Origin of the sequence: Xanthomonas pisi DSM 18956, from assembly GCF_001010415.1 — a bacterium.
Taxonomy (GTDB): domain Bacteria; phylum Pseudomonadota; class Gammaproteobacteria; order Xanthomonadales; family Xanthomonadaceae; genus Xanthomonas; species Xanthomonas pisi.
This window is the reverse complement of the sequence record NZ_JPLE01000024.1, coordinates 1-56,154: the sequence shown is the minus strand read 5'-3', so window position 1 is coordinate 56,154 and position 56,154 is coordinate 1. Positions and strand designations below refer to the sequence as shown.

General features: G+C 65.7%; 51 protein-coding genes, 1 other RNA gene and 1 pseudogene (1 of these 53 only partly in view). 28 read left to right on the top strand and 25 right to left on the bottom strand.

Features of this window, described 5'->3' with window-relative positions:
- The 3 genes in view from mutL to Y887_RS06955 are tightly spaced (at most 33 nt apart) and all read left to right on the top strand, a layout consistent with a single transcriptional unit that may run on beyond the window.
- Positions 1-702 carry the end of a DNA mismatch repair endonuclease MutL gene (mutL, locus tag Y887_RS06965; RefSeq protein ID WP_046963647.1) on the top strand. The gene continues 1,170 nt to the left of window position 1, outside the view, so 702 of the gene's 1,872 nt are visible here — the last part of the coding sequence; its start codon lies off the left edge, out of view; its stop codon occupies positions 700-702.
- Positions 702-1,637 (top strand): DUF1684 domain-containing protein, encoded by a 936-nt coding sequence (locus tag Y887_RS06960; RefSeq protein ID WP_046963646.1) that lies wholly within the window; start codon positions 702-704, stop codon positions 1,635-1,637. The genes mutL and Y887_RS06960 overlap by 1 nt, the downstream gene beginning before the upstream one ends.
- A gap of 33 nt (positions 1,638-1,670) precedes the next feature.
- On the top strand, positions 1,671-2,633 hold the full coding sequence (locus Y887_RS06955) for a TraB/GumN family protein (protein ID WP_046963645.1): 963 nt from the start codon (positions 1,671-1,673) through the stop codon (positions 2,631-2,633).
- A 55-nt stretch (positions 2,634-2,688) separates the two neighbouring features.
- Here Y887_RS06955 and phaR read toward each other — a convergent pair whose 3' ends face one another.
- The 3 genes from phaR to gluQRS all read right to left on the bottom strand — a co-directional run bounded on the left by phaR (position 2,689) and on the right by gluQRS (position 5,149).
- Positions 2,689-3,264 (bottom strand): polyhydroxyalkanoate synthesis repressor PhaR, encoded by a 576-nt coding sequence (gene phaR / locus Y887_RS06950; protein WP_046963644.1) that lies wholly within the window; start codon positions 3,262-3,264, stop codon positions 2,689-2,691.
- A gap of 159 nt (positions 3,265-3,423) precedes the next feature.
- Positions 3,424-4,164: a beta-ketoacyl-ACP reductase gene (locus Y887_RS06945; RefSeq protein ID WP_046963643.1), complete on the bottom strand. Its 741-nt coding sequence runs from the start codon at positions 4,162-4,164 to the stop codon at positions 3,424-3,426.
- An 85-nt stretch (positions 4,165-4,249) separates the two neighbouring features.
- A complete protein-coding gene (gluQRS, locus tag Y887_RS06940; protein ID WP_046963642.1) occupies positions 4,250-5,149 on the bottom strand; it encodes a tRNA glutamyl-Q(34) synthetase GluQRS in 900 nt (299 codons plus the stop codon).
- Positions 5,150-5,245: 96 nt separating this feature from the next.
- Between gluQRS and htpX the strand changes: the two genes are divergently transcribed.
- On the top strand, positions 5,246-6,124 hold the full coding sequence (gene htpX / locus Y887_RS06935) for a protease HtpX (RefSeq protein ID WP_046963641.1): 879 nt from the start codon (positions 5,246-5,248) through the stop codon (positions 6,122-6,124).
- A 222-nt stretch (positions 6,125-6,346) separates the two neighbouring features.
- Here htpX and Y887_RS06930 read toward each other — a convergent pair whose 3' ends face one another.
- The 4 genes from Y887_RS06930 to Y887_RS06915 form a co-directional block, all read right to left on the bottom strand.
- Positions 6,347-8,416 (bottom strand): GGDEF/EAL domain-containing response regulator, encoded by a 2,070-nt coding sequence (locus tag Y887_RS06930; protein ID WP_046963640.1) that lies wholly within the window; start codon positions 8,414-8,416, stop codon positions 6,347-6,349.
- Between the two features lie 231 nt (positions 8,417-8,647).
- Positions 8,648-9,829 (bottom strand): BaiN/RdsA family NAD(P)/FAD-dependent oxidoreductase, encoded by a 1,182-nt coding sequence (locus Y887_RS06925; protein ID WP_046963639.1) that lies wholly within the window; start codon positions 9,827-9,829, stop codon positions 8,648-8,650.
- Positions 9,826-10,374 carry a YaeQ family protein gene (locus Y887_RS06920; protein ID WP_014503075.1) on the bottom strand — a complete coding sequence of 183 codons (549 nt, stop codon included), beginning with the start codon at positions 10,372-10,374 and terminating at the stop codon, positions 9,826-9,828. Before Y887_RS06920 ends, Y887_RS06925 begins: the two co-directional genes overlap by 4 nt.
- A gap of 56 nt (positions 10,375-10,430) precedes the next feature.
- The gene (locus Y887_RS06915; RefSeq protein WP_046963638.1) at positions 10,431-10,916 is read right to left on the bottom strand and encodes a YaiI/YqxD family protein; all 486 of its coding nucleotides are present in this window, start codon (positions 10,914-10,916) and stop codon (positions 10,431-10,433) included.
- 267 nt (positions 10,917-11,183) lie between these two features.
- Between Y887_RS06915 and Y887_RS06910 the strand changes: the two genes are divergently transcribed.
- Together Y887_RS06910 and Y887_RS06905 are read left to right on the top strand one after the other, a co-directional pair.
- Positions 11,184-11,393, top strand: coding sequence for a cold-shock protein (locus Y887_RS06910; protein ID WP_006451993.1), 210 nt, complete (start codon positions 11,184-11,186; stop codon positions 11,391-11,393).
- Between the two features lie 363 nt (positions 11,394-11,756).
- Complete coding sequence (locus Y887_RS06905) at positions 11,757-12,452, top strand: glutathione S-transferase family protein (protein WP_046963637.1); 696 nt, start codon at positions 11,757-11,759, stop codon at positions 12,450-12,452.
- Between the two features lie 124 nt (positions 12,453-12,576).
- On the opposite strand, the gene Y887_RS06900 is transcribed toward Y887_RS06905, so the two are convergent.
- A complete protein-coding gene (locus Y887_RS06900) occupies positions 12,577-13,452 on the bottom strand; it encodes an alpha/beta hydrolase (RefSeq protein ID WP_046963636.1) in 876 nt (291 codons plus the stop codon).
- A 278-nt stretch (positions 13,453-13,730) separates the two neighbouring features.
- On the opposite strand from Y887_RS06900, the gene Y887_RS06895 reads away from it, so the two are divergent.
- Positions 13,731-15,287 carry a protein adenylyltransferase SelO gene (locus Y887_RS06895; protein WP_046963635.1) on the top strand — a complete coding sequence of 519 codons (1,557 nt, stop codon included), beginning with the start codon at positions 13,731-13,733 and terminating at the stop codon, positions 15,285-15,287.
- 92 nt (positions 15,288-15,379) lie between these two features.
- A complete protein-coding gene (locus tag Y887_RS06890) occupies positions 15,380-15,940 on the top strand; it encodes an adenine phosphoribosyltransferase (RefSeq protein WP_046963634.1) in 561 nt (186 codons plus the stop codon).
- 462 nt (positions 15,941-16,402) lie between these two features.
- Here Y887_RS06890 and dbpA read toward each other — a convergent pair whose 3' ends face one another.
- Together dbpA and Y887_RS06880 are read right to left on the bottom strand one after the other, a co-directional pair.
- Positions 16,403-17,779, bottom strand: a complete 1,377-nt coding sequence (gene dbpA, locus Y887_RS06885) for an ATP-dependent RNA helicase DbpA (RefSeq protein WP_046963633.1) — start codon at positions 17,777-17,779, stop codon at positions 16,403-16,405.
- Positions 17,780-17,817: 38 nt separating this feature from the next.
- Positions 17,818-18,528: an alpha/beta fold hydrolase gene (locus Y887_RS06880; protein WP_052764954.1), complete on the bottom strand. Its 711-nt coding sequence runs from the start codon at positions 18,526-18,528 to the stop codon at positions 17,818-17,820.
- 101 nt (positions 18,529-18,629) lie between these two features.
- On the opposite strand from Y887_RS06880, the gene Y887_RS06875 reads away from it, so the two are divergent.
- A complete protein-coding gene (locus Y887_RS06875) occupies positions 18,630-20,522 on the top strand; it encodes an ATP-binding cassette domain-containing protein (RefSeq protein WP_046963632.1) in 1,893 nt (630 codons plus the stop codon).
- 218 nt (positions 20,523-20,740) lie between these two features.
- Here Y887_RS06875 and Y887_RS06870 read toward each other — a convergent pair whose 3' ends face one another.
- Positions 20,741-21,166, bottom strand: a complete 426-nt coding sequence (locus tag Y887_RS06870) for a barstar family protein (RefSeq protein ID WP_046963631.1) — start codon at positions 21,164-21,166, stop codon at positions 20,741-20,743.
- Positions 21,163-21,603: a ribonuclease gene (locus Y887_RS06865; protein ID WP_046963630.1), complete on the bottom strand. Its 441-nt coding sequence runs from the start codon at positions 21,601-21,603 to the stop codon at positions 21,163-21,165. Before Y887_RS06865 ends, Y887_RS06870 begins: the two co-directional genes overlap by 4 nt.
- Before the next feature lie 263 nt (positions 21,604-21,866).
- Between Y887_RS06865 and Y887_RS06860 the strand changes: the two genes are divergently transcribed.
- The gene (locus Y887_RS06860; protein WP_046963629.1) at positions 21,867-22,478 is read left to right on the top strand and encodes a superoxide dismutase; all 612 of its coding nucleotides are present in this window, start codon (positions 21,867-21,869) and stop codon (positions 22,476-22,478) included.
- 276 nt (positions 22,479-22,754) lie between these two features.
- On the opposite strand, the gene Y887_RS06855 is transcribed toward Y887_RS06860, so the two are convergent.
- Entirely contained in the window at positions 22,755-23,588 is an 834-nt protein-coding gene (locus Y887_RS06855) for an inositol monophosphatase family protein (protein WP_046963628.1), read from the bottom strand.
- A gap of 116 nt (positions 23,589-23,704) precedes the next feature.
- Between Y887_RS06855 and Y887_RS06850 the strand changes: the two genes are divergently transcribed.
- The 3 genes from Y887_RS06850 to Y887_RS06840 are packed head-to-tail and all read left to right on the top strand — an operon-like array spanning position 23,705 to position 27,564.
- Positions 23,705-24,469: an RNA methyltransferase gene (locus Y887_RS06850; RefSeq protein ID WP_046963627.1), complete on the top strand. Its 765-nt coding sequence runs from the start codon at positions 23,705-23,707 to the stop codon at positions 24,467-24,469.
- A gap of 51 nt (positions 24,470-24,520) precedes the next feature.
- Complete coding sequence (locus tag Y887_RS06845) at positions 24,521-25,450, top strand: phosphate/phosphite/phosphonate ABC transporter substrate-binding protein (protein WP_046963626.1); 930 nt, start codon at positions 24,521-24,523, stop codon at positions 25,448-25,450.
- Positions 25,447-27,564 (top strand): putative bifunctional diguanylate cyclase/phosphodiesterase, encoded by a 2,118-nt coding sequence (locus Y887_RS06840; RefSeq protein WP_046963625.1) that lies wholly within the window; start codon positions 25,447-25,449, stop codon positions 27,562-27,564. The genes Y887_RS06845 and Y887_RS06840 overlap by 4 nt, the downstream gene beginning before the upstream one ends.
- A gap of 98 nt (positions 27,565-27,662) precedes the next feature.
- Here the strand turns inward: Y887_RS06840 and epmB are convergent, their stop codons facing one another.
- On the bottom strand, positions 27,663-28,691 hold the full coding sequence (gene epmB, locus Y887_RS06835; protein WP_046963624.1) for an EF-P beta-lysylation protein EpmB: 1,029 nt from the start codon (positions 28,689-28,691) through the stop codon (positions 27,663-27,665).
- 101 nt (positions 28,692-28,792) lie between these two features.
- Between epmB and efp the strand changes: the two genes are divergently transcribed.
- The 7 genes from efp (at position 28,793) to Y887_RS06805 (ending at position 33,953) form a co-directional block, all read left to right on the top strand.
- Positions 28,793-29,359, top strand: a complete 567-nt coding sequence (gene efp / locus Y887_RS06830) for an elongation factor P (RefSeq protein WP_002802373.1) — start codon at positions 28,793-28,795, stop codon at positions 29,357-29,359.
- A gap of 127 nt (positions 29,360-29,486) precedes the next feature.
- Positions 29,487-29,562: non-coding RNA, sX9 sRNA (locus Y887_RS18745), on the top strand.
- Positions 29,554-30,351: a PA3715 family protein gene (locus tag Y887_RS06825; protein WP_245879429.1), complete on the top strand. Its 798-nt coding sequence runs from the start codon at positions 29,554-29,556 to the stop codon at positions 30,349-30,351. The genes Y887_RS18745 and Y887_RS06825 overlap by 9 nt, the downstream gene beginning before the upstream one ends.
- A gap of 19 nt (positions 30,352-30,370) precedes the next feature.
- Positions 30,371-31,708 carry a TRZ/ATZ family hydrolase gene (locus Y887_RS06820; RefSeq protein ID WP_046963673.1) on the top strand — a complete coding sequence of 446 codons (1,338 nt, stop codon included), beginning with the start codon at positions 30,371-30,373 and terminating at the stop codon, positions 31,706-31,708.
- Positions 31,709-31,737: 29 nt separating this feature from the next.
- Entirely contained in the window at positions 31,738-32,457 is a 720-nt protein-coding gene (gene ubiG, locus Y887_RS06815) for a bifunctional 2-polyprenyl-6-hydroxyphenol methylase/3-demethylubiquinol 3-O-methyltransferase UbiG (protein ID WP_046963672.1), read from the top strand.
- A 112-nt stretch (positions 32,458-32,569) separates the two neighbouring features.
- The gene (locus Y887_RS06810; RefSeq protein ID WP_104612107.1) at positions 32,570-33,235 is read left to right on the top strand and encodes a phosphoglycolate phosphatase; all 666 of its coding nucleotides are present in this window, start codon (positions 32,570-32,572) and stop codon (positions 33,233-33,235) included.
- Positions 33,236-33,263: 28 nt separating this feature from the next.
- A complete protein-coding gene (locus tag Y887_RS06805; RefSeq protein WP_046963622.1) occupies positions 33,264-33,953 on the top strand; it encodes an isoprenoid biosynthesis enzyme family protein in 690 nt (229 codons plus the stop codon).
- Between the two features lie 171 nt (positions 33,954-34,124).
- Here the strand turns inward: Y887_RS06805 and Y887_RS06800 are convergent, their stop codons facing one another.
- Both Y887_RS06800 and Y887_RS06795 read right to left on the bottom strand, forming a co-directional pair.
- The gene (locus Y887_RS06800) at positions 34,125-35,795 is read right to left on the bottom strand and encodes a glycoside hydrolase family 28 protein (RefSeq protein ID WP_104612106.1); all 1,671 of its coding nucleotides are present in this window, start codon (positions 35,793-35,795) and stop codon (positions 34,125-34,127) included.
- Positions 35,796-36,184: 389 nt separating this feature from the next.
- Positions 36,185-37,366 carry a putative acyl-CoA thioester hydrolase gene (locus Y887_RS06795; RefSeq protein WP_046963621.1) on the bottom strand — a complete coding sequence of 394 codons (1,182 nt, stop codon included), beginning with the start codon at positions 37,364-37,366 and terminating at the stop codon, positions 36,185-36,187.
- A gap of 364 nt (positions 37,367-37,730) precedes the next feature.
- Here Y887_RS06795 and Y887_RS06790 point away from each other — a divergent pair, with 364 nt between their 5' ends.
- The 3 genes and pseudogenes from Y887_RS06790 (at position 37,731) to Y887_RS06780 (ending at position 39,788) form a co-directional block, all read left to right on the top strand.
- Entirely contained in the window at positions 37,731-38,234 is a 504-nt protein-coding gene (locus Y887_RS06790; protein ID WP_181113144.1) for a pyridoxamine 5'-phosphate oxidase family protein, read from the top strand.
- Positions 38,235-38,512: 278 nt separating this feature from the next.
- Positions 38,513-38,804 (top strand): annotated as a pseudogene (locus Y887_RS06785) (hypothetical protein).
- 219 nt (positions 38,805-39,023) lie between these two features.
- Positions 39,024-39,788: a nuclear transport factor 2 family protein gene (locus Y887_RS06780; RefSeq protein WP_245879428.1), complete on the top strand. Its 765-nt coding sequence runs from the start codon at positions 39,024-39,026 to the stop codon at positions 39,786-39,788.
- A 129-nt stretch (positions 39,789-39,917) separates the two neighbouring features.
- On the opposite strand, the gene eutC is transcribed toward Y887_RS06780, so the two are convergent.
- The 6 genes from eutC to yidD all read right to left on the bottom strand — a co-directional run bounded on the left by eutC (position 39,918) and on the right by yidD (position 46,833).
- A complete protein-coding gene (gene eutC, locus Y887_RS06775) occupies positions 39,918-40,739 on the bottom strand; it encodes an ethanolamine ammonia-lyase subunit EutC (protein WP_046963618.1) in 822 nt (273 codons plus the stop codon).
- A complete protein-coding gene (locus Y887_RS06770) occupies positions 40,736-42,148 on the bottom strand; it encodes an ethanolamine ammonia-lyase subunit EutB (protein ID WP_046963617.1) in 1,413 nt (470 codons plus the stop codon). Before Y887_RS06770 ends, eutC begins: the two co-directional genes overlap by 4 nt.
- Positions 42,145-43,509 (bottom strand): ethanolamine permease, encoded by a 1,365-nt coding sequence (eat, locus tag Y887_RS06765; RefSeq protein WP_046963616.1) that lies wholly within the window; start codon positions 43,507-43,509, stop codon positions 42,145-42,147. The genes Y887_RS06770 and eat overlap by 4 nt, the downstream gene beginning before the upstream one ends.
- Before the next feature lie 839 nt (positions 43,510-44,348).
- Positions 44,349-45,188: a M23 family metallopeptidase gene (locus tag Y887_RS06760; protein ID WP_046963615.1), complete on the bottom strand. Its 840-nt coding sequence runs from the start codon at positions 45,186-45,188 to the stop codon at positions 44,349-44,351.
- Positions 45,188-46,537, bottom strand: coding sequence for a dihydroorotase (locus tag Y887_RS06755; protein ID WP_046963614.1), 1,350 nt, complete (start codon positions 46,535-46,537; stop codon positions 45,188-45,190). The genes Y887_RS06760 and Y887_RS06755 overlap by 1 nt, the downstream gene beginning before the upstream one ends.
- Positions 46,534-46,833: a membrane protein insertion efficiency factor YidD gene (gene yidD / locus Y887_RS06750; protein WP_046963613.1), complete on the bottom strand. Its 300-nt coding sequence runs from the start codon at positions 46,831-46,833 to the stop codon at positions 46,534-46,536. The genes Y887_RS06755 and yidD overlap by 4 nt, the downstream gene beginning before the upstream one ends.
- A gap of 84 nt (positions 46,834-46,917) precedes the next feature.
- On the opposite strand from yidD, the gene dksA reads away from it, so the two are divergent.
- Positions 46,918-47,943 carry an RNA polymerase-binding protein DksA gene (dksA, locus tag Y887_RS18740; RefSeq protein WP_084725954.1) on the top strand — a complete coding sequence of 342 codons (1,026 nt, stop codon included), beginning with the start codon at positions 46,918-46,920 and terminating at the stop codon, positions 47,941-47,943.
- A 543-nt stretch (positions 47,944-48,486) separates the two neighbouring features.
- On the opposite strand, the gene Y887_RS06735 is transcribed toward dksA, so the two are convergent.
- From Y887_RS06735 to cysS, 3 genes are all read right to left on the bottom strand, one after another.
- Positions 48,487-49,737: an MFS transporter gene (locus tag Y887_RS06735; RefSeq protein ID WP_046963611.1), complete on the bottom strand. Its 1,251-nt coding sequence runs from the start codon at positions 49,735-49,737 to the stop codon at positions 48,487-48,489.
- Positions 49,734-50,171 carry a SufE family protein gene (locus tag Y887_RS06730; protein ID WP_046963610.1) on the bottom strand — a complete coding sequence of 146 codons (438 nt, stop codon included), beginning with the start codon at positions 50,169-50,171 and terminating at the stop codon, positions 49,734-49,736. Before Y887_RS06730 ends, Y887_RS06735 begins: the two co-directional genes overlap by 4 nt.
- Before the next feature lie 310 nt (positions 50,172-50,481).
- Complete coding sequence (gene cysS / locus Y887_RS06725) at positions 50,482-51,897, bottom strand: cysteine--tRNA ligase (protein ID WP_046963609.1); 1,416 nt, start codon at positions 51,895-51,897, stop codon at positions 50,482-50,484.
- Between the two features lie 156 nt (positions 51,898-52,053).
- On the opposite strand from cysS, the gene Y887_RS06720 reads away from it, so the two are divergent.
- The 4 genes from Y887_RS06720 to Y887_RS06705 all read left to right on the top strand — a co-directional run bounded on the left by Y887_RS06720 (position 52,054) and on the right by Y887_RS06705 (position 55,587).
- Positions 52,054-52,566: a hypothetical protein gene (locus tag Y887_RS06720; protein ID WP_046963608.1), complete on the top strand. Its 513-nt coding sequence runs from the start codon at positions 52,054-52,056 to the stop codon at positions 52,564-52,566.
- Between the two features lie 309 nt (positions 52,567-52,875).
- Positions 52,876-53,895, top strand: a complete 1,020-nt coding sequence (locus tag Y887_RS06715; RefSeq protein ID WP_046963607.1) for an N-acetylornithine carbamoyltransferase — start codon at positions 52,876-52,878, stop codon at positions 53,893-53,895.
- Positions 53,892-54,362: an OsmC family protein gene (locus tag Y887_RS06710; RefSeq protein WP_046963606.1), complete on the top strand. Its 471-nt coding sequence runs from the start codon at positions 53,892-53,894 to the stop codon at positions 54,360-54,362. Before Y887_RS06715 ends, Y887_RS06710 begins: the two co-directional genes overlap by 4 nt.
- A 31-nt stretch (positions 54,363-54,393) precedes the next feature.
- The gene (locus Y887_RS06705) at positions 54,394-55,587 is read left to right on the top strand and encodes an argininosuccinate synthase (protein WP_046963605.1); all 1,194 of its coding nucleotides are present in this window, start codon (positions 54,394-54,396) and stop codon (positions 55,585-55,587) included.
- The last annotated feature ends 567 nt before the right edge of the window (positions 55,588-56,154 follow it).

Here is a 56,154-nt window from a genome sequence, read left to right as displayed (position 1 = left end):
GAAGCGCGCGCAGCCTATGGCGCGTTGTATGCGCCGCCGTCGGGCAGTGCGCAGCAGTCCGCCAGCGTGCCGCAGTTTTCCGGGACCGGTCTGCCAGCGACGGCCGAAGACAGCGGCGTGCCGCCCCTGGGCTATGCGTTGGCGCAATTGCACGGTATCTACATCCTGGCCGAGAACGCCGAAGGCCTGATCGTGGTGGACATGCATGCCGCGCACGAACGCATCGGCTACGAACGGCTCAAGACCGCGCACGACAGCATCGGCCTGCATGCGCAGCCATTGCTGGTGCCGATGACGCTGGCAGTGGGCGAGCGCGAGGCCGACACCGCCGAACGCGAAGCCGAGACGCTGGCCAGCCTGGGCTTCGAGATCACCCGCGCCGGTCCGCAATCGCTGCACGTGCGCAGTATTCCTGCCTTGCTGGCCAATGCCGAGCCGGAAGCGTTGCTGCGCGACGTGCTTGGCGACCTGCGCGAGCACGGCCAGAGCCGCCGCATCGCCAGCGCGCGCGACGAACTGCTGTCGACCATGGCCTGTCACGGTGCGGTGCGCGCCAACCGACGCCTCACCGTGCCGGAAATGAACGCCTTGCTGCGCGACATGGAAGCCACCGAACGCTCGGGCCAGTGCAACCATGGCCGACCCACCTGGGCTCGGTTTACGCTGAGCGATATCGATCGTTGGTTTCTCAGGGGGCGGTGATGGCGGTGTACATGGGGAAGGGCTGGCTGCTCGGCATGCTGGTGGTCGCGACGCTGGTCGGGTGTGGGCGCGATGCGCCGCCACCGGCCGCACCGGTTGCGTTGGACAAGACATTTCTGGCCGACAATGCCGCCTGGCGCGAAAGCCGGATCAACGAACTGCGCGCCCCCGATGGCTGGACCAGCCTGGTCGGTCTGCATTGGCTGTCGCTGAAGGCGCATTACATCGGCACTAGCGCCGATAGCGGCATCCGGCTTGCGGTCGGGCCGCCGAAGATGGGCATGGTGTCCAGCGAGGGCGGAGCGGTGTGGTTCGTGCCCGAACGTGGCGCCGTGCTGACCCTGGATGGCAAGCCGCTGACCGGCCGGATCCGCTTCCAGTCCGATCGCGATCCGCAGCCCACGTTGATCCATTTCGACGATGGCAAGGGCGTGCTCAGCCTGATCCATCGCGGCGACCGCTACGCACTGCGGGTCAAGCACGCCGATGCGCCATCGCGCAGCCAATTCGCCGGGCTGGAGTACTGGCCGACAGATCCCTCCTGGCGCATCAACGCACGCTACGTCCCCAACGATGTCGGCAAGACCATTCCGATCGTAGACATCGTCGGCATCAGCAGCGAGCAACCCAATGCCGGCGCCGTCGAATTCGAGCGCGACGGCAAGACCTATCGCCTGGAGACGATCGGCGAACCCGGGAGGTCGGCCTTCGTCGTATTCGCCGACCGCACGAGTGGGCACGGCAGCTATCCGGCCGGGCGCTTCCTGGACCTGGACGTGCCGGATGCGTCCGGTCATGTCGTGGTGGACTTCAATCGCGCCTACAACCCGCCGTGCGCGTTCACTCCCTTCGCAACCTGCCCGTTGCCGCCGCCGGAAAACCGGATCGACCTGGCGGTCTCGGCCGGCGAGAAAACTTACAAGGTGCCGCACTGACGTGATGAGGTGGACACGGTGGAAGGTGATGCGATGAGCGTGCGCCTGCGTGCGCGCCTTGCTGCCTGGTGCGGCGGGGCGATGATCTGTCTGGCGCTGTGGGGTGGGGCGATGGCACCGGCCCGGGCGCGCGGTGCCGACCGGGCGCCTGCCGGCCCACCGGTGCCACTGTTGTGGAAGGTCGATGGCAAGGGTGGCACGCTCTACCTGCTGGGCTCGTTCCATGTGCTCAAACCCAGCGATTACCCGCTGTCGCCGGATGTGATGCAGGCATTCGCCAAGGCCGACCGTCTGCTGTTCGAGCTGCCACCGTCCGATGCGCAATCGCCGCAGCTGGCCAGCCGCATGCTGCAAGTGGCACGACGCACCGATGGCCGCACCCTGCAGGACGTGCTGGATGCAAAGACCTGGCAGGCGCTCGGTGCCTACGCGCGCAAGTACGGCATGTCGATCGACGCCTTGCAGTCGCTCAAACCGTGGTTCGTCGCGCTGTCGGTCAGCCTGGCCGAGATGACCCGGCAAGGCATGGACCCGAACGCGGGTCTGGATCATTACCTGATGGATCAGGCGCAGGTCAGGGGCAAGCCGGCCGACGGCCTGGAGCGCGCCGAAGAGCAGATCGCCCTGCTGGATGGCATGTCGCCCACCGAGCAGCATCAGCTGCTGGAAGAGGCGCTGGACGAGGCCGATACCACCGATCAGCTGCGTCGGCTGCATGCGGCCTGGCGCGCTGGCGACGTGCACACGCTATCGACGCAGATGGCCGAAGACATGCGCCGCCAGTATCCGGCGCTGTATCAGGACATCAACGTCGAGCGCAATGCGCGCTGGGTGCCGCGGCTGGAAAAACAGCTGGGCAAGGGCAGTGGAACCACCCTGGTCGTGGTAGGCGCCCTGCATCTGTTGGGCAACGACGGAGTCGTGGAGCGCCTGCGTGCGCGTGGCTACCACGTGGAGCGCATCTGCTCGGCCTGCGCGCAGCAGGCCGGCCACTAGTCAGGCGTTTCCTCGCGCCTCCGGCCGCTCGGGCTGGGAGGCGCGGGAAGCGACCTCATCCGCGATTGCGCGCCTTGCCGGCGGTGCCGGTATGGCTGTTGGACGCGCCATGCGTGCCGGTGCCCATCGGGCCGCTGCCCATGCTGCCGGCGCCAGGCGGCGTCGGCGGCGTGCCGGGGCCGCCCGGACGACCGAAACCGGCGCCGAAGTTGCGCTGGAATTCCTGCCACAGCTCCAGGTTGCGCTCGGTGAGCTGGTTCATCATCGCCCACGGGGTCTGCCCGAGCAGGTTGCCCATCTGCTGGCGGAACTGCTGCTGCTGGTCCAGGAACACCTGCATGCTGCGCTCCAGGTAATTGCCCATGAAGCCCTGCAGCGAGTCCCCGTAGAAGCGGATGATCTGGCTCAGCAACTGGGTGGAGAGCATCGGCTCGCCGTCCTGTTCCCGGTCGGCAATGATCTGCAGCAAGACGGCACGACTTAAATCTTCGCCACTCTTGGCATCGCGGACTTCGAACTCCTCGCCGTCGATGATCAACTGGCGCACATCTTCGATGGTGATATAGCTGGAAATCTCGGTGTCGTAGAGACGGCGATTGGGATACTTCTTGATGATGCGAAGTCCGGCCATGGAACGTTCACTCACACTGATAGTGCGCGCAGGATGGCGCAGCGCAGCAGCGGTTGCAACAGCCAGAAGGCCTTATTTGCTTAAGCGGACACATTAAAAATGTTGCGCAGCATGGTTTTTGTTCCAAATCCATGCTGCACCGCAAAGTTGCAGCAAACGTTACCAACCCATGTGGTGCCCGCCATTGATGTCCAGATTGGACCCGGTAATCCAGGCGGCCTCTTCCGCCACCAGGAACGCCACGGCATAGGCGATCTCTTCCGGGCGTCCCAGCCGGCCGGTCGGGATGTCGGCCACGATCTTGGCGCGGACCTCTTCCGGCACCGCCATCACCATGTCGGTGGCCACGTAACCGGGCGAGACCGTGTTGACCGTAACTCCGAATGCGGCGTTCTCGCGCGCCAGCGAGATGGTGAAACCGTGCATGCCGGCCTTGGCCGCTGCGTAGTTGGCCTGGCCGTACTGGCCCTTGAGCCCGTTGATGGAACTGATCTGGATGACCCGGCCCCAGCCGCGCTTGCGCATGCCTTCGATCACCGGGCGGGTGACGTTGAACACCGAATTGAGGTTGGTATTGATGACGTCGTGCCACTGCTCGGCGGTCATGCGGTGGAAGGTGGTATCGCGGGTGATGCCGGCATTGTTGACCAGGATCTCGATCGGCCCCAGCGATGCCTCCGCCTCCTCGACCAGGGCGCGCGCATGCTCGGACGACGCCACATCGCCACGGAACAGGGTAAATGCGTAACCCTGCGCCTGCATGCGCTGCTGCCAGTCGCGCGCCTTTTCGTCGTTGCGGAAGTTGCTGGCCACCTTGTGGCCCTGGTCGGCCAGGCGCTTGCAGATGGCGGTACCGATACCGCCGGTGCCGCCGGTGACCAATGCGACGCGAGATGTCATGACGACTCCATTAAGCGGGGAAGGCCGGGGCGATCGGGGTGCCGGCGCAGACGCCGCGCCCGGATGCCGGTGCTGGGTCGCAATTCTAGTCACGCCCGGGCTGCGATGCGCGTCCATCGCTGCTCAGGGTGGCGGTGCGCGGCAGCAGGTCGGGCGAAAAATGCTGCACGGCATGCCGCAGCAACGCATCGATGCCTGCCTGCTGCGGCAGGGTGGACGCCACCTGGCCCAGTGCCTGCCAGGCGGCACGCAGCGCCGGCAACGGGTCGGTGTCGTCCAGTGCGGGCGCGCCGTGCGATTTGGACAATTTGCGGCCACCGGCATCCAGGATCAGCGGCAGGTGCAGATAGCGTGGCTGGGGCAGGTCCAGGGCGCGCTGCAGCAGGAGTTGGCGCGGGGTGGAGTCGAGCAGGTCCGCGCCGCGTACGACATCGGTGATGCCCTGGGCAGCGTCGTCCACCACCACTGCCAACTGGTAAGCCCAGTAGCCATCGGCGCGGCGCAGCACGACATCGCCGACGTCGGCGTACACGTCCTGCCGCACATGGCCCTGCAGCGCATCGTCGAAGCCGACCGGTGGCTGGGGCGGCACGCGCAGGCGCACCGCGCGCCGGTCGCCAAGCGCCGCCACGCAGGCGTGGTGGATCCCGCCCATCTGGGCCAGATCGGCGCGACTGCAACTGCATTCGAACGCCAGCCCGCTCGCCAGCAGTGTGGCGATTGCGTCGTTGTAGTGCGCATCGCGGTGCGATTGCCGGATCACCGGCAGGTCGGATGTCAGCCCGAACGCGGCCAGGCTGCGCAGCTGGCGTTCGGACGCGCCCGGCTCGGCGCGTGGCGGGTCGATGTCCTCAATGCGCACGCACCACTGCCCACCGGCATGGCGGGCGAGCAACCAACTGCCGAACGCCGCCAGCAGTGAGCCGAAGTGCAGTGGGCCGGTCGGGGAGGGCGCGAAGCGGCCACGGTAGGAAGGTTCTGGCATAGGCAGCTGAATCGTCGGTCAGGTGCTTGCTTGATTTCAAGCTGCGACGGCCGCAGATCCGCAGCAGGTCACCCCCATGAGTGGAGCGAGCGCGTCATGTTCAACCGCATTTTCCTGTTCCTGCTGACCAACCTGGCAGTGTTGTTCCTCGCCAGCATTGTGATGTCGGTATTGGGCGTCAATTCCGCACAGATGAGCGGCCTGCTGGTGATGGGCGCCATTTTCGGTTTCGGCGGCGCGTTCGTCTCGTTGCTGCTGTCCAAGTTCATGGCCAAGCGCAGCACCGGCGCGCAGGTGATCACCGAGCCGCGCACACCGACCGAGCGCTGGTTGCTGGAGACGGTGCGGCGTCAGGCGCAGGCCGCCGGCATCGGCATGCCGGAAGTGGCGATCTACGAGGGCCCGGAAATCAATGCCTTCGCGACCGGCGCCAATCGCAACAATGCGCTGGTCGCCGTCTCCACCGGACTGCTGCAGAACATGAGCCAGGACGAAGCCGAGGCGGTGCTCGGTCACGAGATCGCCCACGTCGCCAATGGCGACATGGTGACCATGGCGCTGCTGCAGGGCGTGCTCAATACCTTCGTGATCGTGTTGGCGCGTGTGGTCGGCGGCGTCATCGACAGCGCCCTGTCGGGCAACCGCGAGGGCGGCCGTGGCTTTGCGTACTACATCATCGTGTTCGCGCTGGAGATGGTGCTTGGCATGTTCGCGACCATGATCGCGATGTGGTTCTCGCGCCGTCGCGAGTTCCGCGCCGACGCCGGTGGCGCGCAGCTTGCCGGGCGCAACAAGATGATCGCCGCGCTGGAGCGGCTGTCGCTCAACCATGGTCAGAGCACCTTGCCCTCGCAGGTGCAGGCGTTCGGCATCTCCGGCGGCGTCGGCGATGGCCTGCGTCGCCTGTTCCTGAGCCATCCGCCGCTGACCGAGCGCATTGCGATGTTGCGCGCGGCCAACGGTGCGGCACTGTAAGCGGCACCCGAGATCGCGGCGGCTCCGGGTGATGCGCAAGGCGATGCCGTGATCGGCATCCATCATTGGTGCAACGGCCACATGAGCGGCCCATGCTCAACGAACCAGTGCCCGCCGCATCGCCTGGTCGCAAATCGCTCTACCGCGTCACGGCTTGAAAGACACAAAACCCCCGCGCATTGCGGGGGGTTTGTTGTCTTGCGTTACAGGCGTTCGGTTGGATCAGCCGAATTCGTAGTTCATCAGCGGGCCGGTGGGTGCGACGAAATCTCCTTGTACATAATCCACGCCCGCACTGAAGAAGCTGCTCATCGACTGCGCGTCGGCCACGAATTCGGCCACGGTCAAAATGCCGGCCGGCTGCGCGCGCGAGGTGATTTCGCGAATCTTTTCCTGGCTCTCGCGGGCCGAGGCGACGTCGCCAGTGATGCCGCGGTCCAGTTTGAGGAAGGCCGGCTGGAAATGCGCGAGCAGCTGGAACGAGTCCAGGCCCGAACCGAACTGCTCCAGCCCGACCTTGCAGCCCATCGCCGATACTGCCGCCAGAAACTGTTGCGCATTACGCAGATGCGTAAACACCTTCGATTCGGGCGTCTGCAACCACAGGCGCTCGCCCGGGACCCCGTACACCGCCAACTGCTCGCGGATGGTGTCGATCATCTGCGGGTCTGAGAACGAGTTCGGCCCGATGCGCACCAGCAGGTGCGTGGTGTGTCCCGCACGTTGCCGCTCGCCGAGCTGCCGGATGGCGCGCGCCACCACCCAGCGATCGATTTCGGTGATCAGGTCGTGCTCTTCGGCGATGGCCATGAAGGCATTCGGCGACATCATCTCGCCGTTGCGATCCAGGCGCAGGAACGCCTGATACAGCTCCAGCGGCTCGCCCTGCAGATTGAGCACCGGCTGGTAATGCAGCAGGAACCCATCGCCGACCAGCGCCTCGCGCAACTGCGCGACCCAACGCTCGATGCGCTCTTCCTCGGCCCGGTCGGCAGCGGCCGGGTCGTAGATGCTGGCCGCGTTGCCGCCGAGTTCGGCGGTGGTGCGCACCGCTTCGGTCCCGCGATTGAGCACCTGGCCGATGCTGGCGATCTTTTCGCCGATCTGCACGCCGCCGATGCTCACCGTGACCGTGGCCGAGCGCGAGCCGACGCTGAAAACATGCTGCGCGAATGCATCGCGTACCGTTTCCGCCAGCGCGTGGGTGCGTGCGTAGTTGCCGTCCAGCAACAGGGCAAAGCTGTGCTCGCCGAAGCGTGCGGCCACCACGCCCTCATCGATGATGCCGGCCACGTGCGCGGCCATGGCCGCGATCAAGGCGTCGGCCGAGTCCAGGCCGATCTCGGGAAGGATGCGGGTGTAGTGATCCGGCTCGATCAGCAGGAAGCCGGACTGGCCTTCGCTGCGGCCGGCGCGCGCCACCGCCTGTTCCAGCGCCACCATGAAGGTGGGACGGTTGAGCAGGCCGGTGACCTGGTCGCGCTGGCGCAGGTCTTCGACCTCGCGCGCCAGTTCCGGATCGAACTCCTCGCGGCGGCGGAACACCACCTGGATGCACGGCTCGCCTTCGTAGGTGGCGGTGGCAAATTCCATCGTCGCCGGGAAGGTGTCGCCTTCCAGCCGTCGTGCGTCGACCTTGTACTGCGCCGGCGGCGGCTCGCCCTTGGCCATGGCCTTGAGCAGTTGCTTGAAGTCGTCGACGTACTGCGCGGCAATCATGTCCAGCAGCGAGACACCTTCGACGTCGTCGAACGACTCGAAGCCGAACATCTCCAGATACGCCTCGTTGGCGCGGATATGCATGCCTTCGTGCACGTAGGCGATGGGGTCGCGCGAGGACGCGATGAGCGCGTCGCAGCGGCGCTCGGTTTCGCGCATCTGCGCTTCGATGCGACGCAGGCCGCGACGCGCCTGCAGGTCGGCCCACTCCGAACGCACCAGGGCCAGCAGATGTTCCGGACGCTGGCGCAGCGCGATCGCACGGATGCCGTGCGCAGCGGCCTCGACCACGGCATTTTCCTCGATGCGCTCGGCCAGCAGGATGATCGGAATGTCCTTGCCGCTACCGGCGATCTGCGCCTGCAGCGCGCTCATCGGCACCTGCAGGGCCTGGCCCTGGATGGCCAGATCGATCTGGCCCGACAGCATGCTGGCCAGTTCCTCCTGGTTCTGCGGCCGCGACGGACGTACCGCGATGCCGCCGTTGCGCAGCGCGGTGACGATGGTCTCGGCACTCTCCACGCTGTCGTCGACGATCAGCAAGCGGAGGGTGAGATCTTTGCCTTTTTGCATGCGCGGCTCCCTAGAGACGGGCTTTAATACACGAAGGGGTCTGGCACGTCCATGTGTGTGGATCATGCCGCATCCAGTGTGAGACGTGGCGCAAGTAATGGGCCGCCGATGAACTTGCGCAGGGACACGATCGGCGATTGTCGCGTCGATCCTCGCGGACGCTGCGGCAATCACGGGGCATCGCTCACTGTTTCTGCAGTCGGTGCTGCGCGCAGTGCCGTGCGGCGGCGATCAGGCTGCGCTGCCGGCGGCGTGGCCCGATGCCCATGCCCACTGGAAGTTGTATCCCCCAAGCCAGCCGGTGACGTCCAGCACTTCGCCGACGAAGTACAGGCCAGCCACCAGCCGCGACTCCATGGTCGTACTGGAGACCTGATTCGTATCGACACCGCCGAGGGTGACTTCAGCGGTGCGGTAGCCCTCGGTTCCGCTGGCGATCAGCGGGAAGGCGGAGAGCAGCTCGGCCGCGCCCTGCAACTGCGGCGGATCCAGCTGGCGCACCGGCTTGTCCGGCAACCACACCTCGCACAGGCGTTGCGCAAAGCGTCGCGGCATCACATCGCCCAGCACATTGCGCAGCTCGGTGGCCCCGCGCTGCTGTTTCTGCTCGCGTAGCCACGCGCCCGCGTCGTGTCCCGGCAGCAGGTCGAGCCGCAAGTCGTCGCCAGCTTGCCAATACGAAGAGATCTGCAGGATCGCCGGCCCACTGACGCCGCGATGGGTGAGCAGCATGAAGTTGCGGAAGCTCGCCCCGTTGCAGTGCGCTTCCACCGGCAGGGCGAGGCCGGACAGTTCCTGCAGACGCTCCTGATGCTTGCCGCTCAGGGTCAGCGGCACCAGTCCGGCACGCGTCGGCAGCAGTGCATGGCCGAATTGTCTGGCCAGGGTATAGCCGAAGCCGCTGGCGCCCATGCTGGGAATCGACAGCCCGCCGGTGGCGACGATCAGCGATTGCGCCTGCACGCGCCCCAGGCTGGTATCGAGCGTGAAACCGTCGCTGTCGCGGCGGACCGCGCGCACCTCGCACTGGGTGTGGATCTGCACCCCGGCTGCCTCGCACTCGTCCAGCAGCAGCCGCACGATCTGCTTGGACGAGATGTCGCAGAACAGCTGGCCCAGCTCTTTTTCGTGATACGCGATGCCATGGCGCTCCACCAGCTCGACGAAATCGCCCGGGCTGTAGCGCGCCAGCGCAGACTTGCAGAAATGGCGATTGGCGGAAATGAAGTTGCCCGGCGCGGTCCCGGTATTGGTGAAATTGCAGCGCCCGCCGCCGGACATCAGGATCTTCTTGCCGACCTTGTTGGCGTGGTCCAGCACCAGCACCTGACGGCCACGCCGGCCGGCGGTGAAGGCGCTCATCAGGCCGGCAGCCCCGGCACCGATGACCAGCACGTCGCACCGCATGTTCATTCGGCCGGCGCTTGCCGCACCATCGGGGTCAGGGTGACGCTGCCGTGATCGGCCAGCATCTGCACTTCGCCGTCCTGGATGATCACATCAAAGCGCATGCCGCGCTGGATCAGCGCGCCCAGCGCTTCGGTGGCCTGCGAGTCGAGTTCGATCACGCGCAGGTTGCGGTGCCGGCCCATGGCGTTGGCATGCTTCTTCCACCAGGTTTCGGTGGCCTGGCCGCCATAGCCGATCACCACCGCCTCGCGCGAGCGGTTGCAGGCCTTGCGCACGCGGCTTTCATCCGGCTGGCCGAGGTCGATCCACAGGTCCGGGTCGCCGGTGTAGTCGCGCCGCCACAGGTCGGGCTCGTCGTCGTTGCTGAGACCGCGGCCGAATTCCAGGCGGTCGTCGGCGAACAAGGCGAACGCGAGCAGGCGCACCATCAGGCGCTCGTCGGTTTCGGACGGGTGTTGGGCCAGGGTCAGCGAATGGTTGGCGTAGTAGCCGCGGTCCATGTCGCTGATCTGGAGCTCCGCCCTGCGGACGGTGGCGGTGAGGGCCATCAGGATGCCGATTGCAAAGGGCGCTCATGATACGCGCCCGCCCCAGCGGCGGCGCGTTACGTCCGCGTGCGCGGTTGCGCGGCCAGCCAGCGGTCCAGTTGGGCGGCGAAGGCCTGGCGATCGCGTGCATGCAGCGCCGCTGGCCCGCCGGTTGCAATGCCGGCACCGCGCAGCTCTTCCATGAAGCCGCGCACCGACAGGCGCTCGGTGATGGTGTTGCTGGTGAACGCCTCGCCGCGCAGCCCGACCGCAGCGGCGCCTGCTTGCAGCGCGCGCGCAGCCAGCGGGATGTCCTGGGTCACCACCAGGTCGCCCGCGGCCACCCGTTCGGCGATCGCATCGTCGGCCGCGTCCGGGCCGCCGGGCACCTGCAGGGCGCGGACATGGGGCAGGGCAGGTGTACTGAGGTAGTGGTTGGCGACCAGGGTCACGGCGATGCCGGTACGCGCCGCGGCGCGGAACAGGATGTCGCGGATCACCGCGGGGCAGGCATCGGCATCGACCCAGATCTGCGCGCGTGTCGGTGTTGGAGGCGTATTCATCCGCTGATTGTGAATGGGGACGGGCCCGACAGACAGTCGGATTTGGCCTGACTGCAAAAGATTTGACGCGGGGTGTCGCTTTTTGCCGAAAACACGAGTACTGTGCACGCACTGTGTTTGCAAGGGTCACCGTGAATCGTGGCCTGGTGCAGCCGGATCGTTACAGATCTCGCTTCATCGTTCCGCTTTACCAACGCCTGCAACTCAGTCTCAGCTCCGGCTTTTCGGACGCTGCGATTTATCCATCTATAGTTCAGGAGTTTGTAAATGTCAGATCGTCAGAGCGGTACCGTGAAGTGGTTCAACGATGCCAAGGGCTTCGGCTTCATCACCCCGGAAAGCGGCCCGGACCTGTTCGTGCACTTCCGTGCCATCCAGGGCACCGGCTTCAAGTCGCTGCAGGAAGGCCAGAAGGTCACCTTCGTCGCCGTGCAGGGCCAGAAGGGCATGCAGGCTGACCAGGTGCAGGCGGTCTAATCCGTCTGCAACCGTAAGGTTGCCAAAAACGCCGGTCGCGCAAGCGGCCGGCGTTTTTTATTGTCCGCTGCTTGCCCTGTACAGCGCGGCGCGTGTCCTCGGACATGGCTGGTCCGCTGCGTCCACGCCGTGGGTGATCCCTGCGGCCTGCCGAACGTTCGTCCGCACGGCATCGGACACGCGTTGTCGACTGCGTAACAGACGCCGTCCCGCATGTGACGCGCGTGCGCGCTGTTTCTCGCGTGCAGGCCAGTGACTGGCCGCCACTGCGCGACGTGCTACATCCCGGCCGCCGGCACGGCTTGCGCACGGCAACGACGTCCGGGTGGTTAGGATGGTGCTTTCCGTGTGCGGCCGCTTGCCATGATCACTGTTCACCATCTCAACAACTCCCGTTCGCAGCGCGTGCTGTGGCTGCTCGAAGAGTTGGCGCTGCCCTACCAGATCGTGCGCCACGAGCGCGATCCCAAGACCATGTTGGCCCCGGCGGAGTTGCGCGCGATCCACCCGCTTGGCAAATCGCCGGTCATCGTCGATGGCGACCTGACCATCGCCGAGTCGGGCGCCATCCTCGACTACCTGACCGAGCGCTACGACACCGAATGCGCGCTGTCGCCACCTGCACGGCCCATCGACTCCCCCGAACGTCAGCAGTTCCGCTACTGGATGCACTATGCCGAGGGATCGGCGATGCCGCCGCTGCTGATGACGTTGATCTTCGCTCGCATCCGCAGCGCGCCGATGCCGTTCTTCGCCAAACCCATCGCGCGTGCCATCGTGGACAAGGCGATGTCGGGCTTTGTCGGCCCGCAGGTGAAGTTGCATCTGGGCTGGATGGAACAGTCGTTGCAGGCCCACGCCTGGTTTGCCGGCGAACGCTTCACCGCTGCCGACATCCAGATGAGTTTTCCGGCGCAGGCTGCCGCCGCACGCGGCGGCGGGCTGGAGAACTACCCGCGCTTGCGCGCGTTCCTGGAACGGATCGAGGCGCGCCCCGCGTACCAGGCTGCACTGAAGAAGGGGGGCCCCTATGCGCTGATGGGCCGCAGCGACGACTGATGCCAGGGCTGGCACCGGCGTGCCGTTGCCGCCACGTGGTTGCTGTACCGGCGGCGCTTGCTGGAGCAGCCGGCTTGCCGAGGCAGCAGCTACTCGGTGGTGCATGACGTGCGCCAGCCCAACCTCAGGGTGCCTTGCACTGACGAAGGAATTGCAGGGTGTCGCGCAGTTCCGGCGAGTCGGCCGGTGGCTTGCGGAAGGCGAGCACCAGCCCCATGTGGCCGACGCCTGGATAGAGCTTGACCTGCACGTTTTTGCCCTCGCGACGCATGGCCGAAGCCAACGCGGCGCTGTTCTGTGGCTCGACAACGCGGTCGGCGTCGCCATGCAGCAACAGCATCGGCGGCTCGTTGCCGTCGACATGCAGGACCGGCTGCGACCTGGCCTGGTCGTCGTGCGAGGTGCCGAAGATCTCGACAAGCTCGGGGTCGGTCATCGGAAGAAAATCGTAGGGGCCGGCCAGGCCGACAAAGCCGCATAGCTGCTGGGGCTGAAGGCCTTGCGCCTGCAGCCAGCGGCGATCGGTCGCCAGTAGCCCGGCGATATGGGCGCCGGCCGAGTGCCCCATCACCGCCAGCCGCTTTGGGTCGCCGCCATACTCCTGCGCGTGCCGAGCGCTCCAGGCGGTTGCGCGGGCGGCGTCGGCCATGAAGCCTTGCAGCCCCACCTGCGGGTACTTGCGGTAGTCGGCCACCATCGCGACCACACCTTGACGGGCCAGCGCCTCACCCATCCAGCGATAGTTGGCGCGCTTGCCGCGCTTCCAGGTGCCGCCATAGAAGAACACCACCACTGGCGCACCCACCGCACCGCGTGGCTGATAGACATCCAGGGCCAGGCCGTGTTCCGGGTCGAACACCTGGTTGGGATGTTCGACGACGCCCTCGCGACTGGAGACGGCATTGATGCCGCCAAAGAACACGCTGCTGCAGGCCGTCAACGTGAGGGAGCCAAGCAGCAGGATGGCGGGACGGATCCAGCGGGAGGCGCGAAGAGGCATGGGCGATGTCGGTTGAGGGAAGAGGTGTGGAGCCAGGCGGCTGATGAGGGGCGACGCGTGTTGAATCGTTCCGCCTCGTTCGGTCGTGGTGGCCGCCAACTGCGTCGCAGCGGCGGCAGCGTGGCGATGGCGCTGCGTATTAGCGGTGATCTGTTGTCGCCAGCATGTGCAGGAGGAGCTCGCTTGGTGTCGGCATGCGAAGTGATACGAGGCGCCCGCCAGCGCGGATGCGGCGGCCGCCCATGCCAAGTTCACCGTCGCTGGCCTAGGCTTGGCGCATGACAGACCTGCATTTTGATAATCGCCTGCGCCAACAGTTGCCCGGCGACCCGGAACACGGGCCGCGCCGTCGCGAGGTTAGCGCGGCCTGGTCGTCGGTGTTGCCCACCCCGGTCGCCGCACCGCGCGTGATCGCGCACTCGGCGGAGATGGCGCAGCTGCTTGGGTTCGATGCGGCCGAGATGGCCAGTACGCGCTTTGCCGAGGTCTTTGGCGGCAATGCGCTGTATCCCGGCATGCAGCCATGGGCGGTCAATTACGGCGGTCATCAGTTCGGCCATTGGGCCGGCCAGTTGGGCGACGGCCGTGCGATTGCGTTGGGCGAGGCGATCGGTGTGGATGGCGGGCGCTACGAGTTGCAACTCAAGGGCGCCGGCCCCACGCCGTATTCGCGCGGCGCCGATGGCCGGGCCGTGTTGCGTTCGTCGATTCGCGAATTCCTGTGCAGCGAAGCGATGCATCACCTGGGCGTGCCGACCACGCGCGCGCTGAGCCTGGTGACCACCGGCGATGCAGTCGTGCGCGACATGTTCTACGACGGCCGGCCGCAGCGGGAGCCGGGGGCGATCGTGTGCCGGGTGGCGCCATCGTTCATCCGTTTCGGTAATTTCGAATTGCCCAGCGTGCGCGGCGATGTGGCGCTGTTGCGGCAATGGGCGGATTTCACCATCGCGCGCGATTTCCCCGAGCTGCAAGGCGCGGGCGAGGCGTTGTACGCGGCCTGGTTCGCGCAGGTCTGCGAACGCACGGCGGTGATGGTGGCGCACTGGATGCGGGTGGGCTTCGTGCACGGGGTGATGAATACCGACAACATGTCGATCCTGGGCCTGACCATCGATTACGGCCCGTATGGGTGGGTAGACGATTACGACCCGGACTGGACCCCGAACACCACCGACGCGCAGGGTCGCCGCTATCGCTTCGGCACCCAGCCGCAGGTGGCGTATTGGAACCTGGGCCGGTTGGCGCAGGCGCTGGCGCCGCTGTTCGCCGACGCCGCTGCCTTGCAACAGGGGCTGGATCGCTTTCGCGATACCTATCTGGCCTGCGACCGCAACGACACCGCCGCCAAGTTGGGGCTGGCCGAGTGCCGCGACGAGGACCTGCAGCTGATCGATGCACTGCGCGCGCTGATGCGCGAGGCGGAAATGGACATGACGCTGACCTTCCGCGCCTTGATCGACGTCGCACCCGGGCATCCGGACCCGCTGCTGCTGCGCGATGCGTTCTACGACGACGACAAGCGCCAGGCGAACGCGCCGCAGCTGCACGCTTGGTTGCAGCGCTATGCCCTCCGGTTGCAGCAGGACAGCGTGTCGCCCGAACAGCGGCGCGAGCGGATGCGGTTGGCCAATCCGCGTTACGTGCTGCGCAATTACCTGGCGCAGCAGGCGATCGACAAGGCCGAACAGGGCGATCCATCGGGCGTCCAGGAATTGCTGGAGGTCATGCGTCGGCCCTATAACGACCAGCCAGGCAATGTCGCGTTCGCAGCCCGCCGGCCGGAGTGGGCGCGCGATCGCGCCGGGTGTTCGACGCTGTCCTGCAGTTCCTGACGCGCTCAGACGCACGGACGCTGTAACTGCCGCGGCAAGGGCTGCGCAGCCTAGAATAGGGCTGTCCCCACTGGCAACGACGCCATCCCACCATGACAGACTGTACCCGCTGCGCCGGCAGCAACGCCTCCGGCCCCAATCACTGGTCGGAACGGATTCGCGACATTGGCGACTTTCCCAAGCCGGGGATCGTGTTCAAGGACATCACGCCGCTATTGTCCGACGGCCCGGATTTCGCCTCTGCGCTGGATGAAATGGCACAGCCCTGGCGCACCACGCCGCTGGATGCGGTGCTGGGCATCGAGGCGCGCGGCTTCATCCTCGGGGCAGCCCTGGCGCGCGAACTGCGCACCGGGTTCGTGCCGGTGCGCAAGCCGGGCAAGCTGCCGGGGCGAACGCTGATCCAGGAATATGCGCTGGAATACGGTACCGATCGCATCGAAATGCACGAGGACGCGCTGCCGCGCGGCGCGCGTGTGCTGATTGTCGACGACGTGCTGGCCACTGGCGGCACGCTGCGTGCTGCGCTGGCGCTGGCCGCACAGCTGGAGCTGGAGATCGTCGGCGCGGCGGTGCTGGTCGAGCTGAAGGCACTGCAGGGCCGCGAGAAATGGGCCAACGATGTGCCGCTGCTGGCGACCTTGGCTTACTGAGGTCCACCGACCGAGCCGAGCGCGCGCACTTGCATCGCGGCTTTCGGTCATGCTCCGGTGCCTGCCAAGCGCTCATCGCTGGCGTGTGTTTCGTCGTTCCTGAGCGTGTCTTGCGACAGGCGCCGATTGCCTGTGCATGCATCGGCGTCACGCCAGCAACGCCTGGCAGGCGGCCGGCCTTGCACCGGCCGCCTTGTGTGCAGCAAGACTGGCTGGGCTCGGCCAGCACCGCTGCCAGCTTCATGCGCCCCCGCAGGCTGCGACTGGTACCTGGAGAGTGTTATGCACTTTGAGATGAGATGCGTTGGCCGCTGACGGCCAACCCTCAGGGGAGCGCCCTGTGGTGCGCCGATACCGCGTTGCGCGCCTTGTTGCCCAGGCGGCCGGCCTGGGCCGCAGCGCACGCCTTGTCTCGACGCGCCACAGGACGCTTCGCACTCACCTCAGAGGACACAACACGCTCTAGAGCTTGCTGACCCGAAACCGACGTCCCTTGATCTTGCCTGCATGCAGGTGCGCCAGCGCCTTGGCGACCTGCGCGCGGGCGATGGCGACATAGGAGCGGGTGGGGTAGATCGCGATCTTGCCGATCGCCGCGCCCGAGAGCCCGGCTTCGCCGGTCAATGCGCCGAGGATGTCGCCGGCACGCAGCTTGTCGGTCTTGCCGCCGTCGATGCGCAATGTGGTCATCGCCGCCTGCGGCAGCTGCGCCGGGCGGGCGGTGGCCAGCGGCGCACGCGACCACTTCAACGGCTGGCCCTGTTCGGCCTCCAGTGCCTGCGCCCGCGCCGCTTCGCGCGGTGCCACCAGGCTCAGCGCCAGGCCGCGCTTGCCGGCGCGCGCGGTGCGGCCGATGCGATGGCGGTAGGTTTCGGTATCGGTGGGGAGCTCGTAGTTGACCACGGCCGACAGGTCTTCCACGTCCAGCCCGCGCGCGGCCACGTCGCTGGCCACCAGCACGTTGCAGCTGCGGTTGACGAAACGCACCAGCACTTCATCGCGGTCGCGTTGTTCCATGTCGCCATGCAACGCCAGCGCGGAGAAACCGAATTCCTGCAGCGAGCCGGCCACCTCGTCGACTTCCTTGCGGGTATTGCAGAACACCACGCTGGATTCGGGGTTGAAGCGCAGCAGCAGGCCGGCCACGGCCTTCTGCCGGTAGGTCGGGTCGACCTCGAAGAACTGTTGGTCGATTTCCGGCGCGCTGTCGGCGCCTTCGACGGTGATTTCGATCGGGTCCTTCAGGATCTCGCGCGCCAGCGTGCGGATGATGTCCGGGAAGGTGGCCGAGAACAGCAGGCTCTGGCGGTGCTTGTCGCAGCGGCTGGCGATCTCGCGGATGGGTTCTTCGAAACCCATGTCGAGCATGCGATCGGCCTCGTCCAGCACCAGCGTGCGCACGCCGCCCAGATGCAGGGCGCGCTTGCGGGCCAGTTCCTGGATGCGGCCGGGCGTACCGACCACCACCTGCGGGTCGTGCGCTTCGAGCGAGGCCAGTTGCGGGCCGAGCGGCATGCCGCCGGTGAGCACTACCAGCTTCATGTTGGGGATGCCGGTGGCCAGCTTGCGCAGTTGCTTGCCGACCTGGTCGGCCAGTTCGCGCGTGGGGCATAGCACCAGCGCCTGCGCGCGGGTCAGCGCGGGGTCGAGCTTCTGCAGCAGGCCCAACCCGAACGCGGCGGTCTTGCCGCTACCGGTCGGCGCCTGGGCGATGACGTCCAGCCCCTGCAGGATCGGCGGCAGACTCTGCGCCTGGATGGGAGTAAGGACGGTGTAGCCAAGGGCGTCGATGCCGGGGGCCAGGGCCGGCGACAGCGGCAGCGCGGAGAATTCGTTCATGGCGCATTTTAGCCGCTGCAGCGACGCCGTGCGCTGACTCATGCGCCGTCCGGTCTTGTGGTTGCGGTTAGTCCGAAATGCGTCGCAACGACTTGCGCGCAGGGTTTGGGGGCGGTCTGCAGCAGCAGATGCGGTCCGGCGAGATCGCATCGAGAGGAGTGTGGAAGTAAATCTATCCAGCAGGTGGCCGCGCTTGGTGAAAGCAGGCGGTCGTGGGATGCAGTAAGGCAAAGCGTCGGACACCGAATGCCGTTTAACCGGTCTCGCATATCGATGCGCAGCGCGCTTTGCGCCCGTCCGCGCAGCACGTTGGGTGCGACGTCACGCAATGCATGTCTGAGCTTTGCTTCTAGTTGGGTGGTCGACCATTGCCCGAGCAAAAACCATGCAAGGATGGGCATCGGCAGCCGTGCAGGCGCAAAACGGAGCATGCCCGCAAACGCCTTGAGCAGCGGAACCGGCTGCGTTGCGAATGTCGTCGACAGGACGAGTCCGATCAGACCCGGGGGCGGGGAGGCCGCAATGGCCATGGCAACCGGGCCTGAGAAAGATTCTCCCAGCAGGATGAATTCGGTACCGCTGCCCAGTTGCTGACGGACGAAATCCTCCAGTTGGTCGTATCCCAAGAGGACCTCAGGCGGATACGCAATCACCCGGACATCGGAAAAATAGGGGCGCGCGGCTTGTGTGAACGCATCCAGCATCAGCGCGGTACCGTCCAGGCCGGGGAGGATCACTAGCTGGGTCAAGTGGCTGGGGCCGGGGGTGAAAGTCAGGATGATAGCGGCTCGTTTATCCCCCACGGCAGGTTGGCAGCGCCTTGGGTGCAGCGCTCAAGTACACTAAGCGCATGCCTTTAATCACTCTGCAAAGCGTCGACTACAGCGTCGGCGGCCCCTTGTTGCTGGAAAAAACCGACCTTACGATCGAGCCGGGCGAGCGTATCGCCCTGATCGGTCGCAACGGCGCCGGCAAATCGACCTTGATGAAACTGATCGCCGGCGAGCTCAAGCCCGATGACGGCGAAGTACGCGTGCAGCAGGGCGTGCGCATTGCACGGCTGGAGCAGGAGGTGCCGCAGGGCACCGGCGGCAGCGTGTTCGATGTGGTGGCCGATGGGCTGGGCGAACTGGGCCACTGGCTGGCCGAGTTCCACCAGCTTAGCCATGCCGAGGTGTTCGACGCCGACGCGTTCGGCAAGGTGCAGGCCAAGATCGATGCGGCCGAAGGCTGGGCGCTGGATCAGCGCGTCGGCGAGACGCTGACCAAGCTGGAACTGGATGGCGATGCGGAATTTGCGCGGCTGTCCGGCGGCATGAAACGCCGCGTGCTGCTGGCGCGCTCGCTGGTGTCCTCGCCTGACGTGCTGCTGCTGGACGAGCCGACCAACCATCTGGATATCGAAGCGATCGATTGGCTGGAGTCGTTCCTGAAAGGCTGGAACGGCAGCGTGCTGTTCGTGACCCATGACCGGCGCTTTTTGCGTGCGTTGGCAACGCGCATCGTCGAAATCGATCGTGGTCAGGTCACCAGCTGGCCGGGCGACTGGGCCAATTACGAGCGGCGCCGCGAAGAACGGCTCAATGCGCAGGCGCAGGAAAATGCGCGCTTCGACAAGATGCTGGCGCAGGAAGAAATCTGGATCCGCCAGGGCATCAAGGCGCGGCGCACCCGCGACGAGGGCCGTGTGCGGCGTCTGGAGTCGATGCGCAACGAGCGCGTGCAGCGCCGCGATCTGACCGGCAACGTGCGCATGGAAGTCTCGCAGGGCGAGTCGTCCGGCAAGAAGGTGATCGAGGCCAAGGACGTCGGCTTTGCGTTCGGCGCGCGCACGATGGTCAAGGATTTTTCGACCATCATCCAGCGTGGCGACCGCATCGGTCTGATCGGCCCCAACGGCAGCGGCAAGACCACCTTGCTCAAGTTGTTGTTGGGCGATCTGCAGGCGCAGGAAGGCGAAATCCGCATCGGCACCAATCTGCAGATTGCGTATTTCGATCAGTACCGCTCGACCCTGCGCGAGGACTGGAGCGCCATCGAAAACGTGGCCGAAGGCCGCGATTTCCTGGAGATCAACGGCAAGCGCAAGCATGTGCATGCGTATCTGCAGGACTTTCTGTTCACGCCCGAGCGCGCCCGCGCGCCGATCACCAGGCTGTCCGGTGGCGAGCGCAATCGCCTGTTGCTGGCGCGGCTGTTCGCGCAGCCGTCCAACCTGCTGGTGATGGACGAACCGACCAACGATCTGGACGTGGAGACGCTGGAGTTGCTGGAGGAGCTGCTGGGCGAGTACACCGGCACCTTGCTGCTGGTCAGCCATGACCGCGACTTCCTCGACAACGTGGTGACTTCCACATTGGTGATGGAAGGCGAGGGTTTGGTCGGCGATTACGTCGGCGGTTACAGCGATTCGTTGCGCCAGAGGCGCACCCCCGCGCCCAACGCGATGGCGGTCGCCAAGGCCTCGGCGACCGCTGCAGCAACCACGCCCGTGGCAGTTGCCGCGGCACCGGTGGATGCCGCGCCCAAGCGCAAGCTCAGCTACAAGGAGGCGCGCGAACTGGAGCAATTGCCTGGGTTGATCGAGACGCTGGAGCAGCAGGTCGCCGCGCTGACCGAGGCAATGAACGACCCGGGGTTCTATCAACGCGACAGTGCGGCAATGACCGCGCACACCGCAGCATTGAGCGACGCGCAGGCGCAGCTGGATGCCGCCTACGCGCGCTGGAGCGAGCTGGAATAGCCGGTGCTGCGCCGGCGCGCTGTTGCGTGCCGGCCCTGGGTGCCGCGCTGCGCTGTTTGTTCGCGCAGGCGTCGATGCGTAGCTGCGGGCGATGACGATGCATCGCAGGCCGCACCCTACGCGGTCATTTGCACGGTGCGCTCAGCGACAGGCGAGCGACGCCGCGCATGCCGGTAACGCATCTGTCATCTGCAGGCAGCAATCGTGAGCCGACTCACTCAATCGCAAGCGCTGGCCGGCGCCACGAACGCTGCAAACGTCAGTCCGCGCGCGGCCCAGCTGGTGGCGGCTTCGTCGAGAATGTCCAGCAAGGTATCGCGCTCGTTCGGCGCTGCCTGCGCCAATGCCTCGGCGCCGTCGATCAATAGCGCGTAGCCGCGCGGGGAGGGCAGCCACGCCAGGTCGCGCAGCGCATCGCTCAATGCATCCCAGTTGCGGCCGAAGCCGGCGGGGAAGTCCAGCTGGGTGGCCAGGCGCATCAACAACATGCGCTTGTCGCTGCAGGTGGCCAGATCCACGCGCAGGATGCGCAGCCCGGCATCGCGCGCCAGCGCAGCCATGGTGTCCAGATCGTCGGTGTCGGCTTGATAGACGCCCGATTGCTGCGGGTCGGACAGGTCCAGTGCAAAGTCGCCCGCGCTCATGGCGCCTGCTCCGGTGTCGGGCCCTGGAACGACTTGAAGCTTTGGTAATGATCGTCGCTGTAGTACCAGGTCTGCGGCGGGGTGCCGCCGGTAACGATGCGGCGGGCACCGCGGTCGGCGCTGCCGGGTGTGTCGACGGTGTATTCGCGGTAGTAGCCGCGCGGGCGTTCCGGCAGCCGGTGTTCGCGGTTGCCGAAGACGCCGCCATCCTGCGGATACGGGAACGGCCCTCCGCGCTGGATCAGGACGATGGTGGCCATGGCTTCGATCGGCAGAAAGGCCGGCAAGTGCGGCACCTGACGCGCTGGCGGTGCGGCGGCGATCGGTGCACTGAGCTGCGGCGCAAACTGGGGCTTGGGCGTCTGCAGGGCCCGCATGCCCCACAGGCCGGCGACGAGCAGCACGATGGCGACGATCAGCAAAGCGGGCTTGCGCATGAAGACGTTCCGGGAGCGAAGAGTGTGCTGCAGAGCAAGTATGCCGTTGCGCGACTGTGTCGACTTTGAACACGGCCGGGCGGCCGCGCGATTCACACCCAAGTAACCGGGGGCTGGTGCAAGGTGTGTAGCCAACGGGACGCGGTCCCTGCTCGAATGGGATGAAGTTTCCCTGCCGCTGCCCTTGGTAAGCGCCGTCGGCGTCCTTACCATCTATCCCGCAACGCCCGGTCTTCGCCGGGCGGCAAGTCCAGGAGACACGCATGGCCTACACCCTTCCGCAGTTGCCCTACGCCTACGACGCGCTGGAACCGAACATCGATGCGCAGACGATGGAAATCCATCACACCAAGCATCACCAGACCTACATCAACAACGTCAACGCGGCGCTGGAAGGGACCGAGTACGCCGACCTGCCGATCGACGAGTTGGTGTCCAAGCTGAAGAGCCTGCCGGAAAACCTGCAGGGCCCGGTGCGCAACAACGGTGGCGGCCACGCCAACCATTCGCTGTTCTGGACCGTGCTGTCGCCCAATGGTGGCGGTGAGCCCAAGGGCGAGGTCGCCAAGGCGATTGACAAGGACATCGGTGGGTTCGAGAAGTTCAAGGACGCCTTCACCAAGGCCGCCGTCAGCCGCTTCGGCTCGGGCTGGGCGTGGCTGAGCGTGACCCCGGACAAGAAGCTGGTGGTGGAAAGCACCGCCAATCAGGACAGCCCGTTGTTCGAAGGCAACACCCCGATCCTGGGCCTGGACGTGTGGGAACACGCGTACTACCTGAAGTATCAGAACCGTCGTCCGGAATATATCGGCGCGTTCTACAACGCAGTGAACTGGGAAGAAGTCGAGCGCCGCTACCACGCTGCGATCGCCTGAGTCCTGCGCGCAGGCTTGTGACACAAGAAGGCCGGGAGCGATCCCGGCCTTCTTGGTTTGCTGCAGTGTGTCGCGTAGGAGCGCACCTGGGCGCAGGGGCTTTTCCTGTTGAAACCTCGGTCGCGCCCGGGTGCGCTCCTACGACAGCCAAGGCACCGATCAGAGCTTGGCGTCGAACTCGCGGGCATAGCCGGTGCCGACGCTGTAATGCAAGAAGGCCGGGAGCTATCCCGGCCTTCTTTGTTTGCTGCGCTCCTACGACTGCCAGGGCGTGGATCAGAACTTGGCGTCGAACTCGCGAGCGTAGCCGGTGTTGACGATGACCTTCTGCAGCGCGTCGCTGATCTTGATGTTGCCAGCCACGATCTGCTGGGTTTCCGGGCCCATGTTGTCCATGCGCGGGGGAGTGGCACCCTTGTAGTCGCAGACGCGGCCACCGGCTTCGCGCACCAGCAGCACGCCGGCGGCGATGTCCCAGGCTTTGACGCCGGCTTCGAAGTAGGCGTCGGCGCGGCCGCAGGCCACATACGCCAGGTCCAGCGCGGCCGAGCCGGTGCGGCGCACGTCTTCGGCCTGGACCAGCAGGGCATCGACGCACTTCAGCTGCGCACTGATCCGTGCGCGCTCGCGCGGCGGGAAGCCGGTGTGGATCATTGCGCCGTCCAGATCCTTTCGCTCGGCGATACGGATGCGGCGGTCGTTGAGCACGGCGCCGGCGCCGCGGCTGGCGGTGAAAAGCTCGTTGCGTAGCGGATCGAAGATCACCGCATCGGTGGGTTCGCCGTTTTCGACCAGTGCGATCGACACGCAATAGTGCGGAAACCCGCGCAGGTAGTTGCTGGTGCCGTCCAGTGGGTCGATGACCCAGGTGTAACGGCCACTCTTGCCGCCCTGCACGCCGCCTTCTTCGCCGAACACGGCGTACTCGGGGTAACCACGCTTGAGTTCCTTGATGATGACCTTCTCGGCATCGGCATCGACTTCGCTGGCGTAGTCCATGCGGCCTTTCTGCACCACGTTGAGTGCGTCCAGCTTGTTGATACCGCGCAACAGCACATTGCCGGCGAGGCGGGCGGCTTTGACCATGACGGTGACGGCGGGTTTCTGCATGGTTAAAGCTCCCGTGAAGGCAGAATCGGAAATGGCGAAGGTAAAAGAGCGGTCCGGCGCGAAAGCCGGCCGCGCAGTTTACCATCTACGGCCGAACAGCTCCCCAATCTCCGTTCATGTCCGTCAGCCAGCGCATCCGTTTTGTTCTTGTCGGTACCCAGCATCCAGGCAACATCGGCGCCGCCGCGCGTGCGATGAAGACCATGGGTGTCTCGCGGCTGGTGTTGGTGGCCCCCGAGCGTGCGCTCGATGAAGACGCCTATCGGCGCTCGGCCGGTGCCGAGGACGTGCTGGGCAGTGCGCCGCTGTTCGATACGCTGGGCGAGGCGGTGGCCGACTGCACGCTGGTGATCGGCTGCACCGCGCGGGCGCGCCGTGTGGCGCTGGAAGAATTGCTGCCGGACGAAGGCGCGCAGCGCGCCCTGGCCAAGGCGGGCGAGCCGGCCGAGGTGGCGTTCGTGTTTGGCCGCGAGCGCACCGGCCTGACCAACGACGAATTGCAGCTCTGCCATGCGGCGGTACATATCCCGTCCGACCCGCAGTTCAGTTCGCTCAATCTGGCGGCGGCGGTGCAGGTGCTGGCCTATGAGGTGCGGCTGGCGCAATTGGCCGCCGGCGAAGCCGAACCCGCGCCGGCGCCGGCCTCCGGCCTGCGCGATGGGCCGGCCAGCCATGCGCAGCTGGAAGGCATGTTCGGCCAGCTGGGCGAGACCCTGGACGAGATCGACTTCCACAAGGGCCGCGCGCCGGAGTCGGCGATGCGCAAGTTGCGGCGGTTGTTGTTGCGCGCGGAGATGACCGAGCAGGAGGTGCGGCTGATCCGCGGCATCCTGTCCGATGCGCAGCGCATGGCGATGCTGGCCAGGCGTGCCGGAAACTGACGTCTGTCACATCTTCAAAGATTCGGCTAGGCTGTCCGCGGCTCTAGGGGAGTGTCCGTTTTGCGCGGTCTACAATGGTGTCTGATTGCCTGCTGGCTGTTGGCCGGTGCAGGCTTGGCCGTGACGGCTGCGGCAGCGCCCTCCTCGGTATTGGTGCTCGGGCGGATCAGCGATGACCCCGCCACACATTACGATCAACTCAAACCGCTGCTGGACTACGTGGTGCCGCGCATGCGCGAGGTGGGCATCCGTCGTGGCGAAATCCTGATGGCACCGGATGCGCGCCAGATGTCCAGTTACCTGCGGCGTGGCCGGGTCGACTGGGTCAGCGAGACCACCGGTGCGGCGATGCTGCTGGAGCGGCGCGGCGGCGTGCACCCCTTGCTGATGACCGAGCGGGGCGGTGTGCGCGACTTCCATACGGTGTTTTTCGTGCGCCGCGACAGCCCGATCCAGTCGCTCACGCAACTGCGCGGGCATAGCCTGGCGCTGCAGAATGCATCGTCCACCAGCGGCTATCTGGTGCCGATGCTGGAGCTGATGCGCAACGGCATTGCCTGCGATGTGCTGCTGTCGCCGGACGACCTCCAGGTGCCTGGCTCGGTCGGCTATCTGATGGTCGGCTCCAAATTGAACATCGCCGCCTTCGTTCACAAGCGCCTGATCGATGCCGGGGCCTTCAGTAATCTCGATTGGGACGACGAGCGCCATCTGCCGCCGGTGTTCAAACGCGATTTCCGCATCGTGTACCGCAGCGCGCCAGTGCCGCGGGCGGTGGAAATGGTGCGCTCCGGTATGGACCCGGCAGTGGAGCGCCGCCTGCGCGCGGTGTTGCTGCAGGCCGCCTCCGACCCGAAGGCCGCACCGGCGCTCAAGCGTTTCTTCGGTACCACCGCGTTCTACCCGCTGGATAGCGAGAGTCGCAGGCGTCTGGATGCATTGAGCACCGGCTTGCAGCACGTCAGGAATGAAATGGAATGAGTCAGGTGCGCTTCGGGTTGCAGGCACGTTTCCTGTTGGTCATGGCGCTGACCCTGCTGCTCGTCGGCGCGATCCTGGCGTCGCTGTTGCAACGCCAGAGCGCGATGCAGCGCGAGGTGCGCGGGTTGAGCGCGCAGATCCTGCACGAGCTGTTCGATCGCAGCCTGCGCACCCGCGGCGAGACGCTGGCGACCGAGCTGGCGTCCGGTCTGGCCAACCCGCTGTATTACTCCGACCTGGGCGCGGTGGGGGCGCTGGTGCGCAATGCGTCGCGCCAGCAAGTGGTGACGTACGTGCTGGTGTTCGACAGGCGCGGCCTGCTGGTGCATGACGGCACGCCCAATCTGCAGCGCTACGGACAGCGCATGAACGACCCGCTCGCGGCCAAGGCGGTGGCGGCGCAGGCGATGCTGCTGCAATCCTCGCCCGAGGTGCTGGACGTGACGGTGCCGATCAAGATCGGCGACCAGCGCATCGGTGGCGTGCGCGTGGGGATGTCGCGCGAGCGGGTGCGCAAGATCGAATCCGGCGCCAACCTGACCCTGGTCGAGAACCTCAATGCGATCGGCAAGCGCGATCTGGGCTGGTTGCTGGTGCTGCTGGCCGCGCTGGTGGCGCTGGGCGTGCTGCTGGCGATCTATGTGCAGCGCACGCTGGTGGCGCCGGTGCGGTTGCTGGCTGCGGCCGCACGCCAGATCGAGCGTGGCGACTATGCGGTGCAACTGCCGCCGCATCCGCGCAACGACGAAATCGGCGAGCTGATTTCCGCCTTCGGCCGCATGAGCGAAAGCATCGCCCGGCACGACCGCGAAGTGCGTCATATGGCCTACACCGATGCGCTGACCGGGCTGACCAATCGGCTCGGTTTTCGCGAAGGGCTGGACCATCTGCTCAACACCGCGCGCAGCAGCAACAGCAAGCTGGCGCTGCTGTTTGCCGATATCGACGACTTCAAGCGCGTCAACGACACGCTGGGGCATGAAGCCGGCGACGAGGCCTTGCTGCAGTTCGCCAGCCGGATCAGTCGCGCGGTTTCCGCGCTGGGTGGCGACGATGCGATCCTGGCGCGCTTCGGCGGCGACGAGTTCGTGATCCTGCTGCAAAGCGGCGATGTCAGCCTGCTTGCCGCACAGCTGGCGGACCGCCTGGTGCACGAGCTGAGCCGCCCGTTGAACGTGCAGGGCCGTGAAGTGTTCCTGGGCACCTCGATCGGCATCACACTGTTTCCTGACGACGCCAACGATGCCACCGCGCTGTTGAAGAACGGCGACATCGCGATGTACCAGGCCAAGGTCGCCGGCAAGAACTGCCACCGCTTCTACAGCCGCGCGGCCGACCATGCGGTGGAGCGGCGCGTGCATATGGAGCACGAGCTGCGCGGTGCCTGGGAGCGCGACGAATTGCGGCTGGTGTATCAGCCGATCTACCGCACCAGCGACCGCGTGCTGGTAGGCGTGGAGGTGCTGCTGCGGTGGCAGCACCCGGCGCTGGGCACGATTGCGCCCTCTACCTTTATCGATATCGCCGAGCAGAGCGGGCTGATCGAGACGATCGGCCCCAAGGTGCTGCGCGCGGCCTGTCTGGAAGCGGCGCAGTGGCCGGACGTGGGCGAGGGCCTGTTCATTTCGGTCAATGTGTCGCCGCGCCAGCTGCGCAGCGGCGATCTGATCGACACCGTGGCCGAGTGCCTGGCCGAGTCCGGCCTGCCGGCCGCGCGCCTGCATCTGGAACTGACCGAAACGGCGGTGATCGGCGACGAGATGATGGCCGCCAGCCTGCTCGATCAGCTGCACCGCACCGGGGTGAAGGTGTGGCTGGACGACTTCGGCACCGGCTTCTCCGGTTTGAGCCATTTGCGCCAGGTGCCGGTGGACGGGGTCAAGATCGACAAGAGCTTCATCGCCGACCTGCAGCGCGACCCGGACGATCTGGCGCTGACCACCGCCATCATCAACATGGCCCATTCGCTGGGGATCACCGTGGTGGCCGAAGGCATCGAGCAGGAAGCGCAATTCAACCTGCTGCGCGAGCGCGGTTGCGACCTGGGGCAGGGATACTGGTTCAGCAGGCCGTTGAGTCCGGCCGATCTGGTCAAGCTGATCGCCGCGGGCTGAGCGCCGTAGGAGCGCACCCGGGCGCGACGGGGCTTTATCGGCAGGGCTTCGTCGCGCCCAGGTACGTTCCTACGATCCAGTGTGTTCGAGCCGGGTGGTTACAGCGGTCGTTTGCCGGTATCGCCGGGGATTTCGCGGACCAGGCGCGGGACCAGATAGCCGGACAGCCGCGTGGCCAGTTCCGCATGCAGGGCACGTGCGCGGACGTCGTCCACTTCGAAATGCGCCACGCCCGCCACGCGATCGAGCTGATGCAGGTAGTACGGCAGCACGCCGGCGGCAAAGCTGCGTTCGCTCAACGCGGCCAGCGCGTCCACGCTGTCGTTGACCCCGCGCAGCAGCACTGCCTGATTGAGCAGTTGCACGCCGGCACCGCGCAATGCCTGCATGGCGGTGTCCACGTCGGCATCGAATTCGTTGGCATGGTTGGCGTGGATCACGAAGGCCACCGGCCACGGCAGGCTGCGCAACCAGGCCAGCAAAGGCGCGTCGACGCGTGCGGGCAGTACCACCGGCAGGCGGCTATGGATGCGCAGCCGCTTGAGGTGCCCGATGGCGGCCAGGGCATCGGTGAGTTCGACCAGTTTGGGTGTGGCCAGCGACAGCGGGTCGCCGCCGGACAGCAGCACTTCGTCGATGTCCGGGTCGGCGGCGATCGCCTCCACCGCCTCACGCCAGCCCTCGCGCGCAGCGGTTTCTTCCGCATACGGGAAGTGGCGGCGGAAACAGTAGCGGCAGTGCACCGCGCAACTGCCGGTGGCGATCAGCAGGGCACGGCCGCGGTATTTCTGGATCACCCCGGCGGCGGTCTTGGCGGCGGCATCGCCGACCGCATCCAGGCCGAAGCCCGGCACCGGCTGCATTTCTGCATCCAGCGGCAGGACCTGGCGCAGCAGCGGGTCGTGCAGGTCGCCGTGCCGCATCCGCGCCACGAATGCCTGCGGTACCCGCAGCGGGAACTGCGCGGCTGCGTCGGCGCTGATACCGGCCGCTTGCGCGTCCAGGCCCAGCAGTTCCAGCAACCTGCGCGGGTCGCGCACGGCGTCGCGCCACTGCTGCTGCCAGCGCGGTGGCTGCAGGGCGGTGGGCGGGGATGGCTGTAAGGCGACGGGGGCTGCGGTTATCATGTGCGGTCACAAAACCAATGCCCGCCGGTTGCGGCGGGCGCCCCATTCTAATCCGACCGGCCACCGTGTGGCGGGTCGTGGTCTTATCGAGGAGCTGCACCATGGCCACTGTTGGCATGAACGACGTCAAGAACGGCATGAAGATCCTGGTCAACAACGAACCGGCGGTCATCACCGAGACCGAATACGTCAAGCCGGGCAAGGGCCAGGCCTTCACCCGCATGAAGTACCGCTTCATCAAGTCCGGCCGCGTGGTCGAAATGACCATGAAGGCCACCGACGACGTGGAAGTGGCCGACGTGGTCGATACCGACATGCGCTACCTGTACAGCGATGGCGAGTACTGGCACTTCATGGACCCGGAAACCTTCGAGCAGGTGCAGACCGACAAGGCTGGCATGGGCGGCGCCGACAAGTGGCTCAAGGGCGAGGAAGACTGCATCGTGACGCTGTGGAATGGCGCGCCGATCTGGGTGCAGCCGCCGAACTTTGTCGAGCTGAAGATCACCGAGACCGATCCGGGCGTGCGCGGCGATACCTCCGGCGGCGGCGGCAAGCCGGCCACGCTGGAAACCGGCGCAGTGGTGCGCGTGCCGTTGTTCGTCAATCAGGACGAGATCATCAAGGTCGACACCCGCTCGGGCGAGTACTCGGCGCGCGTCAAGTAAGCCGGATGCGCCCGGGACGCCAGTCCGGCCGAGCAGGACGCAGTGCCAGTGTCCTGATGGCGCTAGGAGCAGCCGACAATACGACTGCGCAGCCGCCAGGCGCGGGCGGCCGGTGTTCGGAATCTGCATGTACCGCTGGTACACAGCGGTTTCTGTGCACTAGCCGCATCCACCTGACGGCCGCTTGCTACCTGTTGTTGGCCGCTATTGGCACGCTTGCAGCGTCCTCGGCATTTGCGCAAACCGCGACCACCGCCTGCGACGCACGAAGCGTGGCGGCGGTGGCCGCGGTTGCGGCGTCCGGGGTGGTTGGCGGCACCGCAGAGGCAGTGCCGGTCGCACGTGTCGTGGCACAGACCTGCAAGCCGTGGCCATACGATCCATCGATAACGCTGGCGGCGATTGCGTTTGCTGGCGATGCCGCCACCGGCACAGGCGAGCGCGACCTCGAAGTGCGCGTTGCGATGCTCGATGCGGGCACTGGTGAGGCGGTGGCGTTGTACGCCCAGCAAATGGGCGAGGACGCCGGCTTCGAGCTTGCTGCAGACAGTCTGCGCCTGGATACCGCGCGTTATGACCTGGCGAAGGGCGTCCGCGCGTTTGGCATGGTCGTGCACAGCGTTGCGCGCGGTGCCAGTTGCCCGGATTTCGACAGCAATGATGCACTGACCTTGCTGGTGCGCGAAGGGCGCGTGCTGCGTCCGGTGCTGCAGCGGGATCTGACAGTCTGGCAGCGGGTGAAAGGCGAGCCGTGCAACTGGGGTGCGACGGGTGTGGTGACCGAGCGCGGCACGCTCACCCTGTCGATGGACACGCCAATCCACGCCGGCTACGCCGACATCTCACTGACTGCCACCTTGGTGACCTCCACTACCGTCAAGGATGCGGACGACACCGAACGCACGCATCGCCAACGCCAGGTACTGCGCTACGACGGCATGCGGTATGTGCCTGTGTCACGCTCCAACGACCCCTGGCCGTTCGGCAACTAAACCTCTTATGGACCCGCTCATGACCAATGCCCCGCCCGAACCCTGCGACCTGTTGATCGAAGCCGGTTACGTGGTGCCGATCGAACCGCATGCAGTGGTGCTGGAAGACCATGCGGTGGCGGTCAGCAACGGCGTCATCGTGGCCGTGCTGCCGGCCGCTGAAGCGCGTGCGCGTTTTGCGCCGAAGCAGACCGTGTCGCGCCCGGAAGCGGCGTTGATGCCGGGTCTGGTCAATGCGCATACGCACAACCCGATGACCCTGCTGCGCGGCATTGCCGACGATCTGCCGCTGATGGTGTGGCTGCAGCAGCACATCTGGCCGGTGGAAGCGGCGGTGATCGGGCCGGAGTTCGTGGCCGACGGCACCACGCTCGCCATCGCCGAGATGCTGCGCGGCGGCACCACCTGCGTCAACGAAAACTACTTCTTCGCCGACGTGCAGGCTGCGGTCTACAAGCAACACGGCTTCCGTGCGCTGGTCGGCGCGGTGATCATCGATTTCCCCACGGCCTGGGCGTCGTCGGACGACGAATACTTCGCGCGGGCGGGCGAGTTGCACGACCAATGGCGCGACGATCCGTTGATCGGCACGGCGTTCGCACCGCATGCGCCGTATACGGTGAACGATGCCAACTTCGAGCGCGTGCGCATGCTCGCCGACCAGCTGGACATGCCGGTGCATCTGCACACGCATGAAACCGCGCAGGAGGTGGCCGATTCGGTCAAGCAATACGGCCAGCGCCCACTGGCGCGCCTGGATCGGTTGGGCCTGGTCAACGACCGCCTGATCGCCGTGCACATGACCCAGCTCACCGATGCAGAAATCCATCTGTGCGCAGAGCGCGGCGTCAGCGTGGTGCATTGCCCCGAGTCCAACCTCAAGCTGGCCTCCGGCTTCTGCCCGGCCTGCGCATTGCAGCGTGCCGGGGTGAACCTGGCCATCGGCACCGACGGCTGCGCCAGCAACAACGACCTGGATATGTTCAGCGAGAACCGCACCGCCGCGATCCTGGCCAAGGCCGTCGCCAACGATGCCACTGCGCTGGATGCGGCCACCACGCTGCGCGCAGCCACGCTGGGCGGCGCGCGCGCGTTGGGCTTCGGCGACAAGATCGGCTCGATCGAAGTCGGCAAGCAGGCCGATCTGGTTTGCGTGGATCTGTCGGCGCTGGAGACCCAGCCGTTGCATCATGTGCTGTCGCAACTGATCTACGCCGCCGGCCGTCATCAGGTCACCGATGTGTGGATCGCCGGCAAGCCCAAGCTGGTGCAGCGCGAGCTGATCGACATGGATACCGCTGCCCTGGTTGCCAACGCGCGGCAATGGCGCGAACGCATCCGCACCGTCCGCGCCTGACCGCGCGTCATCGCATCACGGAGTTCCGCATGAATCCCACGACCCAATCCACCTCACGCAATTTCCATCAGGCCGAGCTGGACAAATTCGCCGCGCTGGCCAACCGCTGGTGGGACGCCGATGGCCCGCAGAAGCCGCTGCACGCGCTCAACCCGGTGCGCCTTGGCTACGTGTCCGCGCGCCAGGAGCTGGCCGGCGCACGCGTGCTGGATGTGGGCTGCGGCGGCGGCCTGCTCAGCGAGTCGATGGCGCGCCTGGGCGCGCAGGTCACTGCGATCGATCTGGCACCGGAGCTGGTGAAAGTCGCCCGCTTGCACAGCCTGGAATCGGGCGTGCAGGTGGACTATCGCGTGCAGTCGGTGGAAGACCTGGCGGCCGAGCAGCCGGGCAGCTTCGATGCGGTGACCTGCATGGAAATGCTCGAACACGTGCCGGACCCGACCGCGATCATCCGCGCCTGCGCCAGCCTGCTCAAGCCGGGCGGCAAGCTGTTCCTGTCCACGCTCAATCGCACGCCGGCCGCATTCGCACTGGCGGTGGTCGGCGCCGAGTACATCGCGCGGCTGCTGCCCAAGGGCACGCATCACTACAAGGACTTCATCAAGCCGGCAGAGCTGGCGGCGTGGTTGCGCAGCGCCGAGCTGCAGCTGCAGGACGTCAGCGGCATGCTGTACGAGCCGTGGCGCAATCGCGCGCGCTTGTCCTCGCGCACCGAGGTCAATTACCTGGCGTACGCGGTGAAGCCGTGACGGGCGGGGATTGGGGAGTCGGGAGTCAGGATTGGGACGCGCAGCTAACTGCGATCTTGATGTCTTTCGATTCCTGCCTAGCTGCTTGTCGTTACTCACGGCTGGCGGGCGCATGAGTTTCCCGCGTGCGGTGCTGTTCGATCTGGACGGCACCTTGCTGGACAGTGCGCCGGATATGCTGGCCACGGTCAACGCGATGCTGGCCGCACGGGAGCGTGCGCCGATTGCGCTGCAGCAGCTGCGGCCAGTGGTGTCCAAAGGGGCGCGTGCGATGGTCGGTGTGGCCTTTGCCGAGCTCGATGACGCTGCGCGCACCGCCTTGGTGCCCGAATTCCTGCAGCGCTATGAAGGCTTGATCGGGACCCAGTCGACGTTGTTCGAGGGTGTGGAAGCCCTGCTATCGCAGCTGGAAGCGGCCGGTTGCGTCTGGGGCGTGGTGACCAACAAGCCCGAATATCTCGCGCGCCTGATCCTCCCGCAACTGGGCTGGCAGCAGCGCTGCGCCGTGCTGATCGGCGGCGATACCTTGCCCGAGCGCAAGCCGCATCCGCTGCCATTGCTGACTGCCGCCGAGCGTATCGGCGTTGCACCCGCGCAGTGCGTCTATGTGGGCGACGACGAGCGCGACATTCTTGCGGCACGCGCGGCGAACATGCCGTCGGTGGCGGTGTTGTGGGGCTATCGCCTGCATGACGACGTGCCGGAGCGCTGGCAGGCCGATGTACTGGTAGACCAGCCGCAGCTGTTGTGGAATCCGGCGACGTGGCCGCAGACCTGATTCTTTTGGACTTTTTTCTGGACCCGCCATGAGCCAATCCAGCGCCCTCGACAGTTTTCTCGACAAGTGGCGAACCCGCTGGCCGGAATGGTCGGTTGCCGAGCCTTTCGTTCCCGAACCGCAGCGGCACCTGGCTGCGGCCTGGTTTGCCTTGCTGCAGGAATGGGAGGACATCATGAATATCGCCGGCGATCCGTTGCCGGCCGATGCCAAGCTGGCGTGGTGGCAGCAGGAACTGCGCGACTGGTCCGGTCAACGCTCGCGGCACCCACTGGGGCGCGTGCTGGAGCCGGTGCGTGCGCCGTGGGCGCAGTTGGCCGAGACCTTGCCGGCGATGCAGGTGGCACGTGCGCAGCCGGCGTCGCTGCAGCAGGCGCTGGATCAACTGCGTGGCTTTGCCGAAGCGGTGGTCGCGGTGGAAGCGGTGTTGTTCGCGCGCGGCCAGCCAGGCGATGCCAGTGCGGTGTCGGTGCAATGGCTGGACGCACGGCAACGCGTGGCCGGTGACAGTGCCGCGCCCGGCGGCGTCACCCCCGTTGCCTGGCGCACGCAGCTGCTACGTGCGTGGCCTCGCAAGCCGGCATTGGCACGGCCGCATCGGGTGTGGTCGCGCCTGGCACGGTTGCGTCTGCAGCGCGAACTGGACGGCAAGGCAGCCTATCCGCCGCCGGTACAGCAGCTGTGGCATAGCTGGCGCGCAGCTAGCGGCGCGGACTGAGCGCAAGCGATACGCCCGCGCGGCCGCAACGTGCGAGCGCACGCATGTGTCCTGCGGGCTGCCGGACAGCCCGTTGCATTGTTGGGTTCGGACCGATGGCTTGCTGCGACCGGCAGATCGCAGCAAGCGTTGCATCGGCATGTGACTGCCTTGGCGCTCGGCACGCTGGATTCAAATCGGCGAATCCGGCAGCACCGAGTGATAGGCAATGAAGGCGTCATTGCATTGCAGTGGCGTGCCCGGGCCGGGTTTGCCCTGTAGCTGCACATCGTTGGGCACCGATTCGGTCAGCTGATCGTAAAAGCTCACCGGGCCGCCCTTGAAGGTGAAGTGCGTCGCGCCCGGATTGCTCGCAGGCCCGCCGAAATGCGGCTGCGCGAAGCTGACCTTGCCGCCTTCCAGCACGACATTGTCCAGCGAGATGGTGATCGGCAGGGTAGTGCCGGCATCGCGATACCCATAGAAACTCAATTCGCCGCCGCCCAAGGTGGTCGAACCCAGCGAATGCACGTGACTGAGCGAAATGCCGTTGAACTGCGGGGGCTTGTCGCGGGTGGCCGGGTTGGCGTAGTTGGCATCGAACACCAACGGCCGCGCAACCCCGCGCATGCAGATGTTCTCGAAGCTGATGTCGTAGACCTGGCCGCCGCGGGAGGCATCGGACTTGATGCGCAGGCCGTTGGCCGAATAGGGGTCGCGCTGCACATCGTTGGCGTTGAAGCCGTCGATGCTCAAGCCGCGCACGGCGATATGGCGCATGCCCGAATCGGTTTCGCTGCCCAGCGAAAAACCATGGGTGTAGTAGAACTGGTTGTAGGCGAACAGCATGTTTTCCGAGGCGATGCTGCGCTTGCTGTTGGCGTGCGCCTTGATCGCCACACCGTCATCGCCGGTGCCGATGTACGAGTAGGCCAGCAGCACATTCTTCGACTGGCCCGGGTCGAAGCCATCGGTGTTCTTGGCAGTCTCCGGCGTGAAGCAGGTCGCGTGCGGATTGACGTCCGGTGTGCTGCCTGCCGGGCATCGGTAGCCGGGGCGCGAATAGACCAGGCTGGGCGCCAGAATCTTGATGCCCCATGCGGTCAGGCCCACCACGTTGTCGCTGATGACATGGAAATTGGGCGAGTTCTCCAGGGTGATGTCGTACAAGGTGACGTCGGTGCTGTCGTCGATCTGCAGCAGGCGCGGCACGTGCTGGCTCAGGCCCTTGGTGACGTTGAGATAGGCAAGATCCCACCAGCTGGCCTTGCCGGCATTGGGCCCGGCAGTGAGCGTGCTGCCGCCACGGCCGTCGATCTTGCCGGCGCCGACGATGGCGCTGTGGGCTGTGTCGGAGAGATGGATCAGCGGACTGCAGGACTTGGCCTTGTCGCTGGTGGCGGTGCCGCAGGTGCCCAGGCCGTTGTCGTAGTCCTGCGGATTGCGCGAGCCGAACAAGGTGACGCCGCGGTCGATCCATAGCGTGACCCCGCTCTTGATGGTCAGCGGCCCGCTGAGCACGCCGGATTCGCCGGCATCGCCGGGGACAAGATGCACTGCGCTGCCGGCAGGGCAATCGTCGATGGCCGCCTGCAGGCGCGCGGTATCGCGCTTGGAGTGGGCCGGATCCTGATCCAGCGTGTCCAACGAACCGGCCACTGGCATCAGTGCGGCTTTTAGCGTGGCGCAGATCTGCGTCGGCAAGGTCGGCTGCTGGACCACGCCCCACTGGGTGGAGATGCTGTGCGCGGTGTCGGGCACATCCTGCCCGTGCGGCCGCGCTGCGCCGGCCTGCAAGCTTGTCATGCCGAACACGGCGAGCGTCAGTGGTGCGATGGCGGGAAAGGCGAAAGGAGATTGCATTGGGGGAGTGCTCCGATGGTGCGCGGCGACGATGCAATCTGCGCGCAGCAGCGATACGTTGCATGACAGCCGTGTGACCGTGCCTGGTGCGCCGGGCATGCAGTGCAGGTAGCGATGTTGCGAGGTCGATTGCGCGAGGGAGCGGCAAGCCTGGCGCCTCATGTGGACGGCCGACGTCGGAGGGGCGAACTCCACGCCGCGTCCCCGAAGTCATCAATGCAGTGCCCATTCCGATCAAGCGTTGCCATCGGGCAAGCGGATGTGCGGTAAACACCATCGCCTGTTGGTAGACCGCATCACGCGGATTGCCAACAGGCGATGGGTAGCGGAGCTACAACGAAACGTTGCTGTCAGGACGCTGCAAAAACCGCAGCTGTCGTGGCGATCGGTCAGTCGGCGGCCCCGGCCCCGGTATTGCCGTACTCGTAAAAGCGGTTTGCCGAGTTGGTGCAGCCGCTGCTGCAATACGGGCGGCTGGCGGTGGAGGCATTCCAGGGCGCGGTCTTGCGGATATGGCTGCCCAGGGTGGAGTCGCGCACCGTCACCTGGCCATTGGGCGAGGTGCCATTGACGTAAGCGCCCAGATTACTGACACCTTCGTCCCAGGCGCGGCCCAGATAGGTCTGGTTGTCGGGCGACCCGGAGCCGGCGACAAAGCGGCTGTTGATCGCCAGGAACCCATGGCTGCTGCCCGGGCGCGTGCTGGGCGCGAAGATATAGCCGCCACGGCTGCTGCCCAGGCGCGTACCCGCCGAGCGGATGAGGGCGTTGTCGAACACGCCGATGCCCGATCCGAAGATGAAGTCGACATCGCCTTCGATCGTGCTGTTCTTGAAATAGGCGCGAATCACGTTGGCGGCATTGGTCGCACTGATCAGCAAGGTGTCCTGATTGCCGGTCACCAGCACGTCTTCGAAGCTGGCCTGGTCGCCACGCACCGCCAGGGCGACGGCCGACTGGTTGTTGTCCTGATAGGTCCCTTCGACATAGCTGTTGTGCACGCGCAGGTGGCGTGCCTGGAAGCCCGCTGCGCGCACCGTCACGGTCGCGCTGTTGGAGGTGCCCACCGTGGTCGCCGACGCATTGCTGGCACAGGGGTGACTCGCCGTGCCGGCCGGCTTGGGCGTCGGGTTGGCGTTGTTGAAGCGGATGACGGTGTCGGTGGCGTTGGTGCCCAGCCCGAACAGGGTCAGCGGCGGCGCGTTGGTCGGCACGCATACCAGTTCGGTATAGGTCCCGGCCTTGATACTGATGTAGCGGCGCGTGCTGCCGCCCGCAGCCACGGCCGCATCGACCGCCGACTGCACGGTGCGATAGCGCGTGGAGCCATCGGCGGCAACCGCATAGTCCGCGCTGAGCAAGGCCACACCGGCGGTGGGGTTCCAGTTGTCGGTGACCAAGGCCGTGAGCGGCCCGGCCTTGGCCAAGGCGTTGGCGATCGTATAGGTGCCTGCTTCGCTGCTGGTGAGCTGCGGGCGTGAGGCGGTGCCGGTGAGTGCGGCCGCATTGGCGCTGACAAGGCTGAGCAGTGCAGCGGCGATGCAGGTCGTGCGGATATGCGAGACGGACATGGTGTGGCGCTCTCTTGGAAAGGGACGCATCAAACACGTGGGATATCGCAGAGGCTGGGCGCGAGGTCATCGTTGAGCGCGGTTGCCTGCGATGGAGCTTGCGCCACGCGCGTGTCGAAGTTCACCTCGCCCGCATGTGGTGCAGCGGCGATGGTACTGCCGGGTTCGCTTGCAGGCGCCGATGGTGCCAAGCAATGTGCAGGATGTGCGCAGTGGTCACGCTTTACATCGGGTGCAGGTCGCAACGCGCCCTCTCGAGTCGCTCTGTCGACGTGGCTTCGGGTTGCCGCTGCAGTGCATGCAGCGTCCTCACATGCCGTGGGCATGCGGCCTTCCAGACTCAGCGGCCCGCGTAATAACGCGTATGTCAGGAACCGAAATGGCAGATCCCAAAGAACTGCAGGAAAAATTCTGGAAGGCCCTGAAATCCGATCGCACCGTGATGCTCGGCCTGGATGGCGTCGAAGATGGCCATGCGCGTCCGATGACCGCACAGGTCGAAGGCGACAGCGGCGGCCCGATCTGGTTCTTCACCTCCAGGGACAATGCCTTGATTGCGATGCTGGGGCAGGGCCGTCGCGTCATCGGCGCCTTCAGCAGCAAGGGCCATGATTTGTTTGCCAGTATCAGCGGTTCGTTGATCGAGGACACCGACCCGGCCGTGGTCGAGCGTTTGTGGAATCCGCACGTCGCGGCATGGTACGAAGGCGGCAAGGACGATCCCAAGTTGGCGCTGTTGCGTCTGGACGCCGACCACGCACAGATCTGGCTCAACGGGTCCAGCCTGCTCGCCGGCATCAAGGTGTTGTTCGGTGTGGACCCGAAGAAGGATTATCAAGACAAGGTGGCGGACGTCCCGCTGCGTTGATGTCCACGCGCACATGCGGCCCAGCTGGCCGCGTGTGCGCGATGATGTCCTTGCACGGTGGTCATCGGCGTGCACCGACAGCGCGTGTAGCGCTCGCATGGCGTTGCAGCATTGGAGCGCTTGGTGGAGCGGTCCGCGCGATGTGTCAGGCGGTGCCCTGTTGCACGCGCCCAGGCGGCGCTGATCTGCGCTTCACCGGCTCACAACAGCGGACGGCGCAATGATCGTCTGCCAAGGCACAGCGCGCCTGTGTCGCAGCGCTCAACCAGGAGACTGACATGCAGCAGATCGAAATCGGCCAGATGGTATTTTTGCGCGACGGCGAGATTGGCGTTGGCGCGGTACGTGAGATTCGCAGCGACGGTGCCGAGCTGTTGATCAATATCGAGAACGGTGGCGATTTCGTGCTGCCGGCATCGGCGGTACGCGATGTGCATTCCGGCAAGGTAGTGCTGGATGTCGATCGATTACCCGAGAACGTGCGCAAATGCACTGCGTCATGTGCATGACAGCGAGCTGCAGACCAGCACGTATGCCGCCAGCAATCCGCACGATGGCGCGCTGCGGTAATCGTCATGTGCATCCATGATGCAGGTCGCCGTGCGCTTGATCACCGAGCTGCCTAATGGATGCGCAGTTGGCACTGTCGACGCAGTGCATGTTGCATCGCGATCCGATCGCTCAGGTCGGCGGCCAGTCGGCAGGGTGACTTCCGGGCGGCGCCGGATGCTCGGCTAATGTTTACCGTCGGACTCCACCATCGCGGGATCCGGCATGAGACTCGCCAGTTTGGCCATCGCCGTGTCGTTGCTTGCCGCATTCGATGCGGGTGCATTCGATTCGCCAGCGACCACCGCATCGGGCGAGGAACGCGAGGTGCGAGAAGCCGATACACGATTCTGGGCCGCCTACAACGCCTGCGACATGGATGGCATTGGCGAGCTGGTCACCGCGGACATCGAGTTCTACCACGACAAGACCGGACTCACGACCTCACGTGCGGCTGTGGTCGATTCCTTGCGCAAGGGGCCTTGCGCCGATCCGGCATCGCGATTGCGACGCGAACTCATCGATGAAAGCCTGGCGTTCCATCCGCTCAAGGACGGCTATGCGATCTTGTCGGGCCGCCACCGTTTCTACGTGCACCGGCGCGATCAGCCAGAACGCCTGGATGGGCAAGCCGATTTCACCACCGTGTGGAAACGCGACGGCGGGCGCTGGCGCATGCATCGCGTGCTCAGCTACGCGCATGCAGCCGTGGCGTATGTGCCTGCCTCTGTCACGCTCAGGCTGCCGGCCGCGACCCTGGCGCGCTATGCCGGCAGCTACCATTCGGATCGCGCCGGCAACATTGCGGTGACCGTCGATGGAAACCACCTGAAACTGGTTGCCGGCAGTTTCGTGGCCACGCTCTATCCCGAATCGACGACGCGTTTCTTTGCGGTCGAGCGGGATATCCGCTTCGATTTCGAGACGAACGGTGGTGGGCATCCAACATCGCTGGCCGTTTACGAGAACGGAGTCGTCACTGAGCGGGCACTGCGCGAAAGATGATCGCACGCAGGTTGTCATCGGCCTGTGCGCATCCCCAGGCTCGCGGGAAGGCTGGTTATGCGCGACGCGGGGTACACACTCGGCTAGCTGCCTTGCTCAAGACCGATTCCATATCCGTCGGCCAGAGCCTCACGCATCCGGCAACAGGAACGTGCGCGGAGCGGCATCGGCAGGCCCGGCCGACGGCAGCGCCGGTTGTTCTGCTTCATCCTTGAGTTGCACACCGGACAACTTGCGGCGGAACGATTCGCGTAACAGAAACGCAAGTTTATGCGTGGCATCGGCGTAACTCAGTCCTTCGGCGCGGATATTGGAGATGCAGTTGCGGGCGGCATCGGTCAAGCCGACGCGCGGCGTGTAGGTGAGATACAGGCCGAGACTATCGGGCGAACTCAGTCCCGGCCGCTCGCCGATCAAGACGATCACGGCGCGCGCGTCGAGCAGCTCGCCGACCTCGTCGCCAATGGCGACGCGTCCTTGTGCAACCAGCACGACCGGGGCCAACGACCAGTCTTGCTGCACTGCCAGGGCATCGATCTGTTCGAGCATGTTCGCCGCATGCCGATGTACCGCCAACGCAGAGAGCCCGTCAGCGACCACCACCGCGACATCATGCCCGCCGCCATGAACGGCGGTGAGTCCGCGCAGATGCGTGGCAGCGTCGTCGGCCAGGCGACGGCCCAGATCCGGGCGTTGCAGATAGGTGTGCCGGTCCACCGCAGCGCTATGCAACAGAATGCTGCGGCGCCCGCGTTGTTCCAGCGCGGCCTGCAGTGGCGCCGGGTCGAATGCCAGATGCACCGCATCGCGCGCCTGCGCATGCGCCAGCTGAAAATCCAGATGGGCTGCGGTGGGCAGGCTGGTACCGACCCGTCCGAGTGCGATGCGTGCAGGAGTGAGCTGGCGCAGTTGCGCCCAGGCATCGTGCGGGGAGGCTGTCGGGTCGCTCATTGCGGCGTCCCGCTGGGGAACTGCGACAACGCGCGGCGAAATGCCGCGGGCACCTCGCTGCCCAGTGCAAACCGTCCGTCCCCGTGCAGTCGCAGGATGCCTTGCTGCTCCAGCCATTGCTCGAATTCGGGCGCCGCTCGCAGGCCAAGCGCCTGACGCGCATACAGCGCATCGTGGAATGAGGTCGTCTGGTAGTTCAGCATCACATCGTCCGAGCCGGGAATACCCATGATGAAATTGATGCCGGCGGTGCCGAGCAGGGTCAGCAGGACATCCATATCGTCCTGGTCGGCTTCGGCATGGTTGGTGTAGCAGATATCGCACCCCATCGGCACGCCAAGCAATTTGCCGCAGAAGTGATCCTCCAACCCCGCACGGATGATCTGCTTGCCGTCGTAGAGATACTCCGGGCCGATGAAGCCGACCACGGTGTTCACCAGCAACGGTTTGAACTGTCGTGCTACCGCATAGGCGCGCACTTCGCAGGTTTGTTGATCGACGCCGTGATGCGCATTGGCCGACAGCGCGCTGCCCTGGCCGGTTTCGAAATACATCACGTTGTCGCCGACACCGCCGCGTCGCAGCGACATGCCTGCCTCATAGCCTTCCTGCAACAGCGCCAGGTTGATGCCGAAGCTGGCATTCGCCGCCTCCGTGCCTGCGATGGACTGGAATACCAGATCCACCGGTACGCCGCGGTTGATCGCCTCGATGGTGGTGGTGATGTGCGCCAGCACGCACGACTGCGTGGGGATCTGGTAGCCGGTGATCACCGCATCGAGCATGCGCAGCAACGCAGTGGTGGCCGCCAGGCTATCGCTTGCCGGATTGATGCCGATCACCGCATCGCCATTGCCGTACAACAGCCCGTCGAGCACGCTGGCGGCAATGCCGGTGGCGTCATCGGTAGGATGATTGGGTTGCAGACGGGTGGACAGCCGCCCGCGCAACCCCAAGGTATTGCGAAAGCGCGTGACCACGCGGATCTTCTGCGCCACCAGGATCAGGTCCTGCACGCGCATCAGCTTTGACACGGCGGCCACCATTTCCGGAGTCAGTCCGGGTGCCAGTGCGGCCAGCGCGGTTTCGTCGGCTTGCGCGCTCAGCAACCAATCGCGAAAGCCACCGACGGTGAGATGCGCGACAGTGGCGAATGCGTGGGCGTCGTGCTGGTCGACGATCAGCTGGGTGACTTCATCGGTTTCATAGGGCACCACCGCTTCATCGAGGAAATGACGCAACGGCAGATCCGCCAGCGCCATCTGCGCCGCCACACGCTGTCGCTCCGAGTCGGCCGCAAGCCCGGCCAGTTGATCGCCCGAACGCGCCGGCGTTGCCTTGGCCAGCAGGGTCTTCAGATCGGCAAAGCGGAACTGCTCGCCGCCAACGGTGCATGCAAAGCCGCTCATCTGCTGTTGGCCGCAGTCGAGGCCTGGCTGCGCAGGCTCAGCACGCAACACAGCGCGCCGAACAGCAGCAGGCCGACGAAGATCAACGCCACGATCGGGTTAAACCACACCATCGCCACCAGACAGACCAGCGCGAGCAACAGCGCAATCGCCGGCACCACCGGATACCCAGGCGCGCGGAAGCTGCGCTCCAGACCCGGCTCGCTGCGCCTCAGCTTGAACAAGCTGAGCATGCTCATCACATACATCACGATGGCGCCGAACACCGACATGGTGATCATTGCCGCAGTCAGCGACATGCCCTGAATCTTCACCACGCTGTCGCTGCAGATTGCGGCAATGCCGATGGCGCCGCCGGCCAGGATCGCGCGATGCGGCGTGCGAAACCGCGACAACGTCGCCAGCCCATGCGGCAGAAAGCCGGCACGCGCCAGCGCGAAGAATTGCCGCGAATAGCCCAGGATGATGCCGTGGAAGCTGGCCACCAGGCCGAACAGGCCGATCCACACCAGCATATGCAGCCAGGTCGAACTGTTGCCGACCACCGCCTTCATCGCCTGCGGCAGCGGATCGTTGATGTTGGAGAGCTGGCGCCAGTCGCCCACGCCGCCGGCGAAGACCATCACCCCCAGCGCCAACACCACCAGGGTGAGAATGCCGGCGATGTAGGCACGCGGGATCGTGCGCTTGGGGTCCTTGGCCTCCTCGGCGGCCATCGCCGCGCCTTCGATCGCCAGAAAGAACCAGATCGCAAAGGGGATCGCGGCAAAGATGCCGGAGATCGCCGCTGGGCCAAATACGTCGCTGCCGGCCCAGCCATTGGCGGCGAAGCGCGCCACACTGAAACCCGGTGCGACCACGCCCATGAAGACCAGCAGTTCGATCACTGCCAGCAAGGTGACGATCAGCTCGAAGGTGGCCGCAATCGCCACCCCGACAATGTTCAAGCTCATGAAGATCACGTACGCGCCGATGGCTGCGATACGTGGGTCCAGCGTGGGGAACTGCACATTCAGATACGCACCGATTGCCATCGCGATGGCCGGTGGCGCAAAGACGAATTCGATCAACGTGGCCAGGCCTGCCAGCATCCCGCCATACGTCCCGAACGCGCGCAGGCTGTAGGCGAACGGCCCACCCGCATTCGGAATGGCGGTGGTCAGCTCGGTAAAGCTGAAGATGAAGCAGGTGTACATCACCGCAACCAGCACGGTGGTGACCAGAAATCCAAGCGTGCCGGCGGTGCCCCAGCCATAACTCCAACCGAAGTATTCGCCGGAGATCACCAGGCCCACTGCAATACCCCACAGCTGCCAGGTACCGAGTGTGGGCTTGAGTTGCTCGTTGCGCATGTCGCACATCTCCTGCAGTCGGGGGAGGGGAGACGAAGCACGTCGGTTGCCGGGACTGGGCCGCGACACCACTGACCATCGCTGGCTGATCGGTCGCTGTCATCGGCAATGATCGACGCTCTCCCGGTTATACCCCAAAGCCCGGCGACGGACACAAGCGCAGCGGGTAGGTGTGGCGGAACGTGGTGGCGTTCCGAACTGTATTAACGTTCCCGATGCTTGACCTGCGGTTGCGGAGAGGCAAGCCTGCTCCTAGCTCCTAGCTCCTAGCTCCTAGCTCCTAGCTTCTAGCTTCTAGCTTCTAGCTTCTAGCTCTCGGTCTGAAAGCCCCTCTCCCCTCGGGAGAGGGGTTGGGGTGAGGGTAAGGTTGCTCAGTTAACCAGCCGACGCCGCACCCTCATCCGGCGCTACGCGCCACCTTCTCCCGGTGGGGAGAAGGGAGGTGTCCACGAGTAGCTGTGAGCGCGCGAGGGTTGAACGCTTATTGCGCAGGCTCTGGCATCGGCACACGCCGATAGGACACGCATTCGATCAATCAACAAGTGCGCGGAATAGTCGAGGACACGCTTCGCTGCCGACAAGCGAACGCCCCTCTCCCCCTGGGAGAGGGGTTGGGGTGAGGGTACGGTTGCTCAGTTAACCAGCCGCCGCCGCACCCTCATCCGCCCTACGGGCACCTTCTCCCGGAGGGAGAAGGGAAAAGCCGCCCAACTGCACCCACTTTCCGCGCTCAAGCACCAGCAAGGGGTCGATGCGCACATCGAACCGCGCCGCAGAGATCGTTGGTTGCCGGCATGATTGCCGCGCCGCTGCGCGCCAGCGTTCCACGAGTCAGCAGATCAGTAGGCCTACTTTCCCCGCTCAAGCACCAGCAAGGGGTCGATGCGCACATCGAACCAGTTCATTCCCCAATGCAGATGCGGTCCGGTTGCGCGCCCGGTCGCTCCCACCGCGGCAATCACCTGGCCTTGTTCCACCCGATCGCCCACTTTGACGTCGATCCGCGACAGGTGCAGGAAATTGGAGCTGACGCCAAAGCCGTGATCGAGCAGCAGCGTGCCGCCGGTCAGATACAGATCCGGCGCGGCAAAGGTGACCACGCCGGCCGCCGGCGCCTTGACCGGCGTGCCGGTCGGCACGGCGATGTCCATGCCCGAGTGTCCCGCGCCCGGTTGGCCGTTGTACACGCGCGCATTGCCGAACCGGCCGCTGATACGGCCCTGCACCGGCCAGATGAAGGGCTGCGCAAAATCGGTGCGTGCATCGTCGCGATCGCGCGCGGCGGTGACTTGCGCCTGCTCGCGTTTGATGCGCTCGGCAATGGCGGCAGGCGGGTTCACCGTCTTGGGTGGCACGCCATTGACCCGCTCGGTCGGCCAGTCGCGTGGCGTCACTGCGATGCTGCTGGTGCGCTGGGTGCCATCGGGCAAGGTAATGCGCACCTGCAGCGGGCCGGTGGCATCGCGGCCAATGCCGAACACCACGCTGCCGTAGCCGCTGACACGCAAGCTGCGCCCCGCATACTGCACGTTGCTGCCGGCAGGCACCTTGCCGATCACCATCGCCCCTTGCGACGCGCTGGCCGGGAACACCACGCCAGCCTCGCTTGTGGCCTGCGCCTGCACCGCACCCGCACTCGTGATGGCCGGCGCCAGCGCCAGCCATGCACCCAGGAAGGCTGCGCGCATCAGCGGTCGAAGGTCAGGCGCTGGCCGGCGGCGCTGCCGACCAGCCGTTCGCCATCCCACACCTGCTGGCCGTTGACCCAGGTCGCGGCGATGCGCGAACGGAAGGTGGTGCCTTCGAACGGCGACCAGCCGCATTTGGACAGCACCTGCTCGCGCTTCACGGTGAACGGGGTGTTGTCGATCATCACCAGATCGGCGAAGTAGCCTTCGCGCAGAAAGCCGCGCTCTTCCACATCGAACAGCTGCGCCGGCGCATGCGCGAACTTCTGCACGATGCGGGTGATCGGCAGCTTGCCCTCATGCACCAGCTCCAGCGCGGCGACCAGCGCGTACTGCACCAGCGGCAGGCCCGATGGCGCCTGCGCATAGGGCTTCTGCTTTTCTTCCCAGGTGTGCGGGGCGTGGTCGGTGGCCAGCACGTCGATGACGTCTTCGGCCAGCGCATCGATCAGTGCCAGGCGATCTTCGGCGTTCTTGATCGCAGGATTGCACTTGATCAGATTGCCCAGCCGCGCGTAATCGCTGCGGTCGAAGCGCAGGAAGTGGATACAGGTCTCGGCGGTGATGCGCTTGCGCAGCTTGCCGTCGGCATCCACCAGTGGGCCGGATTCGAACAACGACAGCTCGTCGGCGGTGGAGATGTGCAGCACATGCAGGCGGGTGTTGTGCTTGCGCGCCAGCGACACCGCCAGTTGCGACGACTTCAGACAGGCTTCGCGTGAACGGATGTCCGGATGCATCTCCGGGGTCAGCGCATCGCCGTATTTTTCCTTGTACTGCGCCATCGTCGCATCGATGGTCGGGGTGTCTTCGCAGTGGGTGATGATCGGCGTGGGCGCGTCGCGGAAGATGGCGTCCAGCGTTTCCGGGTCATCCACCAGCATGTTGCCGGTAGAGGCGCCCATGAACACCTTGATGCCCGGTGCGGTCTTGGGGTCCAGCGACTGGATGTGAGCCAGGTTGTCGTTGCTGGCGCCCATGTAGAAGCCGTAGTTGGCCCAAGCGCGCCCGGCGGCCGCATCGTACTTGGCCTGCAGCGCAGCGGCGTTCAGGGTCGGCGGATTGGTGTTGGGCATGTCCATGAAGCTGGTCAGGCCGCCAGCCACCGCTGCGCCCGATTCGGTCGCGATATCGCCCTTGTGGGTCAGGCCCGGCTCGCGGAAGTGCACCTGGTCGTCGATCATGCCCGGCAGCACCCAGCGCCCGGCAGCGTCCACCACGGTGTCGCCGGCGGCAGGCGTGATCTTGCTGTCGATCTTGGCGATGCGGCCGCCCTCGATCAGGAGATCGGCGTCGAACTCCTTGCCTTCATTGACCAGGCGGGCATTGACGATGACGGTTCGGCTCATGGATGAGGTCCTTTGCAACTGCAGGAAGAAGAGGGGGGAGAGGGAGCGGAGGCGGGTGCATCCGGCACCGGATCGAAGCCGCCCGGATGGAAGGGATGGCAGCGGCCCAGCCTGCGCGCGGCCAGCCAGCTCCCGCGTAGCGGGCCGAAGCGGCCAATGGCGGTCATCGCATACTCCGAGCAACTGGGCGCAAAACGGCAGCGCGGCCCGAGCAGCGGGCTGATGAACAGCTTGTAGAAGCGCAACAGCGCGATGAGCAGGCGTCCGATCACTTGCCAATCATATGCCAGTTGCATTAATAGGTGGTTGCCGGGGGTCCGCGGGGTACGTTATAAAGGCCCGCTTTCCCGGGCCCCGGGGGAACCAAGGAAGAGCGTTTCGTGGCTGCTAAAAAACCTGCAAAAAAGGCCGTAGAGGCCGCCAAGAAGTCCGCCAAACCCGCTGCGAAGAAGGCAGCGGCGCCCGCTGCTGCAAAACCGGCCGCCAAGAAGGCGACTCCGGCTCCCAAGCAACCGGTTGCCAAGAAGGCAGCTGCGACCAAGACCGTTGCCAAGCCGGCGGCGGCCTCCAAGACCGCAGCGACCAAGCCCGTGAAACCTGTCGCCAAGACCGCTGCCAAGCCGGCGGCGAGCAAGGCAGCTCCGGCTGCCGCCAAACCGGCTGCCAAGCCGGTGGCGTCCAAGTCCGTACCGAAGCCGGCCGCCAAGCCGGTTCCGGCCAAGTCAGTCCCGGTCAAGGCTGAGAAGCCCGCGCCCGCACCGGCCCCCAAGGCCGTCCCTGCGAAGCCGGCAAAGCCTGCGACCCCGTCACTTAAGAATCCCGTGCCCGTTTCGAAATCTTCCGCAAAAACGCCAACCAAAACCGAAGCCCCCGCCAAGCCCGCCGCGACCCGTCCGGTCGGCAAGGTGGCAGTGGCCGTGACTGCCAAGTCCTCCAGCCCGACGCCCAAGACCAAGTACAAGGTGGTCGACTACAAGATCGACGAGACCACCGGTCGTCCGATCCTCCCGCAGGGCTACAAGCCTTCGGCGGACGAGGAGTACATGAGCAAGCTGCAGCAGGAATACTTCCGTCAGCGTCTGCAGAGCTGGCGCAACGAGATGGTCGAGGAATCCAAGCAGACCATCGAAAACCTGCGCGAAGAAGTCCGCGATATCGGCGACGAAGCCGAGCGCGCCACGCGCGAGACCGAGAATTCGCTGGAACTGCGCGCCCGTGACCGCGCCCGCAAGCTGATCTCCAAGATCGACAGCACGCTCAAGCGTCTGGAAGACGGCGACTACGGCTACTGCGTGGATACCGGCGAAGAAATCGGCCTGGACCGCCTGGACGCGCGTCTGACTGCCGAGCGCACCATCGACGCCCAGGAGCGTTGGGAGCACCTGCAGAAGCAGCAGGGCGACTGATCGTCGTCGTCCGTTCGCATCAAAAGCCCCCGCCATGTGCGGGGGCTTTTTTGTGTGTGGCGGTGGGATGCCGCAGGCCGTTTTTTGGCCCGTCGTTGCAGGGCGCAAGGTCACAGCGCGTCGTGCGGGCCGCTTGATGCTGTTGCATCGACTGTCGCAACGCGAGCGCGCGCAAGCGGCGTGGGGACTGGCGTCATCTGCGGCCGACCCTCGCCAGGCTTGGCTTGCGCGTCTGACAACACGTAACGGGCATTGGGCATTGGTCATAGGCAACGGCAGCATGTGCAACCGTTGCCTCGTCTGGCTTGGATCGGAGCGTCCGATAACGCGCATGGAGCAGTCGTCACGGGCTCCGGCGGGATCTGCAATCGGGTGGCCTCGCCAGACTCGGCTGGGCGTCTGACAACACGTGGCGGGCAGTCATGGGCGGCCTTGGCCGCTGCGCTCATCACATCACCCGCGCGCACGCGATATCCACTACCGCGCCCGGCACCGACTGCGCCTCGCCTGTTTTGCAGTGCGCAGTCGTCTTGTCAGCTGCGCTTACTGCAGGTCGCGTAAATCCAGTTTGCGTAGCCGCGGGGCCTTCCAGGCCGTGGTCGCCACCACGCCCAGGGTGACGCAGCCGCCGATGACGACCGCCGGCACCAGCCCGACCAGCCGTGCCATGACGCCGTCGTAGAACGCGCCCAGCTCGTTGGACGAGCCGATGAAGATGCCGTTGATCGACGATACCCGTCCACGCATCGCGTCCGGTGTGGCGAGCTGCAGGATGGTCTGCCGCACCACCACCGACACGCCGTCGCACATGCCGTAGACCAGCAGGATCGCTGCCGACAGCCAGAAGTGCCGCGACAGGCCGAAGGCGATGGTGCACAGCCCGAAGCCGGCCACCGACAGCATCAGGATGCGCCCGGCATTGCGCTGCAGCGGGTGCCGCGCCAGCCACACGCCGACCACGATCGAGCCCAGCGCCGGCGCACCGCGCAGGATGCCCAGGCCTTCGGGGCCGTAATGCAGGATTTCCTGGATGAAGGCGGGCAACATCGAGACAGCGCCGCCCAGCAACACCGAAAACATGTCCAACGCCATCGCGCCCAGCATGATCTGGTTGGAGAGCACGAACTGCGCACCTTCGGCGATGCTGCGGAAGATCGGCGCCCGCGGGCCGGCGTTGACCGGCTCGCTGACGCGCAGCAGCGCCAGGGCCAGGATCGCCACCAACGCCACGCCGGCGGCCACGCCATAGGCCAGCCCCTTGCCGCCCCAGCCGACCAGCACGCCGCCAAGCGCCGGGCCGATCACCATGCCGGCCTGGAAGGTGACGCTGCCGATGCTGGCGCCGCGTGCGAACGCTTCGCGCGGCAATGCACGCGCGAACAAGGCGTTGTAGACCGGCGACAGGAACGAGCGCGCGGCGCCGGTCAATGCGATGGCGGCGTAGATCGGCCATACGCCCTGGACAGGTAGCCAGCCCTGCGCGACTGCCATCAACAGCAGGGCAGTGGTCACCAGCCCCAGCACTGCGACCATGCCCAGGCGCCTGCGTGGCAGATGGTCGACCAGATAGCCGGCAAACGGCGCGATGCAGAAGAACGGCAGGATTTCGGCAAGGCCGATCAGCCCGAGCGAGAGCGGATTGCGCGTGATCTCATAGATGTGCCAACCGACCGTGACCGCCACGACCTGATACGACAGCATTGCCGCGACGCGGTACAGCAACACCAGGCCGAAGCCAGGATGGGCGAACAGCGTGCGCAGCGAGTCGGTGGGCGAGGGCGTCGGCGTGCTCACTGTTGTGCGCGGGCCGTTTCACGGATGAACGCCAGCATGGCCGCCACCCCGTTGCTGCGCGTTGGCGACAGGTGCTTGGCCAGGCCAATGCCGGCGATGTAGTCCGGTTCGGTGGCCAGGATTTCCTGTGCGCTACGCCCGGAGTACACGCGCAGTGCCAGATAGATCAGCCCGGACACGATGGCCGAATCGCTGACGGCATGGAAGTCCAGCCGCTGCGCATTGCCTTCCGGCACGATCCACACCATCGACTGGCAGCCATGCAGGCGGTGTTCTTCGGTCTTCCACTGTTCCGGGAAGGTGGGCAGCTTGCGACCCAGGTCGATCAGGTACTGGTAGCGCTCGGACCAGTCGCCAAAGAAGGAGAACTCCTCGGCGATGGCGGCTTGCGCTTCGATGGCGGTGGGTTCTAGCGGGAAGGGGGTGGTGGTCATAAAAAATCCAGAATCGTTCGCAAAAATCCAGGGGCGTTCGGTCAAAGCCCCTCTCCTCCGGGGCGAGAGGGCGCGGTTTGCGCGCCATTGGCGCGCGTGCCTTGGGGCGCCCGCGCCGCCAGCGCGGGCCGGGGCGCGGAGCGGGGGTTGGGGTGAGGGTACGGGCGAAGCTTCGCTGTCATTCGATGAGGGTGGGTTCGCTCTTAACCTCAAAAACGATGCATGTGGCTTCGCCCGTACCCTCATCCGCCCCTTCGGGGCACCTTCTCCCGCGTGCGGGAGAAGGAATCTGACGGACGCAGGCAAGCGGTCAGCTGCGCTTCCAGCGCACACCTTGCGGGGTGTCTTCGAGCACGATGCCTTCGTCGGCGAGCTGCTCGCGGATGGCGTCGGCGCGGGCGAAATCCCTGGCCTTCTTCGCCGTACTGCGCTCTTCGACCAGGGCAGTGATGCGTGCATCGTCGCCGGCATCGGTGCCGCGCGAGAACCAGGTGGCCGGGTCCTGTTGCAGCAGGCCCAATGCCATTCCGGCCCCAAGGAGCTCGGCCTTGGCACGTTGCAATGCTGCAAGATTCTCCGCGCTGAGCGCCTCGCTTGGGCTGCCGGCCGGTGCAAACTCCAGCAGTGCCCGGTTCGCATCCTTGGCAAGCTTTGCCAGCACCGCCAGCGCCAGCGGTGTGTTGAGGTCGTCGCTGAGTGCGTCTTCGATCTGTTCGGGAATCGTGGGCTGCGCTTCGATCGCGCTGAGGCTGCGCAAGGGCCCGTACAAGCCGTCGAGCCGCTTGACCTGATCTTCGATCAGCGCATCGGACCAATCCAGCGGCTGCCGGTAATGCGCGCTCAATAGCGCAAGCCGTAGCGCTTCAGGCGGGTGCTTGGCGATCAGGTCGTGCACGGTCTCGATGTTGCCCAGCGACTTGCTCATCTTGGCGCCGCTGAAGTTGAGCATGCCGTTATGCAGCCAGAAGCGGGCGAAGGTGGCGCCGCCATGCGCGCACTCGCTTTGCGCGATTTCGTTTTCGTGATGCGGGAACTGCAGGTCCACGCCGCCGGCATGGATGTCGATGGTCGGGCCCAGGTGCGCGGCGGCCATCGCCGAGCATTCGATATGCCAGCCGGGGCGGCCGCGACCCCACGGTGAGTCCCAGCCGGGCAGGTCGTCGGTCGATGGCTTCCACAGCACGAAGTCGCCGGGGTCGCGTTTGTATGGCGCCACGTCCACGCGTGCACCGGCCAGCATTTCGTCGGGGTCGCGACGCGACAGCTTGCCGTAGCCGTCGAAACTGGCCACCGCAAACAGCACATGGCCTTCGGCGGCATAGGCATGGCCGGCTTCGATCAGCTGCTCGATCATCGCCACGATCTGCGGGATATGCGCGGTGGCTTCCGGCTCGATGTCCGGCGGCACCACGCCGAGCGCGGCCATGTCCTGGCGATAGATCGCGGCGAAGCGGTCGGTGATGGTGGAGATCGGCACGCCCTGCGCCTGCGCGGCAGCGTTGATCTTGTCGTCCACGTCGGTGATGTTGCGTGCGTAGCGCAGCGCGCCATAGCGCCGCCGCAACAGCGCGGCCAGCACGTCGAACACCACCGGGCCGCGGGCGTTGCCGATATGCGCGTAGTTATAGACGGTGGGACCGCACACATACAGGGTGGGGCAGGACGGATCGAGCGGCGCGAACGGTTCGACCCGCCGCGTCAGGTTGTTGTGCAGGCGCAGGCTCATCGGCATCTGGAAAAGGGTAACCGCGCGATTCTAGCCCCTTGCGGCAGGATGGCGAACCGGCACGCCGACACCGGCGAACGGATGGGCTGCGTTCAGCCCCGGAGATCGCAAGCTCCATACACTTACGTATTGCCTGGCTTCGCCACTTCGGTCCTGATGCGACTTCTTCTGTTCCCCACGCTGTGTGTGCTGGCCTGGCAGGCATTGTCGGCACATGCGGCAGAGCCCGATGTCAAAAATCGGGTCGTCGTCATCGAAAACGTCAAGCTGGATTACGCGCAGGTGCTCAATGTCGAGCCGGTCTATCAGACCCTGCGCGCCACCCGCATCGAAGAACAGTGCGAGGCCGAACAGGCGACGCCGGTACCGGTGCCGGCTGTCGAAGACGAGGGTCGCATCAACCGCATGGTGGATTCGGTCAAGGAAATGTTCTCGCGTCGGCCCGAACCGGCGACGCCGGCGGCAGTGCCGCCCACCAGCCCCCGCCGCAATTGCAAGGTCGTGGAAGTGCCGCGCGAGTTCCGGCGCCCGATCGCCTTCGATGTGGACTACGTCTACAAGGGCACCAAGTACCGCTCGCGGCTGCCGGAAGATCCGGGCAACCGGCTGCGCATCCGGGTCTCGGTGACCCCGTACATTCCCGACGCCATCGTCGCACCGCCGCGCTGAGGCGCAGGGCGGTTGCGCCGTGCCCGCATGCATGCGAGGATTCGCGCCCTATGCAAGCAATCCCCTTTCAGCACGACACCAGCGCCGCCCGGATGGCCTCCGGCATGACCTCGCGTGCCCGCCGACCGGAATCCCACATTTTCGCTGGGTAACCGGGGCGTTTTGCTGTCCGTTCTGAAGACCCAGCCCACAGGCTGGGTTTTTTCGTTTTGGCGTCACGAAAGTTTCAACCGCAAGAAACGCGCATGTCGCGCACCCCGTCGCTCCTGGCGGACCACGCAGCAGAAGCACGCAGCAAAGGATCGATCGATGTCACTGAAGCACTTCTTGAACACCCAGGACTGGAGCCGCGCCGAACTGGACGCGCTGTTGACCCAGGCCGCGTTGTTCAAACGCAACAAGCTGGGAAGCGAGCTGAAGGGCAAGTCGATCGCGCTGGTGTTTTTCAACCCGTCCATGCGCACCCGCACCAGCTTCGAGCTGGGCGCATTCCAATTGGGTGGGCATGCGGTGGTGCTGCAGCCGGGCAAGGACGCCTGGCCGATCGAGTTCAACCTGGGCACGGTGATGGACGGCGACACCGAAGAGCACATCGCCGAAGTGGCGCGCGTGCTCGGTCGGTATGTCGACCTGATCGGCGTGCGCGCATTTCCCAAGTTCGTCGACTGGTCCAAGGACCGCGAAGATCAGGTGCTCAAGAGCTTTGCCAGGTATTCGCCGGTGCCGGTGATCAACATGGAGACCATCACCCACCCGTGCCAGGAGCTGGCACATGCGATGGCCTTGCAGGAACACTTCGGTACGCCGGATCTGCGCGGCAAGAAGTACGTGCTGACCTGGACCTATCACCCCAAGCCGCTCAACACCGCGGTGGCCAATTCCGCGCTCACCATCGCGACCCGCATGGGCATGGACGTGACCCTGCTGTGCCCGACGCCGGACTACATCCTGGATCCGCGCTACATGGACTGGGCGGCGCAGAACGTGGCCGAAAGCGGCGGCTCGCTGCAGGTGAGCCACGATATCGACAGCGCTTACGCTGGTGCCGACGTGGTGTATGCCAAGAGCTGGGGCGCGTTGCCGTTTTTCGGCAACTGGGAACCGGAAAAGCCGATCCGCGACCAGTACCAGCACTTCATCGTCGACGAACGCAAGATGGCGCTGACCAACAACGGCGTGTTCTCGCATTGCCTGCCGCTGCGTCGTAACGTCAAGGCCACCGATGCGGTCATGGATTCGCCCAACTGCATCGCCATCGATGAAGCCGAGAATCGCCTGCACGTGCAGAAGGCGATCATGGCCGCGCTCGCAGGGCAGGGCCGGGCATGAGCGGGCATCTCCATCGCTACGCGGCGCAGGTGGTCTGGACCGGCGACCGCGGCGAAGGTACCCGCGACTACCGCAGCTACGGTCGCGATCACGAGGTCGCCATTGCCGGCAAGCCGACCCTGGCCGGTTCGGCGGACCCTGCGTTCCGTGGCGACGCCGCGCGGCACAACCCCGAAGACCTGCTGGTGGCCTCGCTGTCGGCCTGCCACATGCTGTGGTATCTGCACCTGGCCGCCGAGGCCGGCGTCGTGGTGCGCGGCTACGTCGACGATGCCGCCGGCACGATGGTGACCGAGGCTGGCGGCGGTCAATTCAGCGAGGTGGTGCTGCATCCTCTCGTCACGATTTCCGCCGGTGATCCGGCCACCGCCGAGGCGCTGCATCACGCCGCGCACGTAGCCTGTTTCATCGCCCGTTCGGTCAACTTTCCGGTGCGCTGCGAACCGCGCATCGTGGTCGCCGAGTGAGTTTTCTTTTCCCTTCCCCAGGATCTTCGTCATGAGCAGCAAAGATATCGTTCTCGCTTTCTCCGGTGGCCTCGACACCAGCTTCTGCATTCCGTATCTGCAGGAGCGTGGTTATGCGGTGCATACCGTGTTTGCCGACACCGGCGGTGTGGATGCCGAGGAGCGTGACTTCATCGAGAAGCGCGCCGCCGAGTTGGGCGCGGCCAGCCATGTCACCGTCGATGGTGGCCCGGCGATCTGGGAAGGCTTCGTCAAGCCGTTCGTGTGGGCGGGCGAGGGCTACCAGGGCCAGTACCCGTTGCTGGTGTCGGACCGTTATCTGATCGTCGATGCCGCGCTCAAGCGCGCCGAAGAGCTGGGCACGCGCATCATTGCGCACGGCTGCACCGGCATGGGGAACGACCAGGTGCGTTTCGACCTGGCGGTGAAGGCGCTGGGCGATTACCAGATCGTCGCGCCGATCCGCGAGATCCAGAAGGAACACACCCAGACCCGCGCCTACGAGCAGAAGTATCTGGAAGCGCGCGGCTTCGGCGTGCGCGCCAAGCAGCAGGCCTACACCATCAACGAGAACCTGCTGGGCCTGACCATGTCCGGCGGCGAAATCGACCGGTGGGAAGCGCCGGGCGAAGGTGCGCGTGGCTGGTGTGCACCGCGCAGTGCGTGGCCGACCGAAGCGTTGACGGTGACCTTGAAGTTCGTCGAAGGCGAGGCGGTGGAGCTGGACGGCAAGGCGCTGCCGGGCGCCAAGATCCTGGCCAAGCTCAATACCTTGTTTGCCCAGTACGGCGTGGGCCGTGGCGTGTACACCGGCGACACCGTGATCGGCCTGAAGGGCCGCATCGTGTTCGAGGCGCCGGGCCTGATCTCGCTGCTCACCGCGCACCGTGCGCTGGAAGATGCGGTGCTGACCAAGCAGCAGAACCGCTTCAAGCCGGACGTGGCGCGCAAGTGGGTGGAGCTGGTGTACGAAGGCTTCTATCACGACCCGCTCAAGACCGACATCGAGGCGTTCCTGAAGTCCTCGCAGGCCAAGGTCAACGGCGAAGTGACGCTGGAAACCCGCGGCGGCCGCGTCGATGCGGTGGCGGTGCGCTCGCCGCACCTGCTCAACACCAAGGGCGCGACCTACGCGCAGTCGGCCGACTGGGGCGTGGAGGAGGCGGAAGGCTTCATCAAGCTGTTCGGCATGAGCTCGACGCTGTACGCGCAGGTCAACCGCTGAGGTGACCTGCGCAGGCAGCCCGCATCTCCCTTCTCCCGCAGGCGGGAGAAGGTGGCGCATAGCGCCGGATGAGGGCGCCGAGCCGCATGCCCCCATCCGCCCTGTCGGGCACCTTCCCCCGCAGGCGGGGGAAGGGTCAGCTGGCGTTAGAACGACAAAACTACACGCTGCCTGACGCAATCAAAAAATCCACCCACACGCTGGCGACGCAATAAGACGCGATTAATGACCACTGCTCGACAACACACTGACGCATCTTCCTTCCCCCGCAGGCGGGGGAAGGGTCAGCTGGCGTTAGGACGACAAAACCACACGGTGCCTGACGCAATCAAGAAGTCCACCCACACGCTGCCGACGCAATAAGACGCGATTAATGACCACTGCTCGACAACACACTGACGCATCTTCCTTCTCCCGCGTGCGGGAGAAGGTGGCGCACGGCGCCGGATGAGGGCGACGAGCTGCATGCCCCCATCCGCCCTGTCGGGCACCTTCCCCCGCAGGCGGGGGAAGGGTCAGCTGGCGTTAGAACGACAAAACCACACGGTGCCTGACGCAATCAAGAAG

What these genes read in the sequence shown, in the direction of transcription:
- Y887_RS06865 (WP_046963630.1), bottom strand. Translation starts at nt 21,603, where the DNA reads ATGCGCAAGCCCGCTTTGCTGATCGTCGCCATCGTGCTGCTCGTCGCC.
- Y887_RS06895 (WP_046963635.1), top strand. Translation starts at nt 13,731, where the DNA reads ATGACAGACCTGCATTTTGATAATCGCCTGCGCCAACAGTTGCCCGGC.
- Y887_RS06805 (WP_046963622.1), top strand. Translation starts at nt 33,264, where the DNA reads ATGAGCCAATCCAGCGCCCTCGACAGTTTTCTCGACAAGTGGCGAACC.
- Y887_RS06910 (WP_006451993.1), top strand. Translation starts at nt 11,184, where the DNA reads ATGTCAGATCGTCAGAGCGGTACCGTGAAGTGGTTCAACGATGCCAAG.
- Y887_RS06955 (WP_046963645.1), top strand. Translation starts at nt 1,671, where the DNA reads ATGAGCGTGCGCCTGCGTGCGCGCCTTGCTGCCTGGTGCGGCGGGGCG.
- Y887_RS06800 (WP_104612106.1), bottom strand. Translation starts at nt 35,795, where the DNA reads ATGCAATCTCCTTTCGCCTTTCCCGCCATCGCACCACTGACGCTCGCC.
- Y887_RS06855 (WP_046963628.1), bottom strand. Translation starts at nt 23,588, where the DNA reads ATGCAGAAACCCGCCGTCACCGTCATGGTCAAAGCCGCCCGCCTCGCC.
- Y887_RS06925 (WP_046963639.1), bottom strand. Translation starts at nt 9,829, where the DNA reads ATGAACATGCGGTGCGACGTGCTGGTCATCGGTGCCGGGGCTGCCGGC.
- Y887_RS06760 (WP_046963615.1), bottom strand. Translation starts at nt 45,188, where the DNA reads ATGCGCGCAGCCTTCCTGGGTGCATGGCTGGCGCTGGCGCCGGCCATC.
- Y887_RS06860 (WP_046963629.1), top strand. Translation starts at nt 21,867, where the DNA reads ATGGCCTACACCCTTCCGCAGTTGCCCTACGCCTACGACGCGCTGGAA.
- Y887_RS06770 (WP_046963617.1), bottom strand. Translation starts at nt 42,148, where the DNA reads ATGAGCGGCTTTGCATGCACCGTTGGCGGCGAGCAGTTCCGCTTTGCC.
- Y887_RS06890 (WP_046963634.1), top strand. Translation starts at nt 15,380, where the DNA reads ATGACAGACTGTACCCGCTGCGCCGGCAGCAACGCCTCCGGCCCCAAT.
- eat (WP_046963616.1), bottom strand. Translation starts at nt 43,509, where the DNA reads ATGTGCGACATGCGCAACGAGCAACTCAAGCCCACACTCGGTACCTGG.
- Y887_RS06945 (WP_046963643.1), bottom strand. Translation starts at nt 4,164, where the DNA reads ATGACATCTCGCGTCGCATTGGTCACCGGCGGCACCGGCGGTATCGGT.
- Y887_RS06920 (WP_014503075.1), bottom strand. Translation starts at nt 10,374, where the DNA reads ATGGCCCTCACCGCCACCGTCCGCAGGGCGGAGCTCCAGATCAGCGAC.
- Y887_RS06915 (WP_046963638.1), bottom strand. Translation starts at nt 10,916, where the DNA reads ATGAATACGCCTCCAACACCGACACGCGCGCAGATCTGGGTCGATGCC.
- Y887_RS06705 (WP_046963605.1), top strand. Translation starts at nt 54,394, where the DNA reads ATGAGCAGCAAAGATATCGTTCTCGCTTTCTCCGGTGGCCTCGACACC.
- Y887_RS06840 (WP_046963625.1), top strand. Translation starts at nt 25,447, where the DNA reads ATGAGTCAGGTGCGCTTCGGGTTGCAGGCACGTTTCCTGTTGGTCATG.
- epmB (WP_046963624.1), bottom strand. Translation starts at nt 28,691, where the DNA reads ATGATAACCGCAGCCCCCGTCGCCTTACAGCCATCCCCGCCCACCGCC.
- ubiG (WP_046963672.1), top strand. Translation starts at nt 31,738, where the DNA reads ATGAATCCCACGACCCAATCCACCTCACGCAATTTCCATCAGGCCGAG.
- Y887_RS06755 (WP_046963614.1), bottom strand. Translation starts at nt 46,537, where the DNA reads ATGAGCCGAACCGTCATCGTCAATGCCCGCCTGGTCAATGAAGGCAAG.
- Y887_RS06875 (WP_046963632.1), top strand. Translation starts at nt 18,630, where the DNA reads ATGCCTTTAATCACTCTGCAAAGCGTCGACTACAGCGTCGGCGGCCCC.
- Y887_RS06810 (WP_104612107.1), top strand. Translation starts at nt 32,570, where the DNA reads ATGAGTTTCCCGCGTGCGGTGCTGTTCGATCTGGACGGCACCTTGCTG.
- Y887_RS06905 (WP_046963637.1), top strand. Translation starts at nt 11,757, where the DNA reads ATGATCACTGTTCACCATCTCAACAACTCCCGTTCGCAGCGCGTGCTG.
- dbpA (WP_046963633.1), bottom strand. Translation starts at nt 17,779, where the DNA reads ATGAACGAATTCTCCGCGCTGCCGCTGTCGCCGGCCCTGGCCCCCGGC.
- Y887_RS06720 (WP_046963608.1), top strand. Translation starts at nt 52,054, where the DNA reads ATGCGACTTCTTCTGTTCCCCACGCTGTGTGTGCTGGCCTGGCAGGCA.
- Y887_RS06960 (WP_046963646.1), top strand. Translation starts at nt 702, where the DNA reads ATGGCGGTGTACATGGGGAAGGGCTGGCTGCTCGGCATGCTGGTGGTC.
- gluQRS (WP_046963642.1), bottom strand. Translation starts at nt 5,149, where the DNA reads ATGCCAGAACCTTCCTACCGTGGCCGCTTCGCGCCCTCCCCGACCGGC.
- Y887_RS06930 (WP_046963640.1), bottom strand. Translation starts at nt 8,416, where the DNA reads ATGCAAAAAGGCAAAGATCTCACCCTCCGCTTGCTGATCGTCGACGAC.
- Y887_RS06715 (WP_046963607.1), top strand. Translation starts at nt 52,876, where the DNA reads ATGTCACTGAAGCACTTCTTGAACACCCAGGACTGGAGCCGCGCCGAA.
- Y887_RS06820 (WP_046963673.1), top strand. Translation starts at nt 30,371, where the DNA reads ATGACCAATGCCCCGCCCGAACCCTGCGACCTGTTGATCGAAGCCGGT.
- Y887_RS06710 (WP_046963606.1), top strand. Translation starts at nt 53,892, where the DNA reads ATGAGCGGGCATCTCCATCGCTACGCGGCGCAGGTGGTCTGGACCGGC.
- Y887_RS06850 (WP_046963627.1), top strand. Translation starts at nt 23,705, where the DNA reads ATGTCCGTCAGCCAGCGCATCCGTTTTGTTCTTGTCGGTACCCAGCAT.
- Y887_RS06795 (WP_046963621.1), bottom strand. Translation starts at nt 37,366, where the DNA reads ATGTCCGTCTCGCATATCCGCACGACCTGCATCGCCGCTGCACTGCTC.
- Y887_RS06870 (WP_046963631.1), bottom strand. Translation starts at nt 21,166, where the DNA reads ATGAGCGCGGGCGACTTTGCACTGGACCTGTCCGACCCGCAGCAATCG.
- Y887_RS06730 (WP_046963610.1), bottom strand. Translation starts at nt 50,171, where the DNA reads ATGACCACCACCCCCTTCCCGCTAGAACCCACCGCCATCGAAGCGCAA.
- Y887_RS06790 (WP_181113144.1), top strand. Translation starts at nt 37,731, where the DNA reads ATGTCAGGAACCGAAATGGCAGATCCCAAAGAACTGCAGGAAAAATTC.
- eutC (WP_046963618.1), bottom strand. Translation starts at nt 40,739, where the DNA reads ATGAGCGACCCGACAGCCTCCCCGCACGATGCCTGGGCGCAACTGCGC.
- cysS (WP_046963609.1), bottom strand. Translation starts at nt 51,897, where the DNA reads ATGAGCCTGCGCCTGCACAACAACCTGACGCGGCGGGTCGAACCGTTC.
- Y887_RS06900 (WP_046963636.1), bottom strand. Translation starts at nt 13,452, where the DNA reads ATGCCTCTTCGCGCCTCCCGCTGGATCCGTCCCGCCATCCTGCTGCTT.
- phaR (WP_046963644.1), bottom strand. Translation starts at nt 3,264, where the DNA reads ATGGCCGGACTTCGCATCATCAAGAAGTATCCCAATCGCCGTCTCTAC.
- efp (WP_002802373.1), top strand. Translation starts at nt 28,793, where the DNA reads ATGGCCACTGTTGGCATGAACGACGTCAAGAACGGCATGAAGATCCTG.
- yidD (WP_046963613.1), bottom strand. Translation starts at nt 46,833, where the DNA reads ATGCAACTGGCATATGATTGGCAAGTGATCGGACGCCTGCTCATCGCG.
- htpX (WP_046963641.1), top strand. Translation starts at nt 5,246, where the DNA reads ATGTTCAACCGCATTTTCCTGTTCCTGCTGACCAACCTGGCAGTGTTG.